The 57671-nt window shown below is 55.2% G+C and carries 36 protein-coding genes and 1 rRNA gene (1 of these 37 running past the window's edge); 20 read left to right on the forward strand and 17 right to left on the reverse strand.

Annotated features, from left to right (window positions below; genetic code table 11):
* Window positions 1–153: 153 nt before the first annotated feature.
* The 5 genes from IKP20_07640 (at window position 154) to galE (ending at window position 3805) form a co-directional block, all read left to right on the forward strand.
* Window positions 154–510: a hypothetical protein gene (locus IKP20_07640; GenBank protein ID MBR4504824.1), complete on the forward strand. Its 357-nt coding sequence runs from the start codon at window positions 154–156 to the stop codon at window positions 508–510.
* Window positions 511–626: 116 nt separating this feature from the next.
* Window positions 627–1322, forward strand: coding sequence for a hypothetical protein (locus tag IKP20_07645; GenBank protein MBR4504825.1), 696 nt, complete (start codon window positions 627–629; stop codon window positions 1320–1322).
* Entirely contained in the window at window positions 1319–2515 is a 1197-nt protein-coding gene (locus IKP20_07650) for a CotH kinase family protein (GenBank protein ID MBR4504826.1), read from the forward strand. The genes IKP20_07645 and IKP20_07650 overlap by 4 nt, the downstream gene beginning before the upstream one ends.
* A 56-nt stretch (window positions 2516–2571) precedes the next feature.
* A 5S ribosomal RNA gene (gene rrf / locus IKP20_07655) occupies window positions 2572–2693 on the forward strand.
* 101 nt (window positions 2694–2794) lie between these two features.
* Window positions 2795–3805, forward strand: a complete 1011-nt coding sequence (galE, locus tag IKP20_07660) for a UDP-glucose 4-epimerase GalE (GenBank protein ID MBR4504827.1) — start codon at window positions 2795–2797, stop codon at window positions 3803–3805.
* On the opposite strand, the gene rfbA is transcribed toward galE, so the two are convergent.
* From rfbA to IKP20_07715, 11 genes are all read right to left on the reverse strand, one after another.
* Entirely contained in the window at window positions 3789–4676 is an 888-nt protein-coding gene (rfbA, locus tag IKP20_07665; protein ID MBR4504828.1) for a glucose-1-phosphate thymidylyltransferase RfbA, read from the reverse strand. The two genes, galE and rfbA, sit on opposite strands and share 17 nt — an antisense overlap.
* A gap of 21 nt (window positions 4677–4697) precedes the next feature.
* Window positions 4698–6074 carry a phosphoglucosamine mutase gene (gene glmM, locus IKP20_07670; protein MBR4504829.1) on the reverse strand — a complete coding sequence of 459 codons (1377 nt, stop codon included), beginning with the start codon at window positions 6072–6074 and terminating at the stop codon, window positions 4698–4700.
* Window positions 6075–6372: 298 nt separating this feature from the next.
* On the reverse strand, window positions 6373–8862 hold the full coding sequence (locus IKP20_07675) for an InlB B-repeat-containing protein (GenBank protein ID MBR4504830.1): 2490 nt from the start codon (window positions 8860–8862) through the stop codon (window positions 6373–6375).
* Window positions 8863–9133: 271 nt separating this feature from the next.
* On the reverse strand, window positions 9134–10084 hold the full coding sequence (locus tag IKP20_07680; GenBank protein MBR4504831.1) for a pyruvate ferredoxin oxidoreductase: 951 nt from the start codon (window positions 10082–10084) through the stop codon (window positions 9134–9136).
* Complete coding sequence (porA, locus tag IKP20_07685) at window positions 10081–11244, reverse strand: pyruvate ferredoxin oxidoreductase (protein MBR4504832.1); 1164 nt, start codon at window positions 11242–11244, stop codon at window positions 10081–10083. The genes IKP20_07680 and porA overlap by 4 nt, the downstream gene beginning before the upstream one ends.
* 2 nt (window positions 11245–11246) lie before the next feature.
* Window positions 11247–11522, reverse strand: coding sequence for a 4Fe-4S binding protein (locus tag IKP20_07690; protein ID MBR4504833.1), 276 nt, complete (start codon window positions 11520–11522; stop codon window positions 11247–11249).
* The gene (locus IKP20_07695; protein ID MBR4504834.1) at window positions 11516–12079 is read right to left on the reverse strand and encodes a 2-oxoacid:acceptor oxidoreductase family protein; all 564 of its coding nucleotides are present in this window, start codon (window positions 12077–12079) and stop codon (window positions 11516–11518) included. Before IKP20_07695 ends, IKP20_07690 begins: the two co-directional genes overlap by 7 nt.
* Before the next feature lie 141 nt (window positions 12080–12220).
* Entirely contained in the window at window positions 12221–13486 is a 1266-nt protein-coding gene (locus tag IKP20_07700) for an ATP-binding protein (protein MBR4504835.1), read from the reverse strand.
* A gap of 67 nt (window positions 13487–13553) precedes the next feature.
* The gene (locus IKP20_07705) at window positions 13554–14429 is read right to left on the reverse strand and encodes an ABC transporter ATP-binding protein (GenBank protein ID MBR4504836.1); all 876 of its coding nucleotides are present in this window, start codon (window positions 14427–14429) and stop codon (window positions 13554–13556) included.
* A gap of 1 nt (window position 14430) precedes the next feature.
* Window positions 14431–15489: an iron ABC transporter permease gene (locus IKP20_07710; GenBank protein ID MBR4504837.1), complete on the reverse strand. Its 1059-nt coding sequence runs from the start codon at window positions 15487–15489 to the stop codon at window positions 14431–14433.
* An 11-nt stretch (window positions 15490–15500) separates the two neighbouring features.
* Complete coding sequence (locus IKP20_07715) at window positions 15501–18701, reverse strand: Ig-like domain-containing protein (GenBank protein ID MBR4504838.1); 3201 nt, start codon at window positions 18699–18701, stop codon at window positions 15501–15503.
* A gap of 174 nt (window positions 18702–18875) precedes the next feature.
* Between IKP20_07715 and IKP20_07720 the strand changes: the two genes are divergently transcribed.
* The 4 genes from IKP20_07720 (at window position 18876) to IKP20_07735 (ending at window position 24329) form a co-directional block, all read left to right on the forward strand.
* A complete protein-coding gene (locus IKP20_07720) occupies window positions 18876–19994 on the forward strand; it encodes an iron ABC transporter permease (GenBank protein ID MBR4504839.1) in 1119 nt (372 codons plus the stop codon).
* A gap of 1 nt (window position 19995) precedes the next feature.
* Window positions 19996–20769 (forward strand): ABC transporter ATP-binding protein, encoded by a 774-nt coding sequence (locus IKP20_07725; protein ID MBR4504840.1) that lies wholly within the window; start codon window positions 19996–19998, stop codon window positions 20767–20769.
* Window positions 20770–21214: 445 nt separating this feature from the next.
* A complete protein-coding gene (locus IKP20_07730; protein MBR4504841.1) occupies window positions 21215–23248 on the forward strand; it encodes a DNA topoisomerase VI subunit B in 2034 nt (677 codons plus the stop codon).
* Entirely contained in the window at window positions 23235–24329 is a 1095-nt protein-coding gene (locus IKP20_07735; GenBank protein MBR4504842.1) for a DNA topoisomerase IV subunit A, read from the forward strand. The genes IKP20_07730 and IKP20_07735 overlap by 14 nt, the downstream gene beginning before the upstream one ends.
* A 117-nt stretch (window positions 24330–24446) precedes the next feature.
* Here the strand turns inward: IKP20_07735 and IKP20_07740 are convergent, their stop codons facing one another.
* The gene (locus IKP20_07740) at window positions 24447–24893 is read right to left on the reverse strand and encodes a two pore domain potassium channel family protein (protein MBR4504843.1); all 447 of its coding nucleotides are present in this window, start codon (window positions 24891–24893) and stop codon (window positions 24447–24449) included.
* A 131-nt stretch (window positions 24894–25024) separates the two neighbouring features.
* Between IKP20_07740 and IKP20_07745 the strand changes: the two genes are divergently transcribed.
* The 8 genes from IKP20_07745 to IKP20_07780 all read left to right on the forward strand — a co-directional run bounded on the left by IKP20_07745 (window position 25025) and on the right by IKP20_07780 (window position 40891).
* A complete protein-coding gene (locus IKP20_07745) occupies window positions 25025–25594 on the forward strand; it encodes a UvrD-helicase domain-containing protein (GenBank protein ID MBR4504844.1) in 570 nt (189 codons plus the stop codon).
* A 33-nt stretch (window positions 25595–25627) separates the two neighbouring features.
* Window positions 25628–27070, forward strand: a complete 1443-nt coding sequence (locus IKP20_07750; GenBank protein ID MBR4504845.1) for a UvrD-helicase domain-containing protein — start codon at window positions 25628–25630, stop codon at window positions 27068–27070.
* A gap of 111 nt (window positions 27071–27181) precedes the next feature.
* Window positions 27182–29089 carry a molecular chaperone HtpG gene (gene htpG / locus IKP20_07755; protein ID MBR4504846.1) on the forward strand — a complete coding sequence of 636 codons (1908 nt, stop codon included), beginning with the start codon at window positions 27182–27184 and terminating at the stop codon, window positions 29087–29089.
* 534 nt (window positions 29090–29623) lie between these two features.
* The gene (locus IKP20_07760) at window positions 29624–32104 is read left to right on the forward strand and encodes an excinuclease ABC subunit UvrA (protein ID MBR4504847.1); all 2481 of its coding nucleotides are present in this window, start codon (window positions 29624–29626) and stop codon (window positions 32102–32104) included.
* A 1449-nt stretch (window positions 32105–33553) separates the two neighbouring features.
* Entirely contained in the window at window positions 33554–35692 is a 2139-nt protein-coding gene (locus IKP20_07765; protein ID MBR4504848.1) for a hypothetical protein, read from the forward strand.
* An 11-nt stretch (window positions 35693–35703) separates the two neighbouring features.
* Window positions 35704–37005 carry an ATP-binding protein gene (locus IKP20_07770; GenBank protein ID MBR4504849.1) on the forward strand — a complete coding sequence of 434 codons (1302 nt, stop codon included), beginning with the start codon at window positions 35704–35706 and terminating at the stop codon, window positions 37003–37005.
* The gene (locus tag IKP20_07775) at window positions 37002–39140 is read left to right on the forward strand and encodes a DEAD/DEAH box helicase (protein MBR4504850.1); all 2139 of its coding nucleotides are present in this window, start codon (window positions 37002–37004) and stop codon (window positions 39138–39140) included. Before IKP20_07770 ends, IKP20_07775 begins: the two co-directional genes overlap by 4 nt.
* Before the next feature lie 290 nt (window positions 39141–39430).
* Complete coding sequence (locus tag IKP20_07780) at window positions 39431–40891, forward strand: DUF2130 domain-containing protein (GenBank protein MBR4504851.1); 1461 nt, start codon at window positions 39431–39433, stop codon at window positions 40889–40891.
* Window positions 40892–40970: 79 nt separating this feature from the next.
* Here the strand turns inward: IKP20_07780 and IKP20_07785 are convergent, their stop codons facing one another.
* From IKP20_07785 to IKP20_07805, 5 genes are all read right to left on the reverse strand, one after another.
* The gene (locus IKP20_07785) at window positions 40971–45962 is read right to left on the reverse strand and encodes an Ig-like domain-containing protein (protein ID MBR4504852.1); all 4992 of its coding nucleotides are present in this window, start codon (window positions 45960–45962) and stop codon (window positions 40971–40973) included.
* 454 nt (window positions 45963–46416) lie between these two features.
* Entirely contained in the window at window positions 46417–48525 is a 2109-nt protein-coding gene (locus IKP20_07790; GenBank protein ID MBR4504853.1) for an Ig domain-containing protein, read from the reverse strand.
* A gap of 163 nt (window positions 48526–48688) precedes the next feature.
* The gene (locus tag IKP20_07795) at window positions 48689–49882 is read right to left on the reverse strand and encodes an NAD(P)/FAD-dependent oxidoreductase (GenBank protein MBR4504854.1); all 1194 of its coding nucleotides are present in this window, start codon (window positions 49880–49882) and stop codon (window positions 48689–48691) included.
* 4 nt (window positions 49883–49886) lie between these two features.
* Window positions 49887–50051, reverse strand: a complete 165-nt coding sequence (locus IKP20_07800) for a 4Fe-4S binding protein (GenBank protein ID MBR4504855.1) — start codon at window positions 50049–50051, stop codon at window positions 49887–49889.
* Between the two features lie 4 nt (window positions 50052–50055).
* Window positions 50056–51678: a radical SAM protein gene (locus IKP20_07805; GenBank protein ID MBR4504856.1), complete on the reverse strand. Its 1623-nt coding sequence runs from the start codon at window positions 51676–51678 to the stop codon at window positions 50056–50058.
* A 167-nt stretch (window positions 51679–51845) separates the two neighbouring features.
* Here IKP20_07805 and IKP20_07810 point away from each other — a divergent pair, with 167 nt between their 5' ends.
* The 3 genes in view from IKP20_07810 to IKP20_07820 are tightly spaced (at most 40 nt apart) and all read left to right on the forward strand, a layout consistent with a single transcriptional unit that may run on beyond the window.
* Entirely contained in the window at window positions 51846–55805 is a 3960-nt protein-coding gene (locus IKP20_07810) for a lamin tail domain-containing protein (GenBank protein ID MBR4504857.1), read from the forward strand.
* 40 nt (window positions 55806–55845) lie between these two features.
* Window positions 55846–56838, forward strand: coding sequence for a 50S ribosome-binding GTPase (locus IKP20_07815; GenBank protein MBR4504858.1), 993 nt, complete (start codon window positions 55846–55848; stop codon window positions 56836–56838).
* A gap of 1 nt (window position 56839) precedes the next feature.
* Window positions 56840–57671 carry the 5' portion of a DNA polymerase II large subunit gene (locus IKP20_07820; protein MBR4504859.1) on the forward strand. It continues 2924 nt past the right edge of the window, so only the first 832 of its 3756 coding nucleotides appear in the window; it begins with the start codon at window positions 56840–56842; its stop codon lies off the right edge, out of view.

Here is a 57671-nt window from a genome sequence, read left to right on the forward strand (position 1 = left end):
CCATCCTGAATCAACGACGCTATGGATTATTGTCCAATTTTTGCAGAGTGCTGGCTAGCCTCATTGGACAGTTAGTTTCATATATGACGATTTCACGAAAAAAACGGGTTCCGAAGCAAAGTCTGATGTCCAAGTCAAGATTATATCCAGTACATGGACAAATACACTGTCGTCTCGGTATCCGGCAACACCTGCGAGGTCAGGAAAAACAGCGAAACGGCCACCACGTCCATGAGCAAGCAGGATTTCCTCAGGCTCCTATCCGCAAAAGAGCAGTTAGCCAGATACTTCAGCGGATCGTACTATTCAGTATCGGCGCACTATGAAAAAGATGAGAGCTACGGTTCCCTGAGATATTTCGAAGGCGAAGTCCGCACCGACAGATACGGTTTCATGGACGAATTCGACATCGACATGTTCATAGATTCCCACAACATCCTCGAAACCGTTGATATCGAAGATTTCGGGATCTGGAGCCTCAGGACCAACCTTCCCTTCATCAATTTCTGATCCAAACAGCTGGATTGCGGACCGTTCGCGATCCGGCCCCTTCCTCTTCTGAAATATCGTCCGCGAATCGACTGGCTGCCATCAATGTTTTTATCGGCAGAGCACATCGTCCAGCCATGTGGCAATGGATGGCGGCTGCTTTCATTGGGATGGCGCTGTTGCTGGCCGTCTGCATTGGCCGCAGACGCGGAGCCGTCGAAGACAATGCTCTGATCTCTCTGCTCGGAGTGATCTCAGGAATGGTTGCGTGCATCATTCTGGCTTCGTTCGGCGGATTCATCTATCCGTTCGGAGCGTTCGGGATCCATCTGTCCATCCCTTTTCTCGGAGCCGTCGCCATAATAGAGTCCGTCCGGTCCAGAAGCGAGCATTGGCCCTTGGTAGCCGTAGCCGGATGCGTATCGATAACAGCCATAGCGCTGATATACTCAGGGCATGCGGGCCTGTATGTGGGAACCCTCATCTCGATGGCCGCCGTGACGGTAGCGCTGGTGCTCTCCGATCTCGGGGACTTCATAATCAAGCCCAAACAGAGCATCCCGCTGAATGCGCTCGCAGTTCTCGCGGCCGCCATCGGGATTGCGCTCCTATGGCTCGGGATCATAGGCACCTCAACTCTCCTGACGGATTATCTGGACGTCCTCAACATCGCATCAGGAATCTTCTTCGCGGCCGCGGAACTCCTGGCGTGCGTCTCAGCGTTCCGTTGCGGAGGGCATAAGACAGCCGCATCTTCGGCTTTGGCTATGTCTCTGCTGGCAGGAGCCGTCTGCGTATTCTCGTTCATCGCTATGGGAGACCTGATCTATTGAATCAGACCGTTGCGAAAGCGTTGATTTCTCTGGTGCTGATCGCTTCCATTGCTGCGGCCCTCATAACTTCCGAGCATCCGGAACCGGAGCACGATGAGAGCTTCCCCTGCCTGAGCATAGACACCAGAGGCGTAGCCATCGAGACCAAAGACGCATACATCCGCTGCACGGTCGACGCGGAATCCGGACAGGGAGACATCTCCCATGCGGAAGCGGGCATCAAGGGCCGCGGGAATTCGACCTGGGAACAGCCCAAGAAACCGTATGCCGTCAAGTTCAGCGAAAAGACCTCTCTCTTCGGGAACGGTCCCTCCAAAACATGGGTCCTTCTGGCGGATTACTTGGACAAAAGCATGCTCAGGAACAGAATGTCCCAATCGGTAGCGGAAACTCTGGGCGTGGATTCCCTTTCGTCGCAATACGTCAGCCTATACCTCAACGGCGAATATATGGGGCTTTATCTGCTCATCGAGAAGATCGGACTGGATGACGCAGACGAATCGGGTTTCATATTGGAGATGGACTCGCATGCAGCCTCGGAAGGCACCGAGGGTATTGATTACTTCTCGGTCAACGGAAAGGACTATGGGATCAAGGATTTGGATTGCACTCCGGAGCGGACCGCCGAGATAAAGGGATTCATGGAAGCCATATGGGATGCCATCGATTCGGACGAATGGTCTCGGGTTCAGGAGATGCTGGACCCGGAATCTTTCGCGGCGACGTACATTGTTGAAGAACTGTTCCACGATGCCGACGTCAACCTCTCCAGCTTCTACTTCCATTTGGGCGAGGACGGGAGATTATGCAGCGGGCCGATATGGGACTTCGACCTTTGCGCCGGCAATTACAACACGATGCATGCCAATGACCCGGAGTTCATGTACGTCGCCCTGATGAGCGATTGGTACTCATCCCTTCTGGGATACGATGAGTTCCGCGCCTTGGTATCGGAGATGCTGAAGGATAAGGGGCAGTACATCAGATCGGCGATAAACGAGACAGTAGCATATGCGATCCAGCATGACGGCGATTTCCTGAAGAACTACGGGAAATGGTCCACCTTAGACCGGCATGTTGATATGAATCCGCTGGCGCTCATGGCCTTGGACACTTGGAAAGAACACGTTGATCTTCTGGCCGCCTGGCTGGAAAGAAGCCTGGAATCCATGCTGAAGGAATACTGCGGATGACAGTGTCAAAATCTAATAGAAAATCTTATATAAAATGAATATATCCAAGGTTTCGGCAAGACGGCCATAGCGGCGGGGAAACACCCGGTCCCATCCCGAACCCGGCAGTAAAGTCCGCCCGCGTACCTGTCTGTACTGTATTGCGCAAGCGTACGGGAACTCAAGCACGCTGTCTGCCACTTCTTCATTCTATTCTGTCAGATTGCTTGCTGCGAACATCCCATCTCCAAAACAGAAATAAATGGTCAACGTTCATAACAGCGCAGAAAGGGACGGAACATGTCGGCGATACTCGTGACCGGAGGATGCGGATACATAGGATCCCATTGCGCATTGTCCCTTTTTGACAGCGGATACGACGTCATCATTCTGGACGACTTCTCAACAGGTTCGCCTTCCATCGGGAAATCACTTGAATCCTCTTCCGAACGCATTAGAATCGCCGAAGGGAGCCTTCTCATCCCCGCGGACATAGACCAGATCTTCGATAACGGAGATATCGGCGCCGTAATCCATCTGGCCGGCTCCTCCCAAGTCGCCGAATCCGTGTCCGACCCCGGAAAATACTATCGCAACAACGTCGTAGGGACGGTGAACCTTCTGGAATCCATGAGACTCCATGGGATAGGAAAAATCGTGTTCTCGTCCTCAGCCGCGGTCTACGGCGAGCCGGAATACGTCCCGATCGACGAGTCTCATCCCCTGAATCCCATAAACCCCTACGGAATGAGCAAGCTTATCGTAGAGCGCATCCTGGAAGACTATGATCGGGCTTATGGGATGAAAAGCGTCCGTCTCAGATACTTCAACGCAGCCGGAGCCGATTCGAAAGGGCGGGCGGGCGAATGCCATGAGCCGGAGACCCACCTCATACCGTGCATAATAAGGTCTGTTTTGGATGGGAACTCGAAATTCAGCCTTTTCGGCGACGATTATGACACCAGAGATGGCACCTGCGTCAGGGATTACGTCAACGTGGAGGATCTGGCGGAAGCCCATCTGCTGGCTCTGCGTCATTTGGATGCCGGAGGTGAATCCGGAAGCTTCAATCTGGGGACGAGCAGCGGCAGCACGGTCAAAGAAGTCCTGGCCGCCTGCGAAAAAACTATGGGAAAGCCCGTCCCGACAGAAATCAGAAGCCGCCGCCAGGGTGATCCGGCAATCCTGATAGCGGACAACAGGAAAGCGAGGGAAATCCTTGGCTGGGAGCCGAAGAGAACCCTCGAAGACAGCGTCCGTACGGCTTATGCCTGGGAGCTGAGAAGAAGGGGGCTCACATCGTCCCCATGAATTTGATGACGCCTTTGTAGTAATCGCCCTCTTTCATCGGCTCGATCCAGGCGGCCATCTGTTCCTTCGTGACGTAGCCCTTTCTGAGGGCTTCGATCTCCGGGCAGAGGATCTTCGTCTCCCTCCTGACATCCATGTCCTTGATGTAATTGGCGGAATCCAGAAGGGAATCGAACGTCCCTGCGTCCATCCAGACGGTGTCGTCGCTGACCGTCTTCACCTTCAGCCTCCCCTCCCTGAGATACATCAGATTGAGGTCGGTGATCTCCAGCTCCCCGCGGGCGGAAGGCTTCAGAGTCTTCGCTTTCTCCACCGCATCCCCGGGCAGGAAATACAGGCCTATGACGGCATAATTGGACTTGGGATTCTTGGGCTTCTCCTCCAGGGAGATGACATTCCCGCCGCGATCGAACTCCGCCACACCGAACCTCTCCGGATCGGGGACCCAATGGGCGAATACGGTGGCGTTCGAGACGTCTTTCGATGCCTCCTCCATGAGCCTGTCCAGATCCTCCCCGTGGAATATGTTGTCCCCGAGTATCAGGACGCAGGGGCCCCCGTCGGTGAACTTCTCTCCGATGATGAACGCGTCGGCTATCCCGCGCTGCACCTGCTGGACCTCGTAGGTTATCCTGACGCCGAACTGGGAGCCGTCCCTAAGCGTCCTCTCGAAGTTCAGCCTGTCTCTCTCGTTGGTGATTATCAGTATGTCCCTGATTCCGGCGGACATCAGGGTGAACAGAGGGTAGTACACCATCGGGCGGTCATAAACCGGGAGAAGTATCTTTGATATCGGGAACGTGGAAGGGTAAAGCCTGGTCCCCGCCCCTGCGGCGAGGATTATGCCCTTGGTTATCTTGGACGGAGGCATATGCCGTTATTAGGGACGGTGCTATAAATGGTTCGTGGATCGACGGCGCCCGATGATATCGGATGCCTCCATGAGGAACTCTCTGGAGCGCCTCTCCGCGGCAGCTTTGTCCTTCGATTCAGAATATACCCTGAACTTAGGCTCCGTCCCCGATGGGCGCATCAGGACCCAGCCATCGTCATAGTCTATCCTGAGGCCGTCGGTAAGGTTCGCTCTCTCGCCTTCGTGGCGCCTGGCTATATCGTTTATGACAAGGGATTTCAGATCGTCGGGACATTGCACGGCAGCTTTGATCGTGAAATATTTGGGCAAAGAATCCACCTGGGAATCCAAAGACCCATCCTTTGCCACAGCCTCCAGCATCTTGGCTATGGCCATCGCCCCGTCGCGGCAATACTGGTGGTCGGCGAATATCAGACCTCCGTTCTCCTCGCCGCCGAAGACCGCACCGTCGGCCATCATCTCGCGTGCGACTATAGGGGATCCGACGGCGGTATAGACGATTTCGCCGCCCGCAGACACCACGGATTCCTCGATCACGCGCGACGCGGCCACGGTGGTCACGACTTTGCCGCCCCCGTTCTTAGATATGGCAGAGCGCCCCAATATTGCCAGAGACTGGTCTCCGGGGACATATCTTCCGGAGCCTGTGACGAAGACGCACCGATCAGCGTCCCCGTCGTGGGCCATGCCGAGATCGCATCCGGATTCTGCGGTGAGCCTCTTCAGATCGGCCAGATTGTCCTCGGTGGGCTCCGAATAATGGCCTGGGAACCTCCCATCTGGGGAGGCGTTTATGGTCAGCGCCTTCACGCCGAGCTTCTTCATCAGCAGAGGGGAAGTCAGCGAAGCGGCCCCGTTGGAGCAGTCCAGGCACACCTTCAGCCCGGCTTCCCTTATGAGTCCAGCATCGACTTTGGAGACGACCGCGTCTATATAGGCCTCTCCCGCATCGGAAATGCGCGTGATCGAACCGACTCCGTCCCACCCAGGGCATTCCAGATCCATTTCGTAAGCGCTCTCTATGGCGGCCTCCTCCTCATGGGAGCATTCGGTGCCATCGGACGATACGCATTTGATGCCGTTGAACTCCGGAGGGTTGTGGGAGGCGGTGATCATCACGCCCGCAGCGACATTCGGATGGGTTCTGACGTAATACTGCAGCGCCGGAGTCGGGACCATGCCCAGATCCATTATGTCTATGCCCATCGACAGAAGACCGGATTCCACGGCGCAGACGACCATGTCCGAGGACGTGCGGGTATCCTTGGCAATAGCTATGACGCCAGGCCCCAGCACTTCCGCTATGGCTTTGCCCACTTTCAAGGCGAGCTCCGGAGTCATATACCCGTTGACTATCCCGCGTATGCCGTTCGTCCCGAACATCTTCATGGTCATACGGAAAAACAACGCCGTAGATAAATGATGACGAAGAAGAGCCTCATGCTTGTCCGTCCCCTATCCCTGCGGATCGTCTCAGTTTGTTCGGAAGGACAATTTTTTTTACCAATCATTAATGCCGTTTCCAGGGACGATTTGTATTGTTCACCCGCTGGAAAAAGATTTGAAAAGAGTTTTAAAACGCATTTATTTCCATTAATGCGGTCTGAAATCGACGGTGAAGCCAGGAAAGGTTGTGTCAGCACGCCGACCTCGTTTTATTTGGTCTTCCGATTTATCTGTCCCTTTGTCCTTATCATCTGTAATTGTAGTAGAGAATAATGTCACTGGTGATTGGCCCAAAAATAACCTCAGTGTTAGCTAAATCGATAACGTTGAGGGTCAGAGTGGATCCACTAAAGGTAGTGGTGACGGGAGCATAGCTGTACTTTCCGTACTCTTCGAAGGCGAATCCCATCTTCTTTCCGACGTTGTCTCCGTAGGCCTGGATGACCTGGTTGAAGTCATCGCCGTAGTTGACATCGAAGGAGAGGTTGTATCCGGGATCGCCCTGGAGCCACAGCAAGACGTGCTGCTTGATGTGATCGAACTTGAACTCGATGGTATTAACAATCTTGCTTCCGGTGGGGTTGGCCTGGACGGTGATGGTGTACTCCTCGGCGGAGATCAGGACGTATCCTTCGAATGCTTCGGGAGCAGCGGGAACCCCTTTAGAGGGGTATCCAGGATAATCCATGTAATTGTAGGTGAATGCGGAGCCGTAATCCCGAGCAAAGGAAATGCCTGGAACGATTTCCTGTCCTTCGCAGGTGAAGATGACGTTTACTGCGTACTTCAATGGAGCCCTATCAAAATATGCATAGATAACCAAATTCTTGGTGACGGTTTCAGGGACATTGACCCAGCCTACAAAGCCATAGGCATAATCTCCTAACGTTGATACTGTTGGAGTGGCAGTTATAGTTCCATACTTCCCTATCGAAATGGCATTGCCATCGATAGTGAGCTCAGTGCCATGTTCAACGGTGATAGAAGCCCTATTGACAGACCCATATTTTTCTGGATACGCAACAAAACTTACAGTGTGACGATTTGCATATCCAGAATCATAATTGTAGTAGAGAATAACGTTCTCAGTAATTGGCCCATAGATGATCTCTGTATTGGCGGCGTCGATAACATTGAGGGTCAGAGTAGATCCATTGTGAGTTACAGTAGAAGGGGCATAACTATAAGTTCCGTACTCTTCAAAGGCGATTCCTATTTTCTTTCCGATGTTATCTCCGTAAGCAGCAATGACCTGGTTGAAGCAGTCGCCATAATTGACATCGAAGGAGAGATTGTATCCGGAATCCCCCTGTAGCCATAACATGACATGCTGCTTGGCATGATCAAACTTGAACTCGATGATGTTCACGATCTTGCTTCCATAGGGCTTGACCTGGACGGTGATGGTGTATTCCTCATCGGAGATCAACACGTATCCCTTGAACGCTTCGGGCGCGGCAGGAACTCCTTGGGATTGATCCCCCGGATAGTCCATGTAATTGTATGTGTATTTGGAGCCGTAATACTGGGAAGTGGTAATGCTGGGAACTATTTCCTGTTCGTTGCAGGTAAATTTCACGGTCACATCATATTTGTTCAGCTTCCAATGTGCATACAGAATCGTATCCGAATCTATGGAAGTGGTGCTGAAATCAAACTTGTCGCCCCCATAAGGTTCTGTGTACCATCCTTTGAAAGTATACCCCTCTCTTGAGGGAGACCCGGGATCGGCGGCGTTCTCCCCGGATATGACGGTCTGAGCATAAGACACCGGAGATCCTCCGTTGGCATCGAATTTTACCGTGTATGTGATGACCGGAGGCACATCGGTGATGGTGATGGCCAATTCCTTGCTGGCGGGCATGTCGCTGGCTTTTACTGTCCCATACAGAGGGACGATCAGATTCTTTTCGGAAGTGATCCCGTTTATCGTCTGGGTTGAATCGCCATAGACCACGGATGCGACGACATCGCCGGCAAAGATTCTCTTCCCGAGGCCGACATCGATTTTCGCGAGATGCTTCTTTATCATGAGGGAATCTAGCCCGTTTATCTTGCCGTTCCTGTCGGCGTCGGCATTCTGCATTACTATGGGAATGTCCCACTTGGCGAGATATTTCTTCAGAGCGAGCGAGTCTAGCCCGTTGATTTTGCTGTTTCCGTCGACATCGCCCAGTATTCCTCCGCCGGAAGCTATCGCGGAAGACTTGACATTGCATCCTATCTCATCCCCGCTGACATTGAAAACGATTATATCGCTGAGAAGCAGGGCAATCTGGTTGCTTTCCATATCGGTTTTGATGTCGAATCCGAGCGCCAGCAGCACTCCGTTTTTGCTGACATCCTCGAATCCGGAAGCTTCCCCGTATATTCCGTAAGTTCCGTTGTTATCTGCGCCCGCTGTCATCTCGAGTATGCTGCCGGAGACGATGCTGTTTTGATTGAGCGACATCGCTTCAGAAGGATAATTGAGGGTCATCTCGATGGACCAAATACCAGGGTTATTCTCCAGGGACACTTCGACTGCGGCGTAATTTCCGCTCAATGTATTGCTGACATTGATCTGGAAATCCGATGACGCATCAGATTCTCCCATTGACGAGACTGCCGCTATGGAAACCACCGCGACAAGGACCAGCAGAAATGCTGCTGACAGATTCAGATGTTCATTCTCCCCTCCCTCTTGCATTTTTCCGCGGGAAAGCGGGCGGAAGAATCCGGCCATTGTTTTTGACATGATCATCAGCTCCGATTCAGATGCTTCCCCGATATTATACCCAGAGAAGCGTCAGTAACAACCGTTGTATGGGAAAGTGAGAATAAATACTGTAGTCCAACCGAACTGGCCCCGATATTTCGCTTCTTCGATTGCGGGAATCCCGTTTCACGTCGTAACCAGCTATCGCAAAATCAGACCTGGCTCATAGCCTTAGCCTGACCAAAAAATCTCATCCGGACGGATTGACGGCCAGATGTTAAAGCGGGGGATAAGTCCCCCGCAAACAGTTTCAGAATTCCTCGGAGAGCTTCACGAGCTTGTTCCATCTCTTGTCGACTTCGTCCTGGATGGACTCGACGACAGGCTCCCACCTGTCCTGCAGAAGGTGCTTGAACCTGCCCTGGGACTTGATCCACTCGATGACCGGCTTCTTCTCCGCCTTGCCATCGGCGATCCTGGCGCTCTCTGCCGTGAGGGTGTAGGCGCCGTTGACAACTTCGTACAGAGGCCAGACGCAGGTCTCCACACCGAGCTTGGCCATGGCGATGGTGTCCTCGGACGCGAACCTCCAGCCTCTGGGGCAGGGGGAGAGCGCGTTGATGAAGCTCGGGCCGTCCGCGGCGAATCCCTTGGAGGCCTTGGTCACGGTGTCCCTCCAGTTGTGGGGAGATACCTGAGCCACGTAGGGTATATTGTGGGCGACCAGGATCGCAGTCAGGTCCTTGGGGAACTCCTTCTTTCCGTAGGCCATGGATCCGGCCCAGGAAGTGGTGGTGGAAGCTCCCATCCCGGTAGCGGAGGACCTCTGGATGCCTGTGTTCATGTAAGCCTCGTTGTTCAGGCAGACGTACATCATCTTGTGGCCCCTCTCCATGGCGCCGGAAAGCGCCTGAAGGCCGATGTCGTATGTGGCCCCGTCTCCGGCGAAGTTGACGAACTTCAGGTTCTCGCCGATCTTGCCCTTCTTCTTGAGCGCGGTATAGGCCGTCTCGACTCCGGCGCAGGTGGCCGCCCCGTTCCCGAACGCGGTGTGGATGTACGGGACATTCCACGAGGTGTAAGGGAAGATGGTAGTGGAAACTTCGAAGCATCCGGTGGATCCGGAAACGACGATGGGATCCTCGGTTCCCATGAGGATCTGCTTCGCAATGATGGACTCGGCGCATCCCGCGCAGAGCCTGTGCCCGCTGACGAGCCTTTCCGGCCTCTGCGTGAGGTCTTTGAGAGACAGAGAAGTCATATCTTCACCCCCAGATAGGTAATCTTGGAAGCGGTCCCGGCGGAGACCTCCTCCATTATCTTCTTGAATCCGCCCACGGTGGCGTCCGCACCTCCGAGGCCGTATATGACGTTGAACATCTTCGGCAGCCTGTCCAGATCGGAGCAGGCCGCGGCTATCTCGGGGAACATCGGTCCGTATGCGCCTATGCTGAGATGCTTGTCGAAGACGACCACGGACTTCTTGCCGGCCAGGGCCTTCGCGATCGCGGCGGCGGGCCAGGGCCTGAACACGCGGGGCATGAGGGCTCCCGCCTTGATGCCGGCGTCTCTGAGCTGGTCGATGGTCTCCTTCATGGTTCCGAAGGAAGATCCCAGAACGACAGCCACGATCTCCGCGTCGTCGCAGCGGTACTCATCCAGGAGATGGTATTCCCTTCCGGTGAGCTTCCTGAACTCCGCGAACACATCCTCCGCGACTTCCAAAGCCTTCTCCATCGCGATGACGGACTGGACTTTGTGTGGATAGTAGAAATCGGGCCCGTCCATGTTGCCGTGGGAGACTGGGTGCTTCACATCGAGCAGAGGGTAAAGCGGCTTGAAGTCGCCGACGAACTTCTTGACGTCGGCGGTGTCCACCATGGTCATCCTCTCGATGGCGTGGGTCAGTATGAAACCGTCCAGATTGACCATGCAGGGCAGCTGGACGTCATGGTGCTCAGCTATCCTCGGAGCGATGATCGAAAGGTCGTAGGCCTGCTGGACGTTCTCGGAGAACAGCATGACCCATCCGCAGTCGCGGGCGGACATCGCGTCTCCGTGGTCGTTGTTGATGTTGATAGGCCCGCTGACGGTCCTGTTGGCGACGGCCATGATAAGAGGCGTCCTCATCGCGGCGGTGATGGGGAGCATCTCCCACATGTACGCGAGGCCCTGGGACGCGGTGGCGGTGAAGGTCCTCGCTCCGGCGGATTCGGATGCGGTGCACAGAGTGAGGGCAGAGTGCTCGGACTCCACGCACACGAATTCGGTGGTGACCTCTCCGTTCGCCACATACTCGGCGAATTTCTCGACTATGATGGTCTGAGGCGTAATCGGATACGCCGCGCACATGTCAGGATCGATCTGCTTCCAGGCGAGAGCGACTGCGTTGTCTCCATTTATCGCTATGTCCATTGCCATCTTCACTCCTCCTTCATGGTTATGGCCTTCTTGGGGCAGACCTTGGAGCAGATTCCGCACCCTTTGCAGTGCGTGAGCTTGATTCCGGACATCTTGTTGTCCCTGAACACGATGCTGTTGTCGGGGCAGTATATCCAGCAGGTCATGCAGTCGATGCACTTGTCCTGGTCGACCACCGGGACGAAGCTTCTCCAGTCCCCGGTGTAGAATTGCTCGGAGGATCCGGGCTTGATTATGCGCCCTCCGACGACGAGGTCGCTTGGGTTGGCCATCACCATCGCTGCACCTCCTTGTATCCCCTCTTGAGGGCGGAAAGGTTCTTCACTATGACTTTGTCGGAAAGCTTGCCTGTGAATTTGGTCGTGATCTGATCCTCCAGCTTGTCGTACGGGATTATCGGGCAGACCTTGTCCAGAGCGCCGAGCATTACGGTGTTGACGGTAGGCTTTCCGATCTCCTCGATGGCGATCTTGTTGGCGTCCAGAGTGTGGCACTCCACATCCACGCCGAGGGCTGCCTCGAGCTCCTTGGGGGAGCCGCCGTAGTTCGCGAGGATGATGGAATTCTTCTTGATCCCCTTGGCCACGTCGACTTTCCCGACGAGGGTCCCGTCCATGATGATGACGATGTCTGGCTCGTAAACCTGGCTGTGGACCCTTATCGGCTTCTCGGAGATCCTGGTGAATCCCCTGATGGGGGCTCCCATCCTCTCTGGGCCGAATTCCGGGAACGCTTTGACGTATTTTCCGGCGGCGATGGCGGTTTCGGCGAGAATCTCGTTCGCTGTGACGAGACCTTGGCCTCCTCTCCCATGCCAACATATCTCCATGTCCATGAGTACCACTCTTGTCAGACGGATATGATGGATATATTTTAAACCCTTTGCGCATGATTTCGGTTGTCCTGCAATTTACGGATTCTATTCGACGAAAAAAGTTTTGATTATGACTTAACTCTACGATTTTCGTATTATCTATTATTGATATCGTAGCAATGTGGCATCAAATCGACAGACGCCCCGGAAGGCCCGCCGGCGCACGGTCCGGAGACATCGGAACATCATCAGAAAATCGGTAAGCTTCACGCACTTTATGCCGTCCATATCAGCATCCAGATGGGAATTCTCCAAGACTACCACGAATTTTGGGTGGCTATCCCGCACCTTTCTGAGGCTCCCGAACTCTCTGTCGACAACCTTTTCATCCGCAAGCCTGGTCGTCGCTTGGATATAGACAGAATCGGAGCCTTTCCTGCATATGAAGTCGATCTCCTTTCCCAGGCAGTCTCCTATCCAAACGTCGTAGCCCCTCGACCTCATATGCAGAAAAATAATGTTTTCCACGTATCCCTGGATGTCGTCCGGCCGAAATCCGCAGACGACATTCTTGATCCCGACATCGGCAGGGTAATACTTGTAGGCGGAAGTCAGAATCCTCTTTCCTTTGACATCGTACGCTTCTGCCTTGTATATCAGGCATGCGGATTCCAGATGGGATACGTAAGAATACACCAGATCCTTGGACAGCTTCCCCTCGGTCGAAGACAACGCCGCATGGATGCTGTTTATCGAGACTCTGCTGCCCATAGTGTCGCACAAGAACCTCAGAATCTTCTCCAACAGATCTGGCCTCCTTATGTCGTAGCGCGATACGATGTCGCGCATAAGGATGGAATCCACGATGCCTTTGACCTCCGAGAGCGCTTCAGATTCTGAGTATTCATTTTTCCATACGGATGGGAATCCCCCGACCCGAAGAAACCTATCCAACACGGCGTAGGCGCCAGGATTCTGGCGATCCCCTGCGAATTCGATGCATTCCGGGAAGGTCAGCGTGAACATTTCCATCATGTTGTACCTTCCGGTCAGAAGCGTGGCAAACTCTCCCGACAAAAGCTTGGAGTTGGAACCGGAAATGAAAATATCGCAATTCTGCTCTGCAATCAGAGATCTGACGACACCCTGCCATTCCTTGACATCTTGTATCTCATCTATCACTATCGTCCGATAGCCATCATCTATCGCAGAGCGGATGCGGCGATAAAGAGAATCTGGATCCCTGAGGGCTCTATTCTCCCACAGCTCCATGTCGATGCGCAAAACCTTCCCTTCGACGATGCCATCGAGCCCGCGGAGAAACGTGGATTTCCCGGATCTCCTGATTCCCGAGACGATTTTAGCGTTCCCATTTCCGACGAACGGCCGCATGCGCCCAAGATATGCTTTGCGCTCGACATATTCCATGTTTCTGTTATACCCGTAAATAGTATAAATTTATATTGATAATTTCTGTTATAATACTAAAAATACTCTAAAATTTCCTTATATTTCTGTTATACCAGGAAATATCAGGATTCCGTCGTCGGCTCTGCCTGTCCCTGCCTATCAGAGTCACCGAGATGCCGCCCATCTCCTCGTCATAGCCGACCCTCGCCCTCATGCCGAAGACTTTGCGTATCATCTCGGGGGTTATGACCTCTTCCGCGGTGCCCATGGACTCGATGACGCCGCCTTTCATCACGATGATCCGGTCGCAATACCTCGCGGCCAGCTGCAGATCGTGGGTCACGATGACCACCAGCATCCCGCGCTCCGACGCTATCTCCCTGCAGAGGTCCATGAGATCGAACTGATGATTGATGTCCAGATGGAGCGTGGGCTCGTCCAGGAGAAGTATCTCCGGCTCCTGAGCCAAAGCCTGGGCGATCATGACCCTCCTCCATTCGCCTCCTGATAGTTCATCGACTCCGCGGGCGCTGAACTCCAGGACTCCGACGGATTCCATCGCGGAGCATATCACTTCGATCTCGGATTCGGAGCCTTCGTCGAGAATCCCTGAGCGGGAATACCTGCCCATCCTGACCACCTCCATGACGGTGAACGGGAAGTTCATGGAAGAGTTCTGTTCCACCACGGCCATCACCCTGGAGCGGTCGCGGTCGGATAGGTTGCGGACGTCGATCTCCCCGAGGAATCCGGCTATGTCCTGGGACAGATCGGTCAGAACCACCTTCCCTCTGTCGGGGCTGTACTCAGATCTGATGCAATTCAGCAGAGTGGTCTTTCCCGATCCGTTCTGGCCCAATATGCCGAGGACCTCGCCTTTGGAAGCTCCGAATGTGATCCCGTCCAATATCCTCCTTTTGCCGTGCGAGAATCCGACACCGTCCACTTCCATATTGGCCATGTCAGCTCCTCCAGACCTCGTTCTTCCTGGAGCGGAGAATCCATAGGAAGAATGGGGCTCCGATCACAGAGGTCACCGTTCCCACAGGGAGCTCGTATGGAGGCATGGCCCCGCGGGCGAACGTATCCACGAGCATCAGGAAGACGGCCCCGCCCAGCAGGCATATCGGCACCAGCCTCCTGTGGTCCGGCCCGACGAGCGTCCTGAAGATGTGCGGTACGATGAGCCCGACGAACCCTATCACGCCGCAGAAGGACACGCAGGTGGCCACAAGCACGGACGACCCTATCAGAACCATCAGACGCACCCTTCTGACGTTCACGCCCAGAGCCTTCGCTTTGGATTCTCCGGCGGTCATGAGATTTAGCGCGCGGGCGTTGAAAGCCACCAGCGCTATGCCTAAGATAATTGGCGGAAGCATGATCCTCAAGTCGCTCCAGCTCCTGCCGTCGAAGCTTCCGAGCATCCAGAACACGATTGAGGTTACGGTGTCGGCGTCGGAGAAGAACTCTATCATCGATGTGAATCCGCTGAACAGAGCGCTCACCGCCATCCCGGCCAGGAGGAGCATCGTGGTCTGCACCCCGCCAGCTTTCTTGTAGGCGAGCCCGTACACGAGCAGCATCGTGGCCATCGCCATCCCGAATGCGCAGAGCATCGTCCCGAATGACGAGAGGATGATAGCGGAACCGTAAGCAATGTGAAACGCCGCCCCGAAGGACGCTCCGGAGGATATCCCGAGCACCGACGGGGAGGCCATCGGGTTGCGGAACAGGGCCTGCATGGCCAGACCGCTCAGCGACAGCGCGGCTCCCACAAGAGCGGCGCAGGCCACCCTGGGGGCGCGGATATCGCAGACGATCATCTCATCGGCCCAGTTCGCATTTCCGGTCAGGGCGGCCCACACATCCGCGAGAGGCATGCGGACCGACCCTATGGTAATGCAGAGGACGTAGCCCAGAGCAAGAGCCGCGGTCAGAACCAAGACCGCGAGAAGAGACCTGCGCCTCCTCTTGCCGTCCAGCTCCACTGCCCTCTTTCTCAGCGCGTCCTCTGCCATTTCAAGAACCTTCAGGCGGCCCTCATCTTCTCGTCCATCGACCTGGTGTCAGCCTTGTAGAATCCGATGACGTCGGGCTGGGCTTTGATCACGTCCTCGTCGGACATCTTGCTGCCCATGAGGCTTCCGTCGAAGACGTTGTCCATCTTCAGGACGGACGCGAATATGCCGCCCATGAGCGTGTTGGATCCCACAGAGTTGCCGTTGGCCATCTCGACGAAGAAGGTCTTCGGCCTGTAGGAGTCGTCGATGGTCTTCTGCATCATGTAGATCTTCGCCAGGATCCCGTCCATCATGGAGTCGGTGCTCTCGTACCCTATGACCTTGCCGAGCATCTCGATGGTGGAAAGCACCATGGCCGGAGAGTTGGAGAGCAGGTAGATGAACTGGATGTTGGAGGCGTTCGATTCGATGGTGGTGTTGGTGCCCCACCAGGACGAGGTGTTGGTGGATCTGATGTTGTACTCGGACATGAGCACGATCAGCTTCTCGCTGGAGGGGAAGCTGCCGCAGTATCCGAGGAGATCCTCCTTGCCGGTCCCGATGACCTTGACGGAATCGGGGACATCCAAGCCGTATTTGCTGATCACTCCGCTCTTCACGGAGCTGGGCATGGCATCGATGAGGTTCCATAGCGCGGCGTACGCATTGGGGGTGTTCCCGGAGTGGGCGGTCTCGCCGTAATAGTCGCACAGGATCATGTATATCGTGTCGACATAGGCATCGGTGTAGCACAGGACCTTGGTGGGGGTGAACCTTATGACCTTGTCGGCGTAAGCCTCGGATGTCCCGACGCTGGTGTTGTCGAAGGTCTTCACGGTGAGAGTGCCGTCCCCGTTTTTCGTGACGTACGGGTTGTACGGGTACAGGTATTCAGCGGGGATAGACTCGCGGGTTATGCCGGAGCAGTCGGGGAGCTTCCCGTAAACGGTCTCGAAGACTTCCTGGGCGATGTCCATGAAGGCGGGAGTGCAGTTGGAGTAGTTGCCGTCGACGGTGACGACAGCAGGGTCCCATCTGTAGTATCCCTTCAAGCTGGAATCATGGGCGGCGAATTTGGTGGTGTATTTGTCGCCGGTGTAGTAGTAACCTCCCTGAGTCCTGACGTCGACATCGGTGACGGTGAAGTTGTCATACCAATACTGGAGGGAATCCTGTCCCTGCCTCAGGGTGAACAGCTCGGGATAAATCATGTGGGCGGACATCATGAGGGACGCGAATCCGGAGTATCCGTCGAAGATGTACGAAGAGCTGAGGACTCCGCCGTTGTTGTAGGCCTTGGTGCCCTTGAAGTACTCTACGCTGTTCTCGAAACGCTTGTTGTACTCGCCCTGGGTGTAGAACTGCTCTCCGGGTATGGATGAGGTCTGGAATCCGGTGTAGACTTCCATGTCGAATATCAGATCGAAGTCCTGGGACAGAATCCATTCCTGGGTCCTGTTGGGGGTGGTGCTGGTCTCGCTGTTGTCGGTGTACAGGTCGGCGAACATCGAGAGGAGCTGGTAGCTTCCGTCGGTGTTGGCGCAGTTGACGAGGATACCTCCGTATCTGGAGATGTATCCGTCGTTGTCCTCGTACATCCTGGTGACGAGCATCTTGGGCTTCTCGGAGTTCTTGACGGTGCTGAGGCCCTCCTTCACGGTGTCGATGATTCCGAGGACATACTCCTCGTATTTCTGGGCCCTCTCCTCGGCGTCCATCAGAATACCGAGAGTCAGAGCGGACGACACGCATGACGCGCCTCCGATTCCGAGTGTGATGACGGGGACGTTCGGGAGATAGGTGTTGGCAACCTCGGTGACGGTTCCCTTGTACGGGGATCCGATGATGAGATCGACTCCGGCCTGGGCGTATCCCTCGCAGAACTCCTCGGTAAGCTTGCTGCTTCCGGTTGTACCGTAGCTGTAGGTGATGTTGGAGAGGTCATACTGGTTGGACCTAGCTTGGGTGACCGATGCGTTGGCGGCGACGACGTCGTCCCAGTGGCCGACAAGATCGATGAGCTGGGCCTGCTGCCAATAGGTCACACCGATCTTCTTTCCGGTGACGGGGAAGTCGATGGACTGGACCTCTTTGTAGTAGTTCTCATACCAGACGGTACCGCGGCTCTTGCTGATGATCATGTTTACCTGGGCGATGTCCTTCGAATCGATGACACCGTCGTAATTAGCGTCCGCGTAAGGGTTGATGGACTTATTGAAAGTGATCTTCTTATCGATTATGTTCTGGATGAACTCGACGTCTTTGGAATCGATGCGGTCATCGTTGTTGGCGTTTCCGTACACTCTGGCGACGGTATCGACCTCGAACACGTAGCCCTCGTTGAGGACTTTGTCGTCGGTGGGGGATTTGACGGTCACGTTGCAAGCGGCCATGAAACCGGAATCCTCTGTGGTGGCCAATATCAAGGCCGTTCCGGGGGACACTCCGGTGACCTTCCCGCTGGACACGGTGGCGACGGAAGTGTTGCTGCTGGTCCAGACGACGCTCTTGTTCGCGGCATTCGACGGGGAGACAGTGGCGGCAAGAGTCACGGACTCGCCCTGGAAGACGGTAGCCTGTTCCTTATCCAAGCTTACGCCGGTGACTTTCACGACGTTCGACGTTACGGTGACTTCGCACTGGGACGTGAAGCCCCCGTCATCGGTGGTCACGGTTATGATTGCCGTTCCGGGGGACACTGCGGTGACCTTCCCGTTGGATACGGTGGCGACGGAAGTGTTGCTGGTGGCCCATTTGACGCCCTTGTCGGTGGCGTTGGAAGGCACGACCGTAGCGGCAAGAGTCACGGACTCGCCCTGGCTCAGAGAAGCCTGCGTCTTGTCGAGAGTTACTCCGGTAACCTTCACTGCGTTCTGGGTGACGGTGACTGTGCATGTCGCTTTGTAACCCCCATCGTTGGTGGTCACAGTGATGACGGCAGCCCCAGGAGACACTGCGGTGACCTTCCCGCTGGATACGGTGGCCACAGACGCGTTGCTGGTGGACCATGCGACGGATTTGTCCTTCGCATCTGTGGGTTTGACAGTTGCGTTGAGCGTGATGTTGGTTCCCACGACCAACGAGGCCTCGGTTCTGTCAAGGCTCACGCTCTGGACCTTGACTGTATCGTCGCCGCCATTCCCATTGTTTGTGAGAATGAAAGCTGCGGCAGCGATAGCGATTATCGCCACGATTATTGCCGCGACGATTGCTATATTCTTACTGCTCATTAAATCACTTGGATAATGAATCCAGTAAAGAATCAGGTTTATCGTATAAAATTGGAGCAGAGACTGGAATTACGCTTGTATATGTTATTTACTCCAACTACACCAGATTCAGCTAACGATGACAGACAACGGAATATGAATTGTTTATCAACTGGATAATGCATCCATACAACGATGTCGTCCAGAGGGATGGAAGGTATCGAACAATCTGTGGACAGATGGATATCCCGGCGCGAAACCGACGGATCCGACCGCCACATGGCCGAGTACAACCGCTATATCGGAAAGAAACTGCTGTTCATAGCGATATGCATAGCGGCGGCGATATTGGCCGCCGGATACGATCTTACGATAGGCCCCTACGACATCAGCATCTGGGAGACTTACAAAGTCATCATCGACCATATCCTCGGCAATCCCGTGGAGTACAGCGACGACCTGGTGATCTGGACCATGAGGCTTCCTCGCATCGTCACCGGAGTTATCGCCGGATTCGGGTTGGCCATCGCAGGAGTAGTGATGCAGACCATCCTGCGCAACCCATTGGCCGATCCGTATACCACCGGAGTCTCCTCAGGCGCATCCTTCGGGGCCTCTCTGGCCATAGGGTTCGGACTGTCGGTGGCCGGCGGAGGGAGCCTCGGAATAGTGGCCAACGCATTCGCCTTCTCGCTCATACCGATGGCCGTCATTATCTTCGTCTCTAAGATGCGCGGAGCGTCCCCTGCCACCATGGTGATGGCTGGGATCGCGGTCATGTACATTTTCAACGCCATGACGACGATGATCAAACTGTGGGTGGACGCCGACACCCTGGCCAACATTTTCGCGTGGAGCGTCGGAACTCTGGATGTGAAAGGCTGGAGCCACATAGCCACGATGTTCGCGTTCACATTCGTCTCGGGAATCCTGCTTATGATTATGTCCCGCCGCCTGAACGTTCTGTCCACAGGTGACGAATCCGCCCGCTCGATAGGGATAAACGCCAACCGCCTGAGGCTGATATCTCTGTTCGTGGTGTCGATGCTCACTGCGGGAATCGTGAGTTTCACCGGCCTCATAGGATTCGTCGGGCTCGTCTGCCCGCACATAGCAAGGATGGTCGTCGGATCGGACGTGAAATACCTCCTCCCCGCTTCGGGATTCTTCGGCTCCGCGCTTCTCATCGTCGCAGACATAGTCGGCAGGAGCGTCTTCGAAGGGAGCGCGCTGCAGGTCGGAGTTGTGACCGCATTCATCGGCGGTCCGATGTTCCTGTGGCTCATCATCAGGCAGAAGAAGGAGACGTGGTGAAATGTCTGAACCTCTGATAGAAGTCGAAGGGCTGACGTTCGGGTACGGCGAGCGCACGATACTCCATGACATCTCCTTCAGAATTGATAATCCCGGATTCTATTGCATAATAGGCCCCAACGGCGTCGGGAAATCGACACTCATCAAATGCATAACCGGCCACATAAAGCCCGATTCCGGGTCCGTGAGGATATCCGGGAAAGACGTCCGCGGATACAAGCTGGACGAGCTCGCGAAGATCGTAGGGTACGTCCCGGTCATGAACGCGGATTTCAATGTGATGACCGTCCTGGACACCGTTCTGATAGGCAGATACGCCCATCAGAAATGGAGGACCACGTCCGAAGATCTGGCCGTGGCGCATGGGGCGCTGGAATGCATGGAGATAGGGGACCTGGCAATGAGATATTTCAGCGAGCTCTCCGCCGGGCAGAGGCAGAAAGTTTCGTTGGCCAGAGGTTTGGTGCAGGAACCGACGATATTGATACTGGATGAGCCCACCTCCAATCTTGACGTCCGCCATCAGATGTATGTGTCGGCTTTCCTCAGGATGCTGTCCAAGAAAACCGGGATGACGGTGCTCATGATAAGCCACGACCTGAATCTGGCAGCCAAATTCTCTGACGAAGTCCTGGTCATGGAACCTCCAGGGAAATTATATGGCATGGGCAGCCCCTCAGAAATCGTAACCGCTGAAATGATCGAGAGAGTCTACGACGTGCCGTGCGAAATCATCGACGACCACGGATCGCCGCATGTCATCCTTCAACTATGAGGCTTCCAACATAGAACCTCTTGATCGGCCATACGACCAATAAGAGGCATACGAAACGCCGACGAAAATGCATCATCTCATTCGATGCAACTATTCCAGAATCAGGCATAGTAATCTCTACAGGATGGCCCACGGGTTCGCTTCTTGATTTATAGTGCAATTATTGCACCAATGCTTCTGTATTTTGCGCCATAAATTGCACAGATCATAGAAACGTTGCACCATAAATGCAAGAAAGAAAAGCTTAACTTTGAATCAAAATCATTTGTAATGAATGCCTGGGGAATTCTGGAGTGCGTATTTCCCCCTTTGCGAACACGCTCGAACACGCTATAGCATCGGAAATCTGCGAAAAAAAAAGGCTTTTTAGAAGCGGCAGATAAGAAATAGGTCAAGCTATTTCGCCGACAACTGTTAAGACTGATTATCCTGTTGCGGTGTTCGGATGCCTTCTGACGAATCAATCGAAAAACCGGCCGCGCCGAAGAGGAAGAAGACCCCTACGGCGGAGCAGATGGCCGCCAAGCAGCAAGAGATCTCCGTCACGGAGTTCTTCGAGAAGAACAAGCAGATCCTCGGGTTCGATTCCCGCTCCAAATCGCTTCTCATGGGGATCAAAGAGGCCGTGGACAACTCCCTCGATGCCTGCGAGGAAGCCAATATCCTTCCGGACATAGAGGTCTGCATAGACAAGTTCGGCGACGAGGATTACCACATTTCCGTCGAGGATAACGGCCCCGGAATCGTGCACAGGATGATACCGAACGTCTTCGGCCGCCTTCTGTACGGATCCAGATTCCACGCCCTGAGGCAATCCAGAGGGCAGCAGGGAATCGGGATATCCGCGACCGTCATGTACGGAAACATCACGACTGGGAAGCCCGCCCATGTCCAATCCAAGATCGAGGGCGAGGACGAGGTCGCCTCCGGGATGGACATCGTCATAGACACGAAGACCAACCGCCCCATCGTCTCCAACGACAAGCCGTTCGACTGGAAAGGCAAGGAGCATGGTACCAAAATCGAATACACGATCAAAGGGCGCTACATAACCGGGAAGCAGTCCGTGTTCGAATACCTGAAGGACACCGCGATAGTCAACCCGCACGCGGAGATCGTGTTCCGCGACCCGGACGGGAAGAAGTACACGTTCGAGAGGGCCACGGACATCATGCCTCCCCGTCCCAAAGAGATCAAGCCCCACCCCGAAGGGATGGAGATCGGAGACCTCCTGAAATATTCCTCGGCATCCGCCCAGAAGACCGTATCCGCCTTCCTGAAGAACGATTTCTCCAGGATAACTGACAGGATCGCCAAAGAGATCGTCCAGAAATCCGGGGTCGACGGTGACAAGAAACCCTCCGCCATAACCCGCGAGGACGCCATCGCCATACTGGCCGCCATCGCCGACGTGAAGATAATGGCGCCTCCTACGGATTGCCTGTCGCCTATCGGAGACACCCTGATCAAGAAAGGTCTGATGCACGTCTTGGACGGCCTCCGGCCAGAGTATTATGCCACCCCCGTGACCCGCTCCCCCAAAGCCGTGAACGGCAACCCGTTCGTCGTGGAGGCCGGGATAGTCTACGGCGGCGACATCCCATCGGACAGCCAGGTCCAGATCCTCAGGTTCGCCAACAGGGTCCCGCTCCTGTACCAGCAGGGCGCGTGCGCCATAACTAAAGCCATCTCCGAGATGGATTGGAGGAGATATGGGCTGGAGCAGAGGGGAGGGAAAGGCATACCGTTCGGGCCGGCCATCATCCTTGTCCATGTGGCATCCACGAAGGTCCCGTTCACCTCCGAAGGCAAGGAAGCCGTCGCCAGTTTCCCCGAGCTGCAGAGCGAGATCGGCCTCGCCCTGAGGCTGTGCGCCAGGAATCTCAAGAGCCATCTGAACAAGATGGAGCGCAAGAAGAAGACCCACGCCAAATTCGAGATCGTCCAGGAGATCCTTCCGGACATGGCGAAGAAGGCCGCCGACCACCTCGGGAAGCCCGTGCCCAACTTGGACAGGACCATCACCCGCATCATGAACGTCGTTTGGGTGGAGCCGTCGATGAAGAAGGAATCCAAGAAGCGCTCCATTACCTACACAGTTTACAATTACACCAGCACGGTCCGCACCTTCAGGCTCCACGCTCAGCTCCCGAAGGAATCGCTGAAAGACCTTTCGATCTATACATCGCCTTATTTCCTGGACATTAACGATGAAGGCAAGGCCAACTGGGAGATACGCGACATCCAGCCGTCCGCGCACGTGGAAGTTTCGTTCGACCTGGTCGGAGACATGGCGGACACGTTCGACCCCGATGACATCTACTTCTCCGGCCTCAACCCGGTGATGGTCATGGGCGCGGAGATGCTCCCCGGGGACTGGGGAATCAAAGGCATGGAGATTATCGAATCGGCGGACGATTACGTCGTGGACGACGAAGAGGAGAAGGAAGAGGAGGAAGAAGACCTTGACGACGAATGAAAGGCAGCAGAAAGCGCTGGAAAGCCTCACCGACGTGGTCGAGGGCATCTACGACCAGCTTGACGGCGGGGAGATACCCTCTATGGAGCTTCCCCTCAGATCGAAGAAGAACATAGAATTCGACACCCAGCACAACGTCTGGACCTACGGGGACATAAAGACGTCGCGCACCGCGAAGACCGTGAACGGCGCCGTGATGATGCTGAGGACTGTGTACACCTCGGACTTCATCAACGACATGATCCGCGACAGCAAATCCTCCACCTTAAGGGAGATGTACTACATCTCTGAGGGATGGAACAACGCAAAATTCCACAGCCAGGACGAGAGCAACCTTCTTGCCGAAGATCTGGAAACTATCACCGGATGCATGAGGGAGGATTTCAAGCTCCGCCCGGAGGAATCCGGCGCCCACGTCTACGGGGACCTCAACTTCACCACCATGACCAAGAAAGGCATGAAGACGATGAACTGCATCGACGACGTCTCCGAGGCCGGATTCGCCGTCCCGTACAAAGTCGAGGAAGATACGTTCCAGATCGATCCCGGGAACACGAAGTTCATCATGGCGATAGAGACAGGAGGTATGTACGCCAGGCTGATCGAGAACGGGTTCCCGGAGAAGTATGGGTGCACTCTCGTCCACCTGTCCGGACAGCCCGCCAGATCCACCAGAAGGCTGATAAAGAGGCTGAACGAGGAATACAACCTTCCTGTGACCGTGTTCACCGACGGCGACCCGTGGTCGTTCAGGATCTTCGCCTCGGTGGCTTATGGGGCCATCAAGACTGCGCACATATCCGAGTACCTCGCCACGCCCACTGCCCAGTTCATAGGCGTCACCGCTTCGGACATCCTGAACTACGACCTCCCCACGGACAAGCTCAACGACAAGGATATCGGGGCGCTCAACGCCGAGCTCAGCGACCCTAGGTTCGCGGACGAATTCTGGGTCACGGAGATCCAGGCGATGCTGGAGATGAAAAAGAAATCTGAGCAGCAGGCGCTGGCCAAATACGGCCTGGACTACGTCACGGACACGTACCTTCCTGAGAAGCTCACCGACATGGGCATCCTGTGATCCAAAAGGCCGGTGTCTACGCGAATGCCGTATGGCACTGAGGAAAACGTTTTGCGCCCCGCATATCCGCAGAGGGATGCGGGGGGACCTTTCCTTTTTATAAGGCTCCGTGCGGGCTCACTTGATCCTGAACTTCTTGGCCCTCTCGGATAGGCTGACTAGCTCCTCATGGGACAGTTCCGGCAGACGCTCGAGCTCGTCAAGGAATTCTGTGGCGCTCTCATGGGCCCTCAGCTTCATGATCTCGACATAGAATCCAGCGATGACACCTGTGAAGATGGCCACGACCGCTATGGAGTATATCGAAAGAATGACGGTGAGGACCCTGCCCAGATTGGAATCCACCAGCAGGTCGCCGTACCCTATAGTCGTCGCCGTCTCGAAGGTGAACCAGAGCGCATCGGAGAGGTCTTTGATGTCCGGGTCGCAGAGCCAGATGATCAGGGAGAACACCACGTAGACGATCAGATACGTCAGCAGAATGAGATGGAAATTGATCGACAGAAGGCTCTTCAGGAGCATCCGTCCCTGTTTTACCGTCGTGCTGAGCAGCCTCAGGGCCATGCTATAGCATCATCGTATCGGCTGATAATCATGGCGGTGCCCTCCAGAACCTGAGCGGGGGCGAAATAAGCCATTTTCGTTCACCCGTCAATTCATTTTATATACGGATTGGATTTGAAAGAACCGTTAGCATGTCTGCCGCCAAAAAGCCCGACACAGAGGCCGACAACGATGCCATATTCGTCAGAGGCCATACCCTCGACAGGCAGCAGACCGCAGTCGTCAGAGACGAATCGTTCACCCAGCTTGTCGTCGCCGGAGCCGGCACAGGCAAGACCACCACCCTCATCGGGAAAGTGAAGTATCTGGTGGAGCACGACCGCGTGGAGCCCGGACGGATCCTTATGATCTCGCTGACCAACAACTCCGTCGCCGACCTCAGGAAAGCGGTCGAGAAAGAGTTCGGCCCGGGATTCGGGGCGGATATCATGACGATCCACGCCTTAGGCAACCGCATCCTCCGCAAGAAGCCCTGCGTCGGAACACAGAAAGCGAAGCTTATCGGCGGCATATGCGACGAGCTGGTCCAGACGGACAGGAAAAGCGCCGAAGCGATGATGTCTTACATCGACGGGCTCCGCAAGACATCTTACTCCTATCTGTCGTACAACGGCAAGAGCATCGGCAACAAAGGGCTCAGAGCCGTGGCCGATGCCCTGTTCAAATGCGGCATCGACTGCGATTACACCCGGCCGGTCTAGTCCGAGACCGACAGCAAACCCGGCTTCATAACGGTGAAGCTTAAGAATTCGTCGTTCAAGGTTTACTCCGATTCCTCTGGCGTATCGGAAGCCGGAAGAGATCCGGAAGAGGCATGGGCAATCTTAAAGGCGAAGAAAGTGCCGATGAAAGCGCTGAACGTCAACGATCTGGCTTCTAACGTCATGCAGGCATGGGGGCTCAAAGTACCGGAATCCTTGGGAAACCTGATATCCAGATGCAAATGCGCTGGCAAGAGCATCCGCGACCTGCTCAGGGCCAACGGAAGGAACCCCACATCCGTCCGCGGCGGCGCGGAGATCAAGATCAATCTTCTGGACAGGGTTTGGGACATGTATTCCATGGCCTGCGCGCAAGGAGATCTGGCAGACTACGAGGACATGGTCATACAATCGACGGACATCGTCCGCAGGGGAGGGTTCGCCGGCAAGCGCTACGAAGCCGTCCTGATCGACGAATACCAGGACGTGTCGAAGATCCTGGTGGATCTGGTGAAGGCCCTGAGAGGCGCAATGCGCTTCAGGCTGTTCTGCGTCGGTGACGACTGGCAAAGCATATACTCCTTCAGCGGAGGGGACGTGTGGCAGATGTTCGACTTCCGCCTGATATGGGCGGGATGGGGGAGCATGAAGATCTCAAAGATCGAGAAGACATACAGGTCCCCCAAGCAGATGGTGGAGATGACGAACCGCTTCGTGTCGAAGAATCCGGCGCAGATCAGGAAGGTCATAAAAGGGCTCCCGGCGACCAGGATCCCCCCGGTGCAGCTTCTGCCGGTGTCCGCGGACAAAGACATAGCGAAGATGATTGCCAACCGCTTGGAATATGTGGATCCCGAGGACTCGGTCTTCATCATAGGCCGCACGCGCAAGGACCTCTTCGCGCTGGGATTCGGCAACGGGCCGTTCCTCTTCGATCCTGCGAACCCGGATTCCGGGTCGGTGAAAGTGGTTTACAGGGAATACGACGAGACCACGAAAGAATGGAAGCCCATCAGGGATCTGACATACCTCACCGCGCATTCTTCTAAAGGGCTCGAAGCGGACGTGGTTTTCCTGCTGGCCGACAGGGAGCGCGGAGGCTTCCCCAACGACGTCGAGGACGACTTCGGCATCCTGTTCGCCGGAAGAGAAGAGGGGATAGAATACGCCGAGGAACGCAGGGTGTTCTACGTGGCGATGACCAGAGCCAGAAAAAAGCTGTTCATGGTCAACAGAATGGCTCCCGGAGACAGCGCCCTCTCGTCGGATTCGCCGTTCATGAGCGAGATCATCTCGGACAACCTGGGAATGCTGGAGAAATCGACGCCCTGCTGCCCGCAATGCGCCGGGCCGATGATGATCCGCGACTCCCCGAAGACGGCGTTCTACGGCTGCCTCAATTATCCGGCATGCAAAGGCACCCTGCCGTTCAAAGGGCTGCGATGGATTGGCCTGGGTCTCAGAAGCGAAGGATGATGGCCAAGACCTTGTCCGCCTCCGACTGATAATTGGTTTTATAATAAAGTATAAATATAACATCTGTTAGTACTTCGCACTATTATCCGCAGAGCGGAAGAAGGCTTGGATATGGCGAAGAAGCAGTTCAAATCCGAATCGAAGCAGCTCCTGAATCTGATGATCAATTCCATCTATACCCACAAGGAGATCTTCCTGAGGGAAATGATCTCCAACGCGTCGGATGCGATCGACAAGCTCCATTACAAATCGATGACCGACAACCTTCCCGTCGCCAGGGAGGATTTCAAGATCGTCGTCTCCTGGGACAAAGACGCCCGCACGATAACCGTCTCGGACAACGGCATCGGAATGGACAAAGAGAGTCTGGACGCGAACCTCGGAGTCATCGCGCACAGCGGATCCCTGGATTTCAAGAAGGCCATGGAAGAGAAATCCGATATAGACATCATAGGGCAGTTCGGCGTCGGGTTCTATTCCGCATTCCTCGTCTCCGAGAAGGTCGAGGTCATCTCGAAGCCTTACGGATCCGACCAGGCATGGATGTGGGTCAGCGAGGGAGCCGACGGATACTCCATCAAGGAATGCCAGAAAGATGGCTGGGGAACCGACGTCGTGATGCACATCAAACCTGACGCGGACGGCGAGAACTACTCCGATTTCATCGACGAATACAGGCTCAAAGAGCTAGTCAAGAAATATTCCGACTATGTGAGATGGCCGATCCACATGACCCTCGAGAAAGGGGCGATGGAGGAGACCGGGGAGACCGGCGAGGACGGCAAGCCCAAGAAAGAGTGGAGAACCCATCTGGAAGACACCGTGGTCAACAGCATGGTGCCCATCTGGCAGCGCCCCAGGAGCGACGCTTCCGACGAGGACTGCATCAAGTTCTACAAGGACAAGTTCCACGACTACGAGGATCCGGTCTCCGTCGTCAGGATCAACGCAGAAGGCGCCATAAGCTACAGGGCAATGCTCTTCATCCCGAGGGTGGCGCCGTACAACTTCTACAGCCGCGACTTCGAGCCTGGGCTCCAGCTCTATTCCAACGGCGTCATGATCATGGAGAAATGCAAGGATGTCCTCCCAGACTGCTTCAGATTCGTGAGAGGCGTGGTGGATTCCCCCGACCTCTCCCTGAACATCTCGAGGGAGATACTCCAGCACGACCGCCAGCTGGGCATGATAAGAGCGAACATCGAGAAGAAAATCAGGAAAGAGCTCGAGACCATTCTCGCCGATGACCGCGACAAATACCTGGAATTCTACAAGAGCTTCGGCACCCAGCTGAAATACGGCATCGTCGAAGACTACGGAGCCAACTCTGATATTGTCAAAGACCTGGTGATGTTCCACTCGATGGCCCAGGACAGGCTCATCACCCTCAAAGAGTACAAAGATTCAATGGCGGAAGGCCAGGAGAAAATCTATTATGCGTCGGCAGAAAGCATCTCCCGCGCCAAGCAGCTGCCCCAGGCCGAGCAGGTCAGGGACAAGGGGTACGACATACTCTGCATGACCGAGGACGTGGACGAATTCGCTATCCGCACGCTCAGAGCTTATGATGAGAAGGAGTTCTGCGACATATCCGGAAACGACCTCGGCATCGAGACCGAAGAAGAGAAGAAAGAGGCCGACGAGAAGGAGAGCAGCGAAAAGGAGATACTCGACTTCGTGAAGGAGACCCTCGGAGACAAGGTTTCGTCGGTGAAGCTCTCCCGCAAGCTCAAAAGCCACGCGGTCTGCCTCAGCACCGAGGGCGATGTCTCGCTGGAGATGGAGAAATACTTCGCCAGCATACCCGGCGGTTCTGACATTAACCAGATCAAAGCCAAGCGCATCCTGGAGATCAACGGATCGCACCCCGCGTTCGAATCCCTCAAGAAAGCTTACGAAGAGGACAGGGACAAAGCCAAGGACATGGCTAACATCATGTACGTCCAAGCGCTGCTCATCGCCGGGATGCCCGTGGACGATATCATGGAATACTCCGACCTGGTCTTCAAATTCTTCTGATACAAACGCCGGGGCTCTCCCGGCACCTTTCTACCGTGAAAACGGCTTTTTTGGTTCCGCCGCACTGTTCTAAGCCTCGTATCAAAGCAATGGAGGCTATTGTGCTGAACACACGGTTCGTACATGAGCCACTCATTCCGTGCGTAAATGCGGCGATACGATGGAATTAAACTTGAAATTATAATAGATGCTCAGATTTCTGCCGGCCCTGAACGGCCGAAAGAAGTTTACTTCGCCTTTAGATGGCGAGCCTTAAGAGTTCAGCGATGAGGCGCAGAACCCCAAGGACCAGGAAAAATTTTGCGTGTACTCCTGGTCCTTTTCATCATCCAGGATTTTCACCTCCTTTCAGATTGCTCAGGCCCCGAATTGTCGTAGCTGTGCGAAGAATTCACAATACATCACTCGACGGAAAAAGACTGGATTCCAAGAACTTCTCACACATGGATGAGGCTGAGCTGAAATCAAAGCGGCTATTCAAAAGCCGCGTGCAGTAACGTTCCGTTTATTAATCTAACGTGCATAGCGCGTGCCATGAAGATTCCCGATCGCATCGAAGTGCGCGGAGCCAGGATCCATAACCTCAAAAGCATCGACGTCGACGTTCCGCTCAACAGAATAGTCGGGATCGCTGGCGTGTCTGGATCCGGCAAATCTTCGTTGGCCCTCGGGACTCTGTATGCGGAAGGCTCCAGACGCTATCTGGAGTCGCTTTCCACTTACACCAGAAGGCGCATGACCCAAGCCGCCCGGGCCGACGTCGATGATGTGCGCTACGTCCCTGCGGCTCTCGCGCTGCATCAGCGCCCCGGGATCCCAGGGGTCAGAAGCACTTTCGGGACTTCCACCGAACTTCTCAACAGCTTGAGGCTGATGTTCTCCAGGCTGGCGAACCATAGATGCCCCAACGGCCACTATCTGAAGCCGAGCATAGACTTCGCCGCCATGTTCGAGATAAAATGCCCCATATGCGGAGAGATTGTGACGCCTCCGAGCGCGGAGGAGCTCTCATTCAACAGCACCGGCGCCTGCAGGAAATGCGATGGGACCGGAGTCGCATACGAAGTGGACGAATCCACTTTGATTCCCGACGAATCCAAGACGATCGATGAGGGGGCGGTAGCGCCATGGCAGACTTTGATGTGGTCCCTAATGAAGGATCTGGCCAGGGATATGGGGGTCCGCACCGACGTCCCGTTCAGGGATCTCACCGAAAAGGAAAGGGAGATCGTTTTCCACGGGCCGGCAGAGAAGAGACATATCCTGTATTACAACGAGAAATCTGGGAACGCCGGCGAGATGGATTTCACATATTACAGCGCCGTGCACACGGTGGAGAATGCCCTGTCAAAAGTCAGAGACGAGAAGGGGATGAAAAGGGTGGAGAGATTCCTGAAGATGGGAGTCTGCCCCAGCTGCGGCGGATCTAGGCTGTGCGAGGCGGCCCGCGCCCCTTTGCTGAGAGGGATCTCTCTGGATAAGGCGTGCGAGATGACTCTCGATGAGCTTGTTCAATGGGTGGCCGGAGTGCCCGGGACGCTCCCCGAGGAGATGGTCCCGATGGCGGAGAGCATATGCGAATCCTTCGCCGACGCCTCCAAACGCCTGCTGGACCTGGGATTGGGATACCTTTCCCTGGACCGCCCGACGTCCACCCTATCCACCGGCGAAAGGCAGCGCTCCCAGCTGGCCAGATCCGTCCGCAACCGCACCACAGGAGTGCTATACGTGCTCGATGAGCCTTCCATAGGCCTCCACCCTTCCAACATCGAGGGATTGGTGGGAGTCATGGACGACCTCGTCTCCGACGGGAACACCATCGTTTTGGTCGACCACGACACACAGGTGCTGTCCCGCTCCGATTGGATGATCGAGCTGGGACCGGGAGCCGGAGCTGATGGCGGAAGGGTCATCGCCCAAGGGACGGTCGAAGATCTTGAAAGAAACGAAGCCTCGAAGATCGGGCCGTTCCTAAGGGACAAAAACCGCACACTGCGCCCTCGCGCGTCAAGAGACGCCATCTTCTCGGAAGGCGAGATATCGATGTCCACTACGGCTATCCACACAGTCAAACCGCTGGAAGTCAGGATCCCCAAGGGCCGGATGACCGTGGTGACCGGAGTGTCCGGAAGCGGCAAGACCACCATGGTCCTGGACAGCCTGGTCCCCGCTTTGGAAGCGCTGCTCTCCGGGAAAGAACTGCCGCCTCATGTCAAGTCCATCTCCGCCAATGGGATGGCCCGCGTCAGGCTCATCGACGCCGCTCCCATCGGAATCAACGTCCGCTCCACCGTGGCCACATATGCGGACGTCCATGACGAGCTACGCAAAGCCTTCGCGAAAACGCCGGAAGCCAGAAGCGAAGGCATCAAAGCCGGAGACCTTTCGTACAACACCGGATCGATGAGATGCCCCACGTGCGACGGCACCGGAACCGTGAGCTTGGACATACAGTTCTTGGCGGACGTCAACATGCCATGCCCAGATTGCGGAGGCTCCCGCTACCGCCAGGAAGCGCACAAGCTCATAAGAAGATCGAAGAACGGAGATTCGCATTCCTTGCCTGAGATCATGGGCATGAGCGTGAACGAAGCTCTGGAAGCCTGCTCGGACATGCCGCTGGTCTGCTCGAGACTGCAGACCCTGCGCGACGTAGGCTTGGGATACCTCACCTTAGGCGAAGCCACGCCGGGCCTGTCCGGAGGGGAAGCCCAGCGCCTGAAGCTTGCCAGCGAACTCAGGAAAGGGCAGGGAGACGCCATCTTCGTGTTCGACGAGCCTACCATCGGACTCCATCCTCTGGATGTGGAGGTGCTCATGGGTATCTTCCAGACCCTGATAGAATCCGGGGCGACTGTGATAGTGATAGAGCATGACCTCGACGTCATCAGGAACGCCGATTATATCGTCGACATGGGGCCGCGCGGAGGGGAGGAGGGCGGGACGATAGTTGCGTCCGGCACGCCGGAAGAGGTCGAAGCTAACCCTGCCAGCATCACGGGAAAATACATCTGATAAGGATCGCCCGAATATCCTGCGGAGCCTCATCTCCTCGGCCAGACCGTGGAGATCCTCCATGCGATGCATGTATCCCCTGTCGCCGACAAAATCGATTCCGTAACGTCTGCCGAGCTCCTTCAGAGCGTCCTCCAGAGCCGCGTCCGAATCCGCGGGGCCGGACCCGAAATCCTCATCCAAAGTTGTCTGGCGGGTCCTTCCGCTGGAAAGATTGTAGATCCCGACGCCGATGAGCCTCACGCCCTGCTTCTTAACCGTGGAAAGAAGCCCGACGGCCGCCCGATGTATCGACAGAGCATCGTCGCAGCGGACAGAGGCCTTGGACCTGGTGATGCTCCTCATGTTAGAGAACGTGATCTTCAGCACCACGCCGTTGCCGTGGAGCCTGTGCCGTTTGGCACGCTCTACCACACTCATCGACATCAGCAGAAGGACGTCCTCCAGAAGCTTGTAATCGTGCACATCCCTCTGGAACGTGAGCTCGCGGCTGATGGACTTGGCGTCCTCGGGCCTGTAAGGAATGACTTTCCTGCCGTCTATCCCGCGGGCCAGCTGAATCAGAATGCTCCCTTGCCTTCCCAGTAGCTCGATGACTTCGTCTTCCCTGTCCAAAAGATTGCTGACGGTGTATATCTCTGCGCCATAGAGCTTGTCAGCGGTCCTCTTTCCGACGGAGAAAAGAACTTTGACATCGCGATCGATGACCAGATCCATGAAATCCTGGGGAGTCAGAATCTCATAATACCCATCGGGCTTCTTCTCCTCGCTGGCAGTCTTAGCCGCGGCCTTGGAATACGCCAAACCGACAGAGCATGTAAGGCCCAGCTCCGCGGCGGTGCGGCGCTTTATCTCCTTGGCGATCTCCCTCGCCCGATCGAAATTGCCGGCGATCTCGGTGACATCCAGATATGCCTCATCCAATGCCACGGTCTCGGAAGCCGAAGCATATGAATCCCAGATATCATGCAGCCTATCCGAGACTTCCTTGTATTTGGCGAAATTCGGATGCATGTAAATGCCGTCCGGGCAGAGTTTATAGGCGTCCTTTATGTTCATAGCGGAATGCACGCCGAACTTCCTGGCCTCGTAGCTGCATGTCGAGACGACGCCCCTTTCGGTGGGAAGGGAACCGATGATAAGCGGCTTTCCGCGCAGAGTCGGATTGTCGCGGGCTTCCACGGAAGCGAAGAAAGCGTCCATATCGACGTGGATTATGATCTGCTCCATATGGGAACCGCCCCTCTCACCGGAACAGGATTGACCGAAGCGTATAGGGTTCTTTCGGCGGAGGTGGCTGGCGCTCAGCACGCTCACCCTTCTGGACGACCGTTTATGGGGAGCTGACAGGATTCTCCGCGTAAACGGAAACAGAATTCGTCACACATGAGATAATAAATGATAATTTATAAGCAAAACACGATACCGCCCGCGCATCGGAGACAATAGATGGCAGGAAAAATACACCCAGACGATTCATTCAAGGAAGGCCGCGCGATGGATCTTACCATTGAGGCAATGGAAAAGTACTGGAGATACGGAGGGGAGCCTTGCGAATATGTCCCCAGCCTGATCCTCCATCCGGGGTACAGAGAATTGGAGTGGAAACGCCTGAGATACTATCTCCATTGGAGGTCCGACGTCTTCGATGGGCTCTACGGAGACACAGATTCCGGATACATATGGTTGCATTCGATGGAGCTCCTGCTGGTGAATGATGACCCGGAAGAGGCCGACAGGTGCTTCAGAGGGATGATCGAAGCCTACAAAGGGCAGAACAATGCCGTGGACTACATTCTCACGGCAACCAGCGCATTCCACCAGGCCTCGAACCACATGATGATATCGGATTATCCGGCCCTGAACAGAAGCCTCCGCACCCTCAGAATATGCATGATCCTGTCTTCCGAAAAATTCGTCCCGCTGTCCGCCGAAGACATCAGATTCATAACCGGCCGCAAAGGGACCAAAATAGACAAGTACGCAGATGAAACGGCCATTATAGTCAGCGCCGCCCTCCATGAGATAGGGAGATGGCAGAAGCCCAACGGGATCCTCAGCCTCTGCGCGCGCCCTCTGGATACCTACGAAAAATACCCGTTCGCATACGACATCTGGTACATCCCTAAGGAACTGAGATTCAGGTGCAGGGACATCAAAAACTCGGAGATATTCGTGGACCTGACCAAAAAGCTGCACAAAGCCTGCGTGCTGTACCTCGCCGGAAATGACGACATCGATTCCTTGGCCGGAAAATACGCTGCAACCCTCAGAAAGTGCATAGAAGCGCACAAAAACGGAACCCTCGGCGAGATAACCGCGCCGTACAGGAAAACCGGGTCCCCATGGGATGAGACGATGCACAGCCATAACGGAAGATTCGAGGCCCATCGCAAGGATGGGGTATGGCCCAGCTACCGTTTCCAGTCGAGGATGAGGGAATACAGCATGGTGATGGTGCCTTCGACCGGGAGGATCGACTCCAACCCCCCTCCGGAACCGTGCTATTCCAGTATGACCCTTGGGATGTTCGGCGAATACCAATCCTGGAAAGACAGCGTTCTGAGGGGAGAGAAAACGATCGGCAGATGCCGCGGATTCTCATGGCTTCTGTCCCAGGAGATCCTCTGCGACCCGTCGCTCGACCCAGAATCAGCCATCCATGCGCTCACGCTCTGCAAAAACAATTCGGATTCGCCCATTGACAAGAGAATAGACAACGCAATCATTGAGCTGTGCCTCATCGACGATTTAAATCCCCCGGAGCTGGACAGATACTCTGACCTCGTCCGCGTCGAAGCTCTGACGACGCGCGCGCTTCTTTCGGAACCCCCAAGAGACCTGTCATCGGAACAGATAAGACGCTGCTGGGACGGAGAATCGGACGATCCCGCCCTAACCGATGCGGTCAATGCCTCCCTGAAGCTGCTCCATTCCAAAGGCTCGAGGCTCAGCACCATAGCGGACATGAGGACGATCACCCAGACCATATCGACGTTCGAAGGATTCGCAGGCATGCCCATCTCCGTGGATGTGAAGATTTTCGGCCCCGGAAACAAAGATTTCGTCAGGATCATATCTTCCATCTGCAAAATCGCGTCCGCCGCGATTTCCGGGGAGAAATGCCCGCGCTGCCCCTCCGGATTCGGCTCCAATAACCGCGATATTGTGTGCGAAGCAACTCTCATAGCCCTGAAAGAAAGGGAGAGCAAAAAGCGGAGGGAATCCATGGCCAATATGCGCTTGGATATGTCAGCGATAGAGGAGGCGGAGAACGACCTCAGAGACATCGCGAAGATGCTGGGCGCGGAAGTCGAAGATGAGCCCCTGGATATTGGTAAGACTATAGTGAATATAGAAATTAAGACTATAGTGGAAAAAACGGGAGACCCCTGGAAAGACTTCGCAGCCATGCTCACCGAGGAACAGAAACAATACGCCAAAGAATGCCTTGAAGGGACGAAGGTCAACAGGACCTTGGAGAGGGCGGTCAACTCTGCCGCAGCCGACACAATAGGGGATATTGTCCTGGACAACGGCACCGCCATCGAAGATTACGCGCAGAAACTCAAAGAAACTGTTTGCTGAAAGGAGAGGAAATGGAAGACGACAGCGGAAAGACCCCGGCAGTCCCCAAAAGGACGCTCAACATAATGATGAACGCGCTTTCCTCGGGCGTAGTCCCGCGCAGAGGCCTGGAATTCATAGCCGTGGGAAGGAAAGCCGAGACGGCGACCTTCGTGCGCGACATGGAGGACACAGCGGAAGGTGGCGGAGCATTCAGATTCATATCCGGCCGCTTCGGAAACGGGAAAAGCTTCCTGACCCAGATGATACGCACCAACGCCATGGACAAAGGATTCGTGGTCATGGACGCGGATCTGGCCGACAGCCGCAGGCTCACCGGATCCAAAAAGGAAGGCCTGAACACCTACAAAGAGCTGATAAAGAACATGGCCGTCCGCACCCGCCCGGACGGCGGAGCGATCGAAAGCGTCCTGCAGGAATGGATCGACGCGGCCACCGAAGAAGCTACAAAGAAACTCGGTAAGAAGCCGGACGACGACGCGGTGGAACTCATCCTCAAAGAATCCGTTGCAGATCTGGGCGGCCTTCAGAACAGCCGCGATTTCGCCAAGGCCCTGCTGAGCTACTGGAAGGACCTCTCCGAAGGCAAGGACGACATCCCCGCGCTGAGATGGCTGAAGGGTGAGATCGAGCTGAAGAGGGATTCTAGGAAGCTGCTCGGCGTCGATTCGACCATAGGGGACGACAACTGGTACGGATTCGTGAAGCTCTGGGCCAGATTCGCCGTCAATATCGGATACAAAGGGCTGATAGTCTTCCTCGACGAGGCCGTCGTCCTCTACAAGCTGCAGAACAAAGTCGCCAGGAACAACAACTACGAACGCATCCTCTCGATATTCAACGACATAATGCAGGGGAAATCGTCGCATCTGTCCGTGTACATGTGCGGCACCCCGGAATTCATCGAGGACCCGAACCGCGGGCTCTACAGCTACGAAGCCCTCAGATCCAGGCTGGTAGGCGGCAGATACGAGAACGGCTACGACAACTTCCTCGGCCCGGTCATAAGGCTGCGCCCGCTCACCAACGAGGAGATCTACGTCCTGCTCAGGACCATCAGGAACCTGCACGAGCAGAAATACGAGTACGCATCCAAGGTCACCGACGAGAACCTGAAGGAATACCTCGCGGCGATCCTGTCGTCGGTATCGGCGTCGATGCTCACGCCCAGAGAGATAACCAGAGATCTGATCAGCCTGCTGGACGTCCTGAAGCAGAATCCGGACGCGAAATTCGAGGATCTTGTGACTGGAAGGACTTTGGAGCCCGATCGCAACCCGGACGACGACCTGATCGATGATTTGGAGATATGACCGACAGATTCGACAGCCTCCCGTGGTTCCTCCGCGAATACATCCATGCCAACCGCTGGGAATCATTCAGAAGCGTCCAAGAGAAAGCGTTCGACATCCTTTTCGGGACGGACCGCCACCTTCTGATATCATCGGAAACGTCCAGCGGAAAGACCGAGGCCGCCCTCTTCCCGGCGATATCGTCGATATACAGCAACCCGCCCAGAAGCGTCGGAGCCCTTTATGTGGGGCCGCTGAAAGCGCTCATCGACGACCAATTCGAAAGGCTGGAGCCGATGCTGAAGGATTCCTACATCGAAGTCACCGGCTGGCACGGGGACATAAGCCTCCAATCCAAGGCGAAGCTCCTGGAAGTGCCCTCCGGGATCCTGCAGATAACCCCAGAATCCCTGCAGAACATCGTGGCTTCCAGGCCGGAGGATCTGGAGAGGCTGTTCGGAGATTTGAGATTCGTGATCATAGACGAAGTCCACGCATTCATGGGCTCGGACCGCGGCCAACAGCTTCTGTGCTGCCTTGAGAGACTTGATATGCTGGCCCATTGCGAGCCCAGACGGATAGGCCTCTCTGCCACCATCGCAGATACGGGATCCGTTGCGGAATGGTTATCAGCCAACACAGGAAGGGAAACGGCGGTGGTTACCGACCGGCCGACGGCCAAAAGAGATCTCATCATCTACTACAGCCGCTTCCCTTCGCCCGCAGAGGATCCCAACCCGAGAAAGAAGTCCGTCAACTCGTTCTATAAGCTACTGTACAAAGAGATCCGCGGCAGGAATTGCATTGTGTTCACCAACAGCAGGGTCACCGCGGAAAGGACGGCCAGATCCCTCAAGAAGATGGCCGAGGACGCCAAAGATCCCGACGTCATCCACGTCCATCACGGCAGCATATCCAAGGAGCTCAGAAAATCGGCCGAAGAAAACCTAAAGGACCCTTCCAAGAAAACGGTGACCGTTTCGACCGTCACCCTGGAGCTTGGGATCGACGTGGGATCCCTGGACGCGGTGATCCAGATCGATACCCCATACACCTGCTCCAGCTTCGTCCAGAGGATGGGGCGCTCAGGCAGAAGAGGCGGCGCCCAGATCATGAGGATGTTCTGCCGGGAAGACCAGGAGAAATGGTGGTCATCGGTCGAGGGCGTGTCCATGGACCTGATAAAAGGCATAGCCATAGCGACGCTGGCCGAAGAGGGCTGGACCGAATCCGAATCGGAGCCTTCCCTGCCGTATGGTCTCCTGTTCCATCAGACCATGGAATGCATGAGGCACGGTACCGGGACGAAATTCTCCCGGCTTCTCTCCGACGTCCTGCCGATGTATCCGTTCAGGAACATAAAGAAGGAAGAATACGCCGAGCTGGTCAGATACATGATCTCCGTCGGCATCATCATGAAGATGGACGACGGGACCTTGCTGATCACCGACAAAGGAGAGAAGATCTCTTCGGACAGGGATTTCTGCTCCGTATTCACCGTCAAAAAGGAGATAGAGGTCAGCTGCGACGGCAAAGGGGTGGGCACCATCCAGGAGATGCCCAAGCAGGGAGACCTGATCCAGCTGGCCGGAAGAATCTGGAAGGTCGTGGAAATCAACGGGAAATCGCGCTCCGTGGAAGTGGAGGAGACCGAGGGATCCGCGGACACCCTGTGGAAATCCGGGGTGCCGGAAACCGACAACAGGATTATGGAGCGCATGCGGGAGATCCTGTCCTCGGATGAAGGATACGGTTTCCTCGACGCGTCGGCCTCGGAAGAGCTTTCGGCGAGCAGAAGGATGGCGATCCAATCAGAAATGCTGAAAGGCATAGTGGAAACTGATTATGGGTATCGCATCTACCCCTGGATCGGGACGAGAGCGTTCGATACCCTGTGCAGAGTCCTGAGGATGGTATGCGACAAGGTCCTGGAAAGGCCGCCTTATTTCGCTGACGTGATGACCGAATTGGATTGGGGAGAGCTTCTGGAATACATCGAAAGGTATTCCGACAAACGTTTCGCCGCCGACCTCATCGGAGATGACAGGCTGGAATTCGGGAAATACGACCGCTATGTTCCAGAAGATCTTTTGATGAAATCTTTGGCCGAAGACAAGCTGGATTTCTCGTATCTGGATGTTCTTAGGGATTTCTGAGCAGTTTGGCATATAGCACTATAGTATGATTACTCACACATATCATAAGCCATAGCTTTCAGCAATCGTAATCACTATAGTTCTATGAAAAGTTCTGGACAGATGCGATGATGATAGCACTATGGTGAAAAAGGCGTCCAGGCTGATTTTGTAATTATCGCCTGCCATAAATTCAAACCGATTTGCTGACGAAATCTGACTATTTCTGCTGAGTTTCAAAGACGGAAAGACAGCCGCTTAAAGGCCGATTTCAGTATGATACTTATGCTTTGGACAGACTATCCATGCTCATGTCAGAAATCAGATGCCCCCACTGCGGAACTCTGTTCCAGATCGACGAATCAGACTACGGCAAGATTGTCAGCCAGGTTCGCGATGCGGAATTCTCCAAAGAGATGGAGTACCGCGTTCAGCATTACGAGAAAGAGAAAGCCGATGCGATATCCCTGATCAAAGCCGAAGATGAGAAGATCCGTTCCGAACTCCTGACGAAAACCAGAGAAGAGCTTACCAAAGAGATCAGCTCGAAAGACTTGGAAATAGCGGAGCTGAAAGCGAAGATCGGCAGCTTCGAGATGGAGAAGACTATGGCCGTCAAGTCCGCGGAAGAGGCCAAAAACAGGACAATCCAGAAAATGGGCTCCGATATCGCGGAGCTGAAAGCGAAGATCGGCAGCTTCGAGATGGAGAAGACGATGGCCGTCAAGTCCGCGGAAGAGGCCAAGAATGATACGATCCTCAAGAAGGATGCGGAGATAGCGGAGCTGAAGGCCGAACAATCGAAATGGGACAGCGAGAAAAAGCTGGCGCTGTCGGAAGCCGAGAACAGAAAGATAGAGGAGATCAACTCCAAAGACAGGGAGATAGCCGATCTCAAGGCCAAGATGGAACAGGACGAGATCACTAAGAAGATCGAACAGGAAAGAATGAAAAGCGTGTACGAAGCTCAGCTGAAAGCGAAGGATGAGGAGGTCGAGTTCTACAAAGATTTCAAGGCAAGGCAGAGCACCAAGATGATCGGGGAATCGCTAGAGAGATTCTGCGAGAACGAATTCAACAAGCTCCGCCCCGCCGGGTTCCAGAACGCCTACTTCGAGAAGGACAACGAGATCTCCAAATCCGGCTCTAAAGGGGATTACATATTCAGGGAATCCCTGGACGGCATCGAATTCGCCAGCATAATGTTCGAGATGAAGAACGAAGCCGACCAGACAGCCAGCAAACATCGCAACGAGGACTTCTTCAAAGAGCTCGACAAAGACCGCAACGAAAAGGGATGCGAATATGCGGTGCTTGTCAGCATGCTGGAACCCGACAGCGAGCTGTACAACACGGGCATCGTAGACGTCTCGTACAGGTATCCGAAGATGTACGTCATCAGGCCGCAGTTCTTCATTCCCATCATCACCCTGATAAGGAACGCATCGAGAAGCTCTCTGGAATACAAGCAGGAGCTGCTGGTGGTCAGGAACCAGAATCTGGATATCACCCATTTCGAAGAGAACATGAACGCCTTCAAGGACGGATTCTCGAGGAACTATCGCATCGCGAGCGAGAAGTTCTCCAAAGCCATCGAGGAGATAGACAAGACCATCGACCACCTTCAGAAAGTGAAGGAGGGACTGATCGGATCCGAAAGACAGCTCAGACTGGCCAACGACAAGGCCCAGGACCTTTCCATCAAGAAGCTGACGAGGAACAATCCGACGATGGCGAAGAAGTTCGAGGACCTGAAGCAGGACAGCGATTGAAATAGCCAGAAGGCAACGGAATCGATTCGAAAGGATAAGAAAGAAAATGGGGAGAAACCTCTCCCCTTATTTTTTGGGTTTATGCCACGCGGCTGAGAACCTTCCCGTCTCCGGCGAAAGACTTCCCTGCGAGGTTGCTGGCGGTCGGGTCGAGTTTGCTCACCCCATCCATGAACGTCAGACCATAGAACGCGTTCTTGCCTACGTCGAAAAGGTCCCAGGAGAAAGTCGCGAAAGCCAGAGGCACGCCGCTGAATGCGCTGGCCCCTATAGTCAAGGCCGAAGAGAGATCCATGCCGTACAGCTTGGTGCATCCGAAGAACGCGTAGCTTCCGATGCTCTTCGCCGATGTGTTCACGTAGACGAGCCCGGTGCATCCTGCGAAAGCCTTGAATCCAACGGTTTCGACGTCTCCGAGGTAAGCGTAGATCAAAGTCTCGCACTTGTAGAACGCCTGGTCCGCGATGGCCCTCACCTTGAATGAAAGCGAGCCGTACTTGACCTCGCTTAGGACGGAGATCGCGGATATGCTGCCTTCATAGCCCACCAAGGAAACCTCGTTGGGCATGATGGAGGTCACGGAATAGACCAGACCGTCGACGGTTATCTTGGCGCCGACCTTGGGGCATTCGTAGAGCTTGGAATCCGCTCCCATGAAGGTCTTGCCTGCAAGCCCGGCGGCGTCCTCGGTGATGGCCGCGCCATCGGTAGAGTAGAAGAATGCCCTGAAGAAGGCGTTCTTCCCGACGTATGCGAGCGAATCGGAGAATACGAGCGATTCCAACGCTCTGCACTCGCTGAATGCGCTGGCATCGATCGTCACGACGGACGTGAGGTCCAGATTCTTGAGGGGGCATCCGAAGAAGCAATATGTTCCGAGATATGGTGCCGAGACCTTCACTCCAACGAGACTGGTACAGTTCGCAAAGGCCCTATCGCCTATCATGGAGACCGCACCGAGATCGGCGTATTCCAGGGTGGTGCACCCATAGAACGCCTTTGCAGACACGGAATCCACGGTGTAAGCCGATCCGCCGTAGCTCACGCAGACCGGGACGATAAGGCTGGATATGCTTCCCTCATACCCGGTGATGGTAACGCTGGATTCGCTGTCGATGGAATACTGAATGCCGTCCATCACGAAGGAGCTACCCACGGAAAGGCGCTCATAGAGCTTGGAATCGCTTCCGACGAAGGTCTTCCCCTTGAGGTCGCTGGCCGTCACCTTCAAAGCAGAGCCGTCGGCCCCGTAGAACGTCACGGCATTGAACGCATTGGAATAGACTTTGGACAGCTCATCGGAGAATGTTATGGAATAAATCCCAGAGGTGTTGTGGAAAGCATATGCTCTAATCTCCTTGGACCCGGAGATGTCGACGTATCTGAGCGATGGGCAATCCAGGAAGTAGTAGCCCCTGAGGACCTCCATATCCACGACCGCGGAAACGAGGCTGGAGCAGTACTCAAACACTCTGGTGCCGCTGGCCGGAATCGCCGATATATCGGCGAAAACGATTGAATTGCATTTATAGAAGGCCTTGTCGGCGATGTACGTGACCTTGAATTCGAGGCCCTTGTACTCGACGTGATCGGGCGCTATGACGACGGTTGGGTTGCCCTGATATCCGGACAGCGAAACTTCCAACGGTACCGCGGAGGTGATCGTGTACTTGAGGCCGTCGACATAGAATGTCTCACCGACTGCGATGTCGACGCATTGGAGGACTCCGTCTATGACGTAGAATTCCTTGCCGGCGAGGTTTCCGGCGGTCTTCCTGACTTCGGCGCCATCGACCATGAATTTGAGAGAGCCGAGGGCTTGGGTCCCCAGATCGGTGAGCGCATCGGAGAATTTGATGTGCGTGATGGCCATGCTTCCGTAGAATGCGTAGCCCATGATGCTCTTGGCGCCGATGGTGACATCGGACAGCGAGGGGCTGCTGGCGAAAGCCTTCATCCCTATGGTCGGAACGCTTCCGGTGTCGACGGAAACGAGAGAGCTTCCGAAGAACGCCTTCTCGCCTATCGAATCCACTGAGAACTTGTAGAGTCCCACTGACACCTCGGAAGGCACGGTGAGTTCCGTGATCTTCTCTTCGCTTCCGGTCAGAGAGACGGAGCCATCGGAGATCACAGTGTAATTCAATCCTCCCACGGAGAACGTCTCCCCGATTGCAGGGACGGCCATCAAAACGGAATCAGAACCGGTGAACTCCTTTCCAGCGAGGTTGGCGGCGTTCTTCTTCAGCTCATTCCCGCTGAAATCGAGGAACTTCAAGGATCCGAGGGCTTGGGTCCCCAGATCGGTGAGCGCATCGGAGAATTTGATGTGCGTGATGGCCATGCTTCCGTAGAATGCGTAGCCCATGATGCTCTTGGCGCCGATGGTGACATCGGACAGCGAGGGGCAGCTGGCGAAGGCCTTCATCCCTATCGTCGGAACGCTTCCTGTATTGACGGAAACGATGGGACTTCCGAAGAACGCCTTCTCGCCGATGGATTCGACTGCGAGAGCCTTTCCTTTGTAGGTCACAGATGCGGGCAAAGATACTTCAGTCTTGTCCGAGGAACATCCCGTGACGGACACAGACTTCATGTCCTGGAGGACCGTGTATTCGATGCCGTCGAACGAGAAGACTTCGCCCTCTGTGATATCTGAGGCTTTCACGACTTTGACCGTGCAGGTCGCGGTCTTGGCGCCATCTACGGTGGTGACGGTTATGGTAGCAGTCCCAACCGCAACCGCAGTGACGACTCCTGACGCGGATACTTTGGCGACAGCCGTCTTGCTGGATTTCCATGTAACGGACTTATCGGTCGCATCGGAAGGCAACACAGTGGCCGTCAAAATCGCAGTAGATCCTTTTTCGATCGATATGGACGAAGCATTCAGAGTCACTCCGGTGACATTGACCGTCGGAGCGACCACTGTCACGACGCATGTGGCGGTCTTGGATCCGTCATTAGTTGTGACTGTAATCGTTGCTGTTCCGGGCGCGACCGCGGTGACAACGCCTGCCGAAGACACTTTGGCGACGGCTGTCTTGCTGGATTTCCAGGTTACCGATTTGTCTGTCGCATCGGAAGGCGACACGGTAGCGGTAAGAGTGTGCTTTTCTCCAGCCTCCAAAGAGAGCTTAGAGGAATCAAGCGAAACACCGGTGACGTTGACCATCGGAGCGACCACTGTCACGACGCATGTGGCGGTCTTGGATCCGTCGGTTGTTGTGACAGTGACTGTCGCAGTTCCGGGCGCAACAGCTGTGACAACTCCTGACGTGGATACTTTGGCGACAGTAGTCTTGCTGGATTTCCAGGTCACGGACTTATCAGTTGCATCGGATGGTGACACGGTGGCTTTAAGAGTGTGTTTTTCTCCGGTCTCAAGGGAGAGCCTGGCAGAATCAAGCGATACGCCTGAAACTGGAACATTGGGGTTAGTTACGGTAACCAAACTAATGTCCGAGAAACTCCCGTCTTCGGTGGTCACAAATATGTTGGCTTTGCCTTCCTTGATTGCTGTGACCACTCCAGTAGAACTTACGGTTGCGACGCCTGCATCACTGGACCTCCAGCTCACATTCTTGTTGGTTGCGTCGGAAGGCGAGATGTTCACAGTCAGATTCGCGGTCTTACCGACATCGAGCGAGAGCGTGTCGGGCTTGATATCCACGCCTGTGACTCTAATATCAGAAGATCCAATAACCACTGCACCCTCCACGAGGTTGGGCGAAATTAACTCACCAGCAACATTGAACATCTCGGTGCGGACGATCTTGACTGGGAGGCTCCCGGAAGCATCTCCTACGACATCGAACACCAAAGTCGCCAGAACCCCGGTCGAAGTCACGTCGCTCACGGCTGAGTTCTCAGCATAGAAGAAATACGGGTTGATAGTGTAGTCTTCGTTGGGCGTGATGGCCATCAGGGTGCCGGATTTGAGCTCCTTGAGCGTAAGGCCCTGGCCGTATTCTATTTCGAAATCCGATCCGAAGAATCCCCCGTTGGAGTCTACGGTTATATTGACTTCGACATTCTTAGCTCCAGGCTCGGACTGGACCGCATCGACGCTTATTGATACGCAATTAGATGAGGCATTCCTCGTTACGATGACCTTGCAGGTTGCTTTATAACCGCCATCTGAAGTGGTGACAGTTATCGTTGCCGTTCCGGTGGAAACGGCTGTAACAGTCCCATCGCTCACCGTGGCAACAGATGTGTTGCTTGATTTCCAAGTCAAATTTTTGTTTGTCGCGTTAGAAGGGTTCACAACGGCGTTGAGATTGGTTTTTTCTTTGACTTTGAGACTGAGAGAGGTTTTGTCCAATGACACTCCTGTGACACTGACGACTTTCTCTTTGACCTCAACAAGACATATCGCCGGAATAACGTCTCCTCCAACTGAGGTTGCTATTATATAAGCGGAACCTGCCGATTTGGCAGTGACCTTTCCGTTGGAATCCACAGAAACGATGTCGCCCTGACTGGAAGTCCATGTCACCCTCTTATCAGTGGTATTTTGAGGCAGAACCGTGGCTTTGAGAGTGAAAGTATCGCCGGTTTCTAAGCTGAGAGAATCGGCGTTAAGAGTTATGCTGGTGGCTTTGATCCCTGCATCCACTGTTACGCGGCAAACACTGGAAAAACTGCCATCCTGGGTAGTGACAAATATTGATGCCGTACCAGACGACATGCCGGTGACGACACCAGTGCTGCTAATAGTAGCCACATCTGGATTGCTAGATCTCCATGATACATTTTTATTAGTCGCATTAGACGGGGACACAGATGCGGTAAGGGTGGCCGTTTGGCTCGCCTTAATAGAAACCGTGGAGGGAATCACACTCACTCCCGTCACAGGGACACGAACGGTAGACGTGACTATCGCTCCGTCCTCGCAGATGACTTCCACATCCTTGCCAGCAACATTGAAAACTTCCGAAAAATCAAGTATTATCGGGAATTCCCCCGATTTGCCGCTAGGCGCATCGAAATACAATGTAACCAGCAAACCCTTCTGATCTATATCGTCGATAGACGAGTTCTCAAGGTAGAAAGGGTACGGATTCATGCTGTAATTATCATTCGGAGTGAGCGGCATTACCCCGGCACTTATTCCTGTGAGAGTAAGATTAGAATCGTATCCAATCTGGAATTCTCCGCCGAAGAATCCGCTGTTATCTTCGATAATTATGGGGACTTCGATGGAACTGTCCCCACTCGTAGCATAAACGGTATCGATTATTATTATCAACTGCGGATTTTCCTCCGCATCAGCTTCTGACTCGAAGCCGATGAGAGCCGCAGAAAACAGTGTTATTGCCAACACGGCGATGAAGCCGTAAATGGCCGATTTCGTTTCGCATGCCATTTTGTAACCTAGGGGGCAATGCCTGTAATATGATTTAACTTTCTATCATGCTACAGATTCTTGGTAAATCATACATCATGACAGATGTGTACGATACCAATGATTTTTACGGAACGCTGGCTAAAAAAAGAGGGGGCAATTCCCCTCAAAAGTTTCAGAACTTCTTGGAGTGCCTCATCCAAGCGAGAACAGCAAGAAGGATCACGATGATGACGATCGCAATTCCGATGTAAAGCATGGTGTTGTCGCTGGAGGACGAAGACTCTTTCACGGTCACTTTGCAGGTATCGGTGTGGGATCCATCGGCGCTGGTAACGGTTATCGTGGAGATACCGACGGTAACTCCTGTAACGGTTCCGTTCGACACAGTGGCAACGGAAGTATCGCTGGAAGACCATGTAACATCCTTGTTGGTCGCATTGGAGGGAATCACATCAACGGTCAGCTTCTGTGTCTTGCCCTTCTCAATTGTCAGCTCGTGAAGACTAAGCTTGACTTCGGTTACGGCTATAGCCTCGACTGTGACATTGCAGGTCGCAGTCTTATTACCGTCTGCAGTGGTGACAGTGATGGTGGCGGTACCGGCGGAGACACCGGTGACAACTCCGTTGGCTACAGTTGCAACCGAAGAGTTGCTGGAAGACCATGAAACATTCTTGTTGGTAGCGTCTGCGGGCGCCACGGTAGCGACAAGAGTCTCGGTTGAACCGATTGTAATCTTGGCTGTCGTCTTGTTGAGGGTCACTCCGGTGACAGCTATAGCCTCGACAGTGACATCGCAGGTCGCAGTCTTGTTGCCATCTGCGGTTGTAACAGTAATCTTGGCGGTACCGACAGATACTCCGGTGACAACTCCGTTGGCTACAGTTGCGACTGCAGTGTTGCTGGAAGACCAAGCAATACCTTTGTTGGAGGCGTCTGCGGGCGCCACGGTAGCGACAAGAGTCTCGGTTGAACCGATAGCGATATTGGCGCTTGTCTTGTTGAGAGTTACCCCGGTAACCGGAACAGGAGCGGTGACGGTGTATTCGCAGCTCGCAGTATATCCTCCGTCCGCGGAAGTCGCAGTGATCTTGGCAGTACCGGCGGAGACACCGGTGACAACTCCGTTGGCGACGGTAGCAACTGCGGAGTTATCGGAAATCCATGATACACCCTTGTTGGAGGCATTCGAAGGCGCTATTGTGGCCGTCAAGATATCAGAAGATCCTACGGCAATGCTTCCAGAACTCTTGTTAAGAGAGATGCCGGTAACAGGAACCTGCTTCTCTGGGACAGTAACAGTGCAGGTCGCAGTTTTGGCACCGTCGACGGTGGTGACGGTTACGGTGGCGGTACCGGCGGAGACGCCGGTGACAACTCCGTTTTCAACGGTTGCGACTGAAGGTTTGCTTGAGGACCAAGCAAGGCCTTTGTTGGTTGCGTCAGAGGGCTTGATGGTGGCAGTCAGAGTTTCCGTGGAACCGACATCAATTGTGATGCTGGTTTTGTCTAGAGTCACTTCCGTCACTGGAATGGATTGGGCGTTGACAGTGACGACGCATATATCCGAGAAACTCCCGTCGACGGTGGTCGCGAATATGTTGGCTTTGCCTTCCTTGATCGCTGTGACCACTCCGGTGGAACTTACGGTTGCGACGCTTGCGTCGCTGGATCTCCAGCTCACATTCTTGTTGGTTGCATCATCAGGCGAGACGTTCGCGGTGAGATTCGCGGTCTTGCCGACCTCAAGCGAAAGCGTATCGGGCTTGACGTCCACGCCGGTGACTTTGATCTCAGAAGACCCTATGACCACAGCGCCCTCCATGAGGTTGGGCGAAATTAACTCACCAGCAACATTGAACATCTCGGTGCGGACGATTTCAACTAAGAGACTCCCGGAAGCATCTCCCGCAACATCGAACACCAAGGTCGCCAGGACACCGGTCGAAGTCACATCACTAACGGCTGAACTCTCAGCGTAGAAGAAATACGGGTTGATAGTGTAGTCTTCATTGGGCGTGATAGCCATTAGGGTGCCGGATTTGAGCTCCTTAAGCGTGAGGCCCTGGCCATAATTAATTTCGAAATCCGACCCGAAGAATCCGCCGTTGGGATCTATGGTTATGTCGACTTCGACGTTCTTAGCTCCCGGTTCAGACTGGACCGTCTCGACGCTTATGCTTACATTTCCTTCTGCGTCCGATTCGGAAGCAGGGACGGCGATGAAAGCGAAAGCGGCGATCGCGGCTACTGCGAGAGCCATTATTCCGTATCTGTTCATTTGAATCATTCTCCGCAATGCGTTTTTGCGCATCGGATTTGGGAACCTTTCGGTTACTGATGGCGGGTAAAGGTTCACAGAATATATTATCGACGATTGGAATCGCGACAACCTAAAGAAAGGGCGGAAATAAAGGCGCGGGGAAGACCCCCGCGGAAAGGTTTCAGATGAGGTCCTCGAAGCCTTCTACGACCTGAGGATACTTCTGTTTGATGACTTTGAGGAGATTGTAAACGTTGACCTCGGAGATATCCGAGCTGCTGATCATCTTGATGACGTTGTCTATGACCTCGTCATCCAGGGTCGCCAGCTTCTCCTTGGCCATCCAGTTCCTGAAGAGCTTGTCCTCCATCCTGTCGCGCCACATCTTCTCGTAGGGCATGAGAGCCTCTTTGGAGAAATCGTTCTTCTTGGCGCATTCCGTGAGGACCTTGCCCGCATACATTCCGGTCCTGCAGGCGTGGCAGATGCCTCCGCCGGTGATGGGGTCGATGACCCTGGCGGCGTCTCCTACGAGGATTACATTGTCTTCGACGGCGCAGTCGAGCCCGGGACAGGTCGAGACGAATCCGCCCATGATCTCCAGGCATTGGCCTTTGGAGAACCTGGGATCCTCCGCGATGAACTTGTCCAGATAGTACTTGGCATCGGCGCCTTTGGTGCATTTGGAGCCCATTACGCCGATTCCGACGTTCGCAACCCCGTTGCCCTTGGGGAAAATCCATACATACCCTCCGGGGGCCACGGAACCGATGATGAACTCGCAGAAATCAGGCTCCACGTCTATGTTGCACATCCTGTACTGGATGCACGAGTCGATGTCGCTGAGCTTGAGGGTGGTGTCGATGCCTGCCCACCTGCCGACCTGGCTCTCATAACCGTCGGCGGCGACCACGGCCTTGGCGCGGATCTCGATCTCCTCGCCCATGGACTTCCCTTTTATGCCGCATACCTTCCCATCGGGGCCGCGGAGCACTCCGGTGGCGGATGTGCGCAGCATAATCTTAGCTCCGGCTTCGGCCGCATCCCTGGCGAGGGCCTTGTCGAAGAGATGCCTTTCCAGGACGTATCCCACCTCGGACCCGGCTTTGGACTCGTCCAGACGGAATTCGGTGCCCTGAGCGGACTTGATGATCGCGCCTTTCATGTCGCCGCGGATCCAGACGGGGTCCGGCTCGATTCCGACCTCGGCGAGCCATTTCTTGGACACGCCCTCGGCGCATCTGAGAGGGGCTCCGATCTCGGCTTTCTTCTCTATCAGAATGGTGTCCAGGCCGCCCTGGGCGCAGAATTTGGCCGCCATGCTTCCGCCGGGGCCGGCGCCCACGACGACGATATCGCACTGGTATGTCTTCATCGGATCACCCTTTAGAGAGCGCGGCCACCGGGCAGAGCCTGACGCAAATGCCGCAGCCGATGCAGTCGTCGTTGAATTCGAGGACGAAATCGTTCAGGAATATGGCGTTCTTGGGGCAGGAGCCCACGCATCCTCCGCAATGGAGGCATTTGTTCTCGTCTACTTTCATGGTATCACTGATCTTTGGGCACAATAAGGGCTTCCTCGAGCTCCTTGGCCTGTTTCTGGTGGCTCTTCTTCCACTCTTCCAAGGGAACGGAGAACTGGTCCTCCACCGCCCTGCGGAATTCCGGCCCGCTGTTGTAGGCGCAGAAAGGAATTACGCGGCAATCGGGCGTGACGTAGTGGATGCAGCAGCGCCTGACCCTTTCGATATCGTAATTGTAGCTGTCCTGGAAGTGCATACCTGCGATGAGCATCATTTTCCACGAGAAGGAAGCGAGGGCCTCCTTGGACTTGTGGCCCATGACGGAGGAGATCATCTCGACGAATTTCTTCTTGGTCAGGCCTTCGGGCATCTTGCTCTCGTCCACGCAGGAGTTCAGCAGCTTGATCAGCTTGATCGCGTAGAGCTTCTTGAACTTGGCCTGATCGACCTTGTCCGCGATTTTGTCGAGCTCGCTGGAGAACCTCTCTATGTCGACGAACCTGGGGAAGGGCACGGCATTCCCTTTTTCGTCCTGGAAAATGTAGGTCGCGATACCGCAGTGGGGGTGGGTCGTGAAGGTGACTTTGTTCTCTCCGAGGAATGCGGAAGCGAATTTGGATATCGGCGCGACCACTGGGACGGGGTACCAGTCGTCCTTGGTGGCGTATCCGGTCTGCTCGTCCACGCACCTGATGAGGTCGGTGAGAGTGAACCTTCCGGTGGAGACCTCCTCCTGGGTGACGCGCCCGGTGAACGCGACGGGCTGGAAGTTGACGCCTCTGATGATGTCAGCGTTGTCAAACGCGAATTTTATGATGTCTCCGACCTCGTCGTCGTTCATCCCGGTGACAATGACCGGAACGAGAACTATCGATGGGCTGTGCAGGCCCTCTTCGTTTAGCTTCCTGCAGTTCTCGAGGACCTTCATCTTCACGTCGAGCATCTTCCTGCCCCTGGAACGCATGTAAGTCTCGTCCCTGAGGGTGTCGAACTGCAGATAGATGGTGTTCAGCCCGGCCAGCTTGCATGCCTTCAGGAATTCGTAGTCCTGGGCGAACTTTATTCCGTTGGTGGCGACCTGGATCTGAGCGAAATTCAGGGATTTTGCGTCCGCGAGAACGTCGACGAACCTGTCGTAGACCGTGGGCTCCCCTCCGGCGAACTGAACCGCAGTGCATTTGATGGGCTCCTCGGACCTCAGAGTGACCAGCATGTCATGGACCTGCTCGAAAGAAGGCTCATAGACATACCCCTGCTGATTCGCGTTCGCGAAGCAGATGGGGCAGTTCATGTTGCATCTGTTGGTGAGATCGATGTTCGCGAGGGCCGTAGCGGAGAGCATATCGATTCTGTTGCCGTCGATGACTATGTGAACGGCGTTGTCATCGCCCTCTTTGAGGGTTTTGTCGCAAGGGTTGCGGAGGCCTATCCCATCGTGGGCGAACTTCTCAGCTTTTAGATAATAATCGGCATCCGACCAATATACGTCGCTGAACTTCCCGTGCTCGGGACATTCCTTCGCCATGTAGACTTTCCCGTCTTTGGCGAATAGCTCTGCGTCCAGAACCTTGCCGCATTCCGGGCAGAGCGACTTGGTTTTCTTTGGGAGACCAGTCGCGCTAGAGTAATCCCTTGAAGTTGTTGTCATGGTACCTTGAAGTCCGATTGTACTGATTCTATAAAAATAAGGTTATAAGTATTCCTGAAAAACGCATATAAAACGGCATGGGACGACAGCCTTCCGATGCATTGTGTCCAGAGTTTGCGTGCGCGCACAGGCCTTCGTTATAAGTCCCGCACGCCAAAAGGCCTCCCATGAACGATAGGAAAGGCGCTATGCCATTCGCCGTGATAGCGGTGCTGATACTGACGATATCGGTTGCTTGCGGCGCGATGGCGGCTGGATACGAAAGGGCTTCGGAAGAGACCCGCAACGGAGAGAAAGACGCTGCCGCGGTGGATGCGGCGCTGGACAGCATGACAGCATTCGTCGACAGGGGCCTGGCGGAGATCATATGGAGCGTCTCCGTAGGCTCCGGGGGAACCGTAGAAGACAGAGAGGCCGAATTCGGGAGGAAAGCGGAGGAATGGCTCGATTACCAGTTCCCGATGGTCGATAACGGAGTCCGCGCGGAGCTGAGGGGAAGCGACATAAAGCTGTCCACGCAGGCGCTCAGCGTGGCGTCAACGGGCATCCCGGACGGAGGATACCTTCCGGCGTACCTGAAAGCGACCGGAACAGTGGACGTGAAAATATCCACCGGGACCGGATCGGCGGATTCGACCCTGCAGATATCCACCGACGGCAGCTGTGCCCTCCCATTGGCGGCGGAGCAAGGCTCCCTGTTCGAGAGCATGGCCGCCGAAGGCTCCGTGACCTTGGAGCAGATGATGAGATACCAGCTGTCGAATCTGGCTCAGATACGCATTATGAACGGTTATGGTTCCACATCCGCCTATGGCTTATACGGGACGGACGGGATCCTCACGAAGCGTGACGTCCTGGACGCCTACGCCGTTTGCGTAGACCTCCTGTCCCTGGCATGCTTCCGCGACGGCGGCGGGCCGATGGCCTCGGAAACATCCGCAGACCCCGCCGAAATCCTCCTTTCCGAAGGGGGATGCGTCACCGTCGACCTGCAGGCCGCCTACGCCCAGGCTTTGATGGGCATGGTGGACGACATGGCCCTCAAATGGCGCGAATACTTCTGCGGGGACGGAGCCATACCCGTCCTCCAGGCCAAACTCAGCATATACAGGAACGCCGGGATGCTCCTGGATTCGTTCGTCTCCGGGAGGGACCCGTTCGATGCCGGCCCATATCTGAGGGCGGTGATGGAGGTCAACGGGTTCGATGAGAGCGACTACAGATTCCCGGGATCGGGGACCACCAGCATAACCGTCGGCGGCATTACGTTTGAGATCGAGAACCCCGCGGCGGACGTCTACGAATCGGCATGGCTCAAGAAGTTCGCCAAAAAAGGGATGAGCTCCGACAACTGGCTCAAGGAATACATCAGATCGATTCTGGTATCGGCGGCGATGGAAGTCGCGGAAGGGTCCGGGCTGGGAGCGTACAGGGTCATGGCCGACCCTTACGACGGAATCAGGCTGGCGGATACCATAGCTGAGAGCATAGGCCCGATGCTGGACGGCTGCGGGAGCGATTTCCAGCGGTCCATCTCATCCTCCCTGAAGTCCGCGGAATTCTCGGATCCGCTTTACGGAGCGGTTTGCGACGAAATCGTCAGAAGAAGCGGATCCTACGTCTTGGAAGGGGAATTCGCCGGCAGGGTTCGCGCGGCACTCTCCAAGAGCCTCCCCGAAACGGCCGTAGAGGAATTCATGTCCGGTGAAGGATACGAGAAAGCCCTGTCCCTCTATCGCTCCGCCGTTCTGGACGACCTGGAGGTTTTCGAGGATCCGGAAAGGATGCCTCAGGGAAAATCTGGATTCTTGGGGTGGGCGATGTCTGAGATCTGCGCCTTCGGGCTCGACGCATCCGGGATAACCCAAGGGGTCAGAGAGAAGATGGCGGCCATGTGCGAGGAGATGTGCGACCTGTGCGACGCCAACGCCATGGGAGGGGAGATCGAACTCGCCGGGATCGGCACTTTCGACGTCGTCAGAGAAGGTGGAGGGATATCCAAAGAGAGGCTGGAAGCTTCCATAACAACCTCCCCCAAGACCGCAGACCCGAAGATCAGCGAGAAGAAATGCACCCACACCGTAGGCTTCAGGGAAAGCGCCGTGGCCGCGTATTCCACGGTTTTCGAGGTGTCCCTGCAAGATACGGTGAGATATTCGATAAAAGAAGCGGGGGCGATGTCCTCGGCGCCCGGCTCGGAATCCTGCCTGATCTCCGGGGAATTCCCCGTGGACATCTCATTCGAGGTGGCCGCGGCGAGCTGCTGGGCGCTTTCCGGCGTCAATTACAGACCGAGCTGCAGCTTCCTGGACGACGCATGGGAAGCCGCGATGCCTCTGATAGAGCCCATACTTGAGCCGCTCCTGGAAACCCTGAAGATCGTTGAGAAAATCATGGCGGCGATCGGTGAGGATGTCGCGGAAGCGGCGAGATACGTCCAGGAATACGTGGAGAAGCTGAACGGGGAGCTGATGGAATGCCTCGAAACAATAAAGGAATGGGCGGCGGCCTACCTGGAGCCCTTCATCACGGAGCTCTGGGACAGCGTAGGCGTGAAGATATGCCTCAAAGACCAGTCGATAGAGATGACAGTCATGGGGTACAATCTGAAGATAACGACGGACGCGGCCTCTCTGGCCGGGAAGACGAAGACCCTTTTCACGTTCGAGATCGGCACCCAGGAAGGAGACCGCAGGATCACCGCCGGAGTTACTCTGAAGACGACCGGAAAGATCAACGGCGACGACATCCGCATAACCGGATTCGGAAGCATAACCGACCCGGGCGACAAGGAAACCGGCAGGGAGCCCTGGAAGGTCAAGATAAAAGTCGACCCGTTCATGAAGAGCAGCAAGCACCTCATCACGGCGGACGGCCGCGCCGGTAAAGTCAGCGTATCTCTGGCCATCCCCGAGATAGTCCAGTACCATGAGCTCGGGATGAAACTCTCCGATGTTCCCGGGTTGGGAGAGATCCTGTCAAGCATCCCCATTCCGCTGGTCGGCCTCAAAGCGGAGCTGGACGCCGGATTCAGCCTGAAATACAGCGCACCGGTGAAGTTCGGGCTCCTGATCAACGAGTTCGAATCCAACCCATCCGGCGACGACAAGACTGGGGAGTGGGTGGAGCTGCTGAACAACACCGACTCCACCATAGAGCTCGACGGATACACCCTGACAGCATCCTCGGATTGGAAGACCAAGATAATGCCTCTTTCCGGAAGCATCGGCCCGGGAGAGATCCTGGAGCTGGATCCTACCTTCACCATGGTGAATTCGTCCGGAAAAAGGACGAAAACCGGGGAGGCTCTGACGCTCAAGGACCCGGACGGCGCAGTAATCGACAAGACGCCGACCTTGAAGGACGACAAAGACGACTCCAGGACCTGGCACAGGGAATTCGACGGCGGAACAGAATGGGTGTTCGGGGAAGGGACGGAAGGGACGAGCAACGGAAGCATGCTCCAAGCCGCGATATCCGCCGGCGACCTGAAGGACATCGCCTGGGAATCGGTGCAGAAGGCATTCGACGAGGTCGGATACATAACCGACTCGGAATCTTTGGCAACTTTCATGAAAAGCCTCGTGAAGCATACTGTCGACGGCACCATAGAGAAGGTCACGGGATGCATAGTCGAGGCGTCGGTGTATGTTAAGGCGGACATCACAGACCTGGCTTCGATGGCCGAATGCGGGTTCACTATAGCTCTCAGGACCGATTCCCAGCTCGCGGAGGATTGCCTGAAATACGTCGCCGGGAAACTGGAATCGATGATCCTGGGCATGGACAACCCGTATTCCATCGATATCGGAGAGGCTTTCATGGAAGACGTGGACCTCGAGATCGACATCCGCGCCGGCGTCGGGATACCCCAAATCCTGTACGCTGGATCGGAAGATCCCGAAGCCGACGTCGAAGCCGTGTTCAGGACGAATCTGTCCGCGATTTCGAAGCTGATAGGAACAGACGCTGGGAAGCCGGAGCTGGTCTGCGGGCTGAGGATAACAGGCTGCCCGCTGGCCTGCATACCGGACGGAGTGAAAGCCGACAAAAACATGGACAGAGACCTCTGGCTGGTGAAAGTGTCGATAAAATGGCGAACGGACAGCGAGGCATCCGCCCAATAAGCATTTATCCATGAGAAAAAATGGAGATTGCATGGCCGGGATGGATTACAAGGTACCCACTGTGCTGTCGGCTGATGAGCTCATGGAGAAGGCATTCCACAGGGCATCCAAAATCACCAAGAACGGCACAAACCCATTGGACTCGCGCAAAAAGACGGCCCTCGCGAAGGTCACAGCCGCCGGAGACATCATAGTCACGGCGCTGTCGTCCTACGTGGACAGGTTCCCCAGAGTGGACAAGGAAGACGATTTCTTCCCCCAGCTGATGGACGTTGTCATAGGGGTCGACAGATACAAGAAGGCCTTGGGAGCCGCCAATTGGTGCGCCGTCAGGGTCGAGAAACTGAAGAACGAAAGCCTCTACAACATAAGGAAGACCAAAGACCCCGAAATAATCGAGGCACAACGCAGGGGCTTCTATGGAAGGCTCAATTCGTACGTCAAACGCATTTCCGACGATCTGGAATTCCTCCAGGACGCCAGGGAGAAGCTCAAGAGGATCCCGTCGGTGGACCCGAAGATCCCCTCCCTGGTGGTCGCCGGTTTCCCCAACGTGGGGAAAAGCAATCTGGTCACCGTCCTCTCGTCCGCGGCGCCCCAGATCGCGCCCTATCCTTTCACGACGAAAGGGATAATCGTGGGCCACAGGCAGGACGACTGGAGGAAATACCAGATCATAGACACGCCCGGGCTCCTGGACAGGACGTTCGACGAAAGGAACGCCATTGAGAAGCAGGCGGTTCTGGCCCTGAGATACCTGACCGACGTCATGCTGTTCGTCATCGATCCCTCCGAGACCTGCGGATACGGCCTCGATGTCCAGGAGAAGCTCCTGAGAAACATAGAAGATAACTTCTCTGGGGTCCCGATCATAGTGGCGGAAAGCAAATCCGACATCATGAAGAGGGAAAACGACCGCATCTCGTTCTCCGCCCAATCCGGAGACGGGATGGAAGAGCTCACGGACATCGTGCTCAAAGAGCTGAGAGCGGCATTCCGCAGGAAAGCGGCAGAAGCCGAGGAAGAAGACTGACATGCCAGGCCCCGCCGCCAGCCCAGAGATGGAGGCCTACTTCAGCCTCCTGATGTCGATGAAGGACGAATGCTATTCGATAGCGGAGAAAGCCCGCTCCATGGGATTCGACCCCGAGACCCATGTGGAAATCCCCCAGGCATCAGACCTGGCCTCCCGCGTGGAGAAGCTTCTGGACGAATACCACGTCGAAGGAGTAGCGGAAGAGATCAGAGAGCTCACCGCAGAATACGGGAACCGCGAGCTGGTCGCCCTGATGGTGGCCAAAAAGATGGCGAAGAAACTCTTGGACCAGGGCAGAAATCTGGAGACCGCCTTGGATACCGCCACAAGAGTGGGCCTTGCGGTGCTCACCGAAGGGATTCTCGTCGCTCCATTGGAAGGAATAGCATCCACGAGGCTCCGCAGCAACAGCGACGGCACCAACTATGTGGACCTGGTATTCGCCGGCCCCATCCGCGCGGCAGGAGGTACCGGGCAGGCCATGAGCGTCCTGATTGCGGACGTGGTAAGAACCGAGCTCGGGATCGGGAGATACATCCCAACCGAACAGGAGATAGGCAGGTTCGACGAGGAGATACCTCTCTACAAGCAGAACCAGCACCTCCAATACACGCCGACCAGCGAGGAGATAGACCTTATCGTCAGGAACTGCCCGGTCTGCGTCGACGGAGAGGGCACCGAGCAGGTGGAGATATCCGGATTCAGGGACCTCCCCCGCATAGACACCAACCGCGTCAGAGGCGGAGCGTGCCTGGTCATCGCCGAAGGCATGTGCCAGAAGGCAGCGAAACTGAAGAAGCACGTGGACAAGCTGGGCCTTAAAGGATGGG

The sequence above is a fragment of the Candidatus Methanomethylophilaceae archaeon genome (assembly GCA_017524805.1).
Lineage (GTDB): Archaea > Thermoplasmatota > Thermoplasmata > Methanomassiliicoccales > Methanomethylophilaceae > Methanoprimaticola.

Coding starts and splice junctions, on each gene's coding strand:
- IKP20_07640 (MBR4504824.1), top strand. CDS start 154: ATGGACAAATACACTGTCGTCTCGGTATCCGGCAACACCTGCGAGGTC.
- IKP20_07645 (MBR4504825.1), top strand. CDS start 627: ATGTGGCAATGGATGGCGGCTGCTTTCATTGGGATGGCGCTGTTGCTG.
- galE (MBR4504827.1), top strand. CDS start 2,795: ATGTCGGCGATACTCGTGACCGGAGGATGCGGATACATAGGATCCCAT.
- rfbA (MBR4504828.1), bottom strand. CDS start 4,676: ATGCCTCCGTCCAAGATAACCAAGGGCATAATCCTCGCCGCAGGGGCG.
- glmM (MBR4504829.1), bottom strand. CDS start 6,074: ATGACCATGAAGATGTTCGGGACGAACGGCATACGCGGGATAGTCAAC.
- IKP20_07675 (MBR4504830.1), bottom strand. CDS start 8,862: ATGTCAAAAACAATGGCCGGATTCTTCCGCCCGCTTTCCCGCGGAAAA.
- IKP20_07680 (MBR4504831.1), bottom strand. CDS start 10,084: ATGACTTCTCTGTCTCTCAAAGACCTCACGCAGAGGCCGGAAAGGCTC.
- porA (MBR4504832.1), bottom strand. CDS start 11,244: ATGGCAATGGACATAGCGATAAATGGAGACAACGCAGTCGCTCTCGCC.
- IKP20_07690 (MBR4504833.1), bottom strand. CDS start 11,522: ATGGTGATGGCCAACCCAAGCGACCTCGTCGTCGGAGGGCGCATAATC.
- IKP20_07695 (MBR4504834.1), bottom strand. CDS start 12,079: ATGGACATGGAGATATGTTGGCATGGGAGAGGAGGCCAAGGTCTCGTC.
- IKP20_07700 (MBR4504835.1), bottom strand. CDS start 13,486: ATGGAATATGTCGAGCGCAAAGCATATCTTGGGCGCATGCGGCCGTTC.
- IKP20_07705 (MBR4504836.1), bottom strand. CDS start 14,429: ATGGCCAATATGGAAGTGGACGGTGTCGGATTCTCGCACGGCAAAAGG.
- IKP20_07710 (MBR4504837.1), bottom strand. CDS start 15,489: ATGGCAGAGGACGCGCTGAGAAAGAGGGCAGTGGAGCTGGACGGCAAG.
- IKP20_07715 (MBR4504838.1), bottom strand. CDS start 18,701: ATGAGCAGTAAGAATATAGCAATCGTCGCGGCAATAATCGTGGCGATA.
- IKP20_07720 (MBR4504839.1), top strand. CDS start 18,876: ATGTCGTCCAGAGGGATGGAAGGTATCGAACAATCTGTGGACAGATGG.
- IKP20_07725 (MBR4504840.1), top strand. CDS start 19,996: ATGTCTGAACCTCTGATAGAAGTCGAAGGGCTGACGTTCGGGTACGGC.
- IKP20_07730 (MBR4504841.1), top strand. CDS start 21,215: ATGCCTTCTGACGAATCAATCGAAAAACCGGCCGCGCCGAAGAGGAAG.
- IKP20_07740 (MBR4504843.1), bottom strand. CDS start 24,893: ATGGCCCTGAGGCTGCTCAGCACGACGGTAAAACAGGGACGGATGCTC.
- IKP20_07745 (MBR4504844.1), top strand. CDS start 25,025: ATGTCTGCCGCCAAAAAGCCCGACACAGAGGCCGACAACGATGCCATA.
- htpG (MBR4504846.1), top strand. CDS start 27,182: ATGGCGAAGAAGCAGTTCAAATCCGAATCGAAGCAGCTCCTGAATCTG.
- IKP20_07760 (MBR4504847.1), top strand. CDS start 29,624: ATGAAGATTCCCGATCGCATCGAAGTGCGCGGAGCCAGGATCCATAAC.
- IKP20_07765 (MBR4504848.1), top strand. CDS start 33,554: ATGGCAGGAAAAATACACCCAGACGATTCATTCAAGGAAGGCCGCGCG.
- IKP20_07770 (MBR4504849.1), top strand. CDS start 35,704: ATGGAAGACGACAGCGGAAAGACCCCGGCAGTCCCCAAAAGGACGCTC.
- IKP20_07775 (MBR4504850.1), top strand. CDS start 37,002: ATGACCGACAGATTCGACAGCCTCCCGTGGTTCCTCCGCGAATACATC.
- IKP20_07780 (MBR4504851.1), top strand. CDS start 39,431: ATGTCAGAAATCAGATGCCCCCACTGCGGAACTCTGTTCCAGATCGAC.
- IKP20_07785 (MBR4504852.1), bottom strand. CDS start 45,962: ATGAATCCGTACCCTTTCTACCTTGAGAACTCGTCTATCGACGATATA.
- IKP20_07790 (MBR4504853.1), bottom strand. CDS start 48,525: ATGAACAGATACGGAATAATGGCTCTCGCAGTAGCCGCGATCGCCGCT.
- IKP20_07795 (MBR4504854.1), bottom strand. CDS start 49,882: ATGAAGACATACCAGTGCGATATCGTCGTCGTGGGCGCCGGCCCCGGC.
- IKP20_07800 (MBR4504855.1), bottom strand. CDS start 50,051: ATGAAAGTAGACGAGAACAAATGCCTCCATTGCGGAGGATGCGTGGGC.
- IKP20_07805 (MBR4504856.1), bottom strand. CDS start 51,678: ATGACAACAACTTCAAGGGATTACTCTAGCGCGACTGGTCTCCCAAAG.
- IKP20_07810 (MBR4504857.1), top strand. CDS start 51,846: ATGAACGATAGGAAAGGCGCTATGCCATTCGCCGTGATAGCGGTGCTG.
- IKP20_07815 (MBR4504858.1), top strand. CDS start 55,846: ATGGATTACAAGGTACCCACTGTGCTGTCGGCTGATGAGCTCATGGAG.